This is a genomic window from Kitasatospora sp. NPDC059973 (genome assembly GCF_042737525.1).
Lineage (GTDB): Bacteria > Actinomycetota > Actinomycetes > Streptomycetales > Streptomycetaceae > Kitasatospora.
The window spans coordinates 1-48,237 of the sequence record NZ_JBHWUI010000052.1 but is presented as its reverse complement, the minus strand read 5'-3'; the positions used below and the strand labels follow the sequence as shown (position 1 = coordinate 48,237).

Below are 48,237 nucleotides of genomic sequence, written 5' to 3'. Positions count from 1 at the left end.
GCAGAGTCCCGCCTGATCCGGCGGGACTCTGCCAACACCCCTAGCCGGTCCGACCCGTGCGGGGCGGGACGGCGTGGTCGCGGAGTGGGCCGAGGGTGAGGCCGTGGGTGCGGCAGTGGGCGGCGATCAGGGGGAGGGCGGCGAGGGTGGCGCGCCAGGAGTCGGGGGCGGAGGTGCAGTCCGAGTCGTGCAGCAGGAGGGTGGCGCCGCCGGACAGGCCGGGGCGGGCGGTGGCGTACACGGAGGCGCCGGTGGCGTCCTCGGTCCAGTCCCGGCCCCAGGCCGTCCAGAGCACGGTGCGCAGGCCGAGGCGGCGGGCGGCCAGCGCCGGGCCGGCCGCCAGGACGCCGTACGGCGGGCGGTACCAGGACGGACGGGCCGCGCAGAGTTCGGTGACCGCCGCCGTGGCGCGGCGCAGTTCGCGCAGGTCGCGGGCGGGGGCCGGGTACCACTGCGGGCGGTGGCACCAGCCGTGCACGGCCACCTCGTGACCCCGGGCCACCAGCTCGCGGCCGAGCTCCGGGGCCCGCTCCAGCATCGTGCCGAGCAGGAAGAAGGTGGCCCGGACACCGAGGCCGTCCAGCGCGTCCAGGACGTACGGGGTGCTGCGCCGGTCGGGGCCGTCGTCGAAGGTCAGCGCGACGTGCCGGGGCGCGTCGCCGTACCCGGCCGTGCGCCGGGCGAGGGTGCGGCGCACGGGCGGCAGGCGGACGGCGGCCGGGGCGAGGTGGAGCAGCTCGGCGCCCGCCACGGTGAGGGCCGCCCGGCGGGCGGTGCGCGTCCGGTCCATCGGTGGCCGCCCCGGGTCAGCCGAACCGGGACGCCATGCGCCGGAACACCCCCGGTGCGACGCCGTGGACGCGTGCGGCGAGGCCGAGCCAGCGCGGGACGAAGGGCCGGTCGCAGGACGTGCTGATCGCCCCGACGACGGCTTCGGCGACCCGCTCGGCGGTCACCGGCCGAGGCCGTTCACGCTGGTAGGGGGTGCCGCGCTGGGCGAAGAAGGGGGTGTCCACCGCGCCCGGCAGGACGATCCGGACGCCGACGCCGGTACCGCGCAGCTCGTACCAGAGGCTCTCGGCGAACATCGCCAGCCCGGCCTTGGTGGCCGAGTAGGCGGCCTCGTCGCGGACGCCGACCTGCCCGGCCATCGAGCCGAGGAGCACGATCCGGCCGCGCCGGCGCTCCAGCATGCCGGGGAGCAGCAGGCGGACCAGCCGCAGCGGGGCGGCCAGATTGACCTCGATCATCCGGTCCAGGGTGTCGGTGGGGGTCTGCGCGAAGGGGCCGCGCCAGCCGAGGCCGGCACTGGCGATCAGGACGTCGACCTGCCCGGCGGCGGCCAGGGCCGCCTCGGCGAGGCGCTGCGGGCCGTCCGGCTTGGAGAGGTCCTGGGGCAGGGCCCGGCCGCCGGTGCGGGCGGCGACCGCGTCCAGCCGGGTGCGGTCGGTGCCGGAGAGCAGCAGTTGCCAGCCGGACGGCGCGAGTCGGGCGGCGGTGGCCGCGCCGATGCCGGAGGAGGCTCCGGTGACCAGCGCCACCGGCGGCCCGGCGGCAGGGGCCCCGGGCCGGTCCGGCCGCCGGGGCCGGTGACGGCCTTCGTCCACCATGGCTGCTCCCGTCCTTCCCACACCTGGCCGTCCGTTTTGTCCGGCAAGTCACCTTCGCACGGGGGCGCCGTCCGGGCTACCGGGGTGGGATCGCGGCCGCCTCGCTCCGGCCGTCGGCCGCCGCCGCGACCGGCCGCACCTCGGCCTCCACCTCGCCGAAGCGGGAGAGCACGAAGGTGCCGCCGACCGCCACCGCGAAGCCGACCAGCGCGCACCAGGCGTAGCCCGGCCGCGCCGCGTCGCCCAGCGCGACCACGCCGACCAGGGCCGGACCGAAGGTCTCGGTCACCGTCCCGGCCGCCGTCGCCGCCGTCACGGTGCCCCGCTGCAGCGCGAGCGCGTACGCGAGGTAGCCGCCGAGGCCGCCCAGGGCGAGCCCGTACGCCGCCGGGTCGGTCAGCACGTCGGCCACCCCGCCGACGTCGAGCACCCGGACGGCCAGGCTGGTCACGCCGAAGCCGACCCCGGCGAGCAGGCCGAGACCGGCCGCCGCGGCGCCGCCGCCCCGGCGGGCCAGCACCAGGGTGAGCAGCAGCATCAGGACGGTGGTCCCGAGCAGCGCCCAGTGGAAGGCCGGCGCGGCGTACTCACGGCCCTCCCGCCCGGAGCCGAGGGCCAGCAGGGTGAGCCCGGCGACCACGGCCACGATCGCGGCCACGTCGCCGCGCCGCAGCCGGGCGCCGAGCAGCCAGACCGCGGCGAGCGCCGTCACCGCCAGACCCGCGTTGGTGACCGCCTGGACCAGGAAGAGCGGCAGGCTGCGCAGCGCGACGACGCTCAGCACGAAGCCGCCGATGTCCAGCGCCGTCCCGAGCAGGAACTGCCAGGAGCGCGCCAGGGCGGCGAGCAGCCCGACCCGCACCCGGTCCGACCGCGGCGCCGACCGTGCGCCGCGCGCCTGGAAGACCGAGCCGAAGCCGAAGCAGACGGTCGCGACCAGGGCGGTGGTGAGTCCGAGCAGCATGACTCTCCTCGCTCCTCGGGGCGGGCTCCACGACCAGTCTGGTCCCGTGCGGGCGCACCCGCACGGGGTGCGGGCACGGAGGGCGCCGCACCGGCGCGGGCCGGCGCGCCGGTGTCACGGCTTGATGGCCACGGCCGCGTAGAGGGAGGCCTCGGTGTCGGACACGGCGGTGTCCTCGGGGCCGGCGGGGCGCCAGCGCGGGGTGGGGACGAGCCCGGGGGCGAGGAGCGTCCAGCCGTCGAAGAACCGGGCGATCTCATGGTGCGCGCGGGCCTGGCCGGGGGCGCCCGCGGCGCGGTAGATGCCGGCCAGCCGGGCGATCTCCTCGGGCGCGAAGTCGGCGGTGACGTGGGAGAGCACCAGGGCGCTGCCGGGCGCGAGGGCGGCCTTCAGGTGTTCGACGATCGCGTGGGCGCGCTGCCCCGCGGCGCCGTCGGGGCCGTCCGGCGCGACGGGGCCGTCGGGCGCGTCGGGGTCGTCGGGGTCGTCGGGGTCGTCGGGGTCGTCGGGGACGAAGTGCAGGACGGCGTTCAGGGAGAGGGCGACCGGGCGGGCGAGGTCGATGGTGTCCCGCAGGCCGGGTGCGGCGAGCAGCGCCGCCGGTTCGGTCAGCTCGGCCTCGACGTACGCGGTGCGGCCCTCGCGGGCCCCGGTGAGCAGCGCCTGGGCGTGCGAGAGCACGATCGGGTCGTTGTCGACGTAGACCACCCGGGCCCGCGGGTTCACCCGTTGGGCGATCTCGTGCAGGTTGGGCGAGGTGGGGATGCCGGTGCCGATGTCGAGGAACTGGTCCAGGCCGGCCTCGGCGAGGGCGCGCGTCGAGCGGTGCATGAAGGCACGGTTGGCGCGCGCGGTCGCGCGCACCCAGGGGAGCGCGGCGAGCGCCTGGCCGGCCGCCTCGCGGTCGGCGGCGAAGTTGGTGATGCCGCCCAGGAAGTAGTCGTACATCCGGGCCGAGTGCGGCACGTTCAGTCGTAGGTCGACACCGTCGTAAAGGCTCATCGCTCTCCCCCGCCGCAGGACTCACCCATCGTTGCCCACGCTACCGGCCCGTCAACCACCCTTCCGGTCCGTGGAGTTCCGCTAGCCGATGATCCGTAGATCGGACGCAATGACTGTCGGTATTCGCACAAACGCCTGCGGTGACGAAACCTGGTGGAATGGGGCCCGCGGGCACGGGGCCCGCACCCTCGGGCGGCCGGCGGTCGGTCGGCGGCGGTGGAAGGCAGGTTCGATGACGATCGACAGGGGTGTCCGGGTGCTCGGGCACCGGGGAGGGCCGGCACTGGCGGGCCCGGGCGGGGGCGGCCGCCGGGGGGACGGCCACGGGGACGCCGACGAGCACGGGTACAGCGGCCCGGAGTACGCCAACATCCGCCTGGAGCTCGCCTATTCGGCGTTCTGCGAGACCCATGAGCCGGCCTGGCGGGCCCTCGCCCTGACCCGGATAGGCAACCGCGCGGACGCGGCGCTGATCGTCGAGGCGGTCAAGGAGGACCTCGCCCGGCACTGGGCCCACGTCCTGCGGTTCGAGGAACCGGCCGCGCACGCCTGGCGTCTGGCGAACCGTCATGTCGCCGACTGGGTGTCCGGCGAGGAGCGGGTCGACGTGGAGGCGGTCACCTTCGAGGCCGTCATCGGAGCGTTCAAGGATGTCGCCAACGGCCTGCTGCACAGCGAGGCGGACGAGGTCCGGCTCTATGCGGCGATCCTCGAACTCCCCGACCGGCAGCGGGACGTGGTCGTCCTGCGGTACCTGCTCGGGCTGCACGTCAAGGTGATCGGCGCCTATCTGGGCCGACCCGTCGCCACCGTCCACTCCAACCTCCGGCACGCCCGCGAGCGGCTGGCCAGACGGCTCGGTGTGCGCGAACTGCCGGACCGGGGAGGCGAGCAGTGATCCCCCGGCCCCCGGCCGAGGCGCCCGCCGCACCGGCCACGCCCCCGGCCGCCGTGTCACCGGACGAGGGCGGGACGGCGCCCCTGCACATCCCCCGGCCCGAACGGGCGCACGCCGAGCGGATCGCCGCACTGCGCCTGGCCAGGCTCACGGCCGCGCCCACCCACCTGCCGTCCGAGCACGAGCAGGCCGCCTTCGAGCTGGGCCTGGTGGTCGCCCTGGTGCTGGGCACCCCGGACGCGGCCCGGGGGCTGGACCTGCTGGTCAACGCGCGGCGGATCCAGCCGGAGGGAGCGGAGGTGTTCGCCGCCCTGCTCTACGCCACCGGCCGCGAGGAGGGCGCCGAGTTCTGGTGGCGGTTCGCCGCCGGATCGGGCAGCGGCACGGCGGCGTACTGCCTGCACCTGTACCACCTGCGGTACGGCGAGACCGACGACGCCGACTACTGGCGGGCCTGGTCCGACCAGCTCGCCGACGCCCTGGGCCCGCCGGGAGCGCGCCCGCGCGGACCGACCCCGCCGCGGGTGGACCGGCCGCTGCTGCCGGACGACGTCCGGCGGGACGTGCTCTCGCGCTGCCACCGGGGCCTGGCGCCGCAACTGCCCCCGGCGCTGGTCGAGGTGATCGACCGCCTGCCGCGCCAGGGCGACCCGGGCCACGGCGACGCCGACCACGGCGACCCGGACCGGAGCGGTGACGTACCCAGCCCGTGGGGGCTGACCTCGGGTGCGACCTCGGCCTGTTCCTGGGACGGCGCGCAGGGGTGAACCGGGCGGTGGGACGGCCCGGCCCCGTTCGGGTGAGTCCCCGGGCCGGCGACCTCCGCCCGGGGCGGGCGCCGGGCGGCGCCCGCCCCGGGCGCTCAGCGCGGGGCGAGGCGGCCGGCGATCTCCGGGCACCGGCCGGAGCCCTCGGCCACCACCGTCGCGTCGTCCCAGCACGGCGGGCCGGCCGGGTGGGCGGCGGCATGGACCACGTAGTGCTGCGGGGCCATCGCGGTGTCCCGGCCGGGCAAGGCCTCGATCACCGTGCGGTGGGCGACCAGCGGGGTGAACCCGGGGTCGTCGGTGGCGATCCGGGCGATCAGACGGCCGTCGACGAAGTCGACCCGGGTGGCGGTGCCGAGCGCGTCGACGACCAGGGCCCGGACGGCGTCCAGGTCCACCCAGGAGTTCTCGATCCGCTGCCAGGCACCGGTCCGGACGGCGCCGCCGAGACCGGTCAGCGCGGGCAGACCGACGAGCGGGACCGGCCCCCGGGCGGCGGCTTCGAGCAGCGCGGGCAGGGCCAGCGCGAAACGGCCGGTCTCCTCGCGGTCGAGCACCTGCGGGCAGGCGACCAGTGCGAACTCCAGGCTGTTCGAGGTCCGCAGGATGTTCAACATCAGCCGGACGGCGACCGGCTGGTCCGGCAGCCAGGTCAGTTCGGGGTCGCTCGTCGGGGACGGGCGGGCGTCGGACATCGCCTCGGGGATGGTCATGCTCAGGTCGTTGACCACGACCTGGCGGGCGAAGCGGGAGCCGCGCAGATGGGCGACGTCCTCGATCAGCTGCCAGACGGCGCCCGCCGGGAGGGTGCTGTGCCAGTAGCCGGCGAGCGACGCCGCCTTGGCCCGGCCGATCACCTCGTCGAGGTCGGCCGCGTCGGTGTCCAGGGCGATCAGGGCGTCCTGGGCGAGGGTGCCGATGTGGTCGGCCATCGCGGCGCGCTGGCGGTTGGCGGAGAGCGCCGACATCACCAGGTCGCCGCGGCCGGCCCGGCGGGCCACCAGGACCGCGAAGGCCGCCAGCAGGACGACGGAGGGGCTCGCGCCGGTGCGCCGCGCGGTGGCGAGCAGGTCGGCGGCGGCCTGCCGCGAGCGCAGGACGACGGCGGCGACGCCGTCCGGCGGGCCGGTGATCCGGGAGTCCGCGAAGGCGGCCTGCGGCGCGGTGGACAGGACCTTCTGCCAGTGCCGCAGCGCGGCGGCGGCCTTGCGCCGGCCCTGGTCGCTCTGCTCCACCGCGGCCACCTCCAGCGGCGTCCGGGCGGTGACGGGCGGGAGCTCCTTGCCGGCCGCGAGGGCGAACCAGTCCTCGATGAGCAGCGTCGTCGCGGCGCCGTCCGCACCCGCGTGGCAGACGACCACCACCAGCCGGAGCGGGTGGTCGTCCTCGGTCAGCAGGGTGAACCGGAGCCGGGGCCCGGCCGCCAGGTCGAACGGGACGGCGACGTCGGCCCGGCCCAGCTCCTCGGCGAGCGCGTCGATCCCCGCCGCCCCGCCGGTCGACCGGCTGTCCACCACGGTGACGCCGAACTCGCCCTCGCCGCAGACCAGCTGGCGCTCGGGGAAGGCGTCCGGCCCCGGGCCGGGCGGGAACACCGTCCGCAGCGAGTCGTGCCGTTCGACGAGCCGGCGTATGGCGTCGAGCGCGGCCGTCAGGGTCGTCCCGTCGGGGACCGGCCAGACGGATTCCTTGTTGATCTGCTCGGGTCGGTCCCGCCGGATGCAACGGATCATGTTGTCCTGGCCGAGGGTCAGCGGCCCGAAGCCGCTGCTCGCGCCGCTGTACCGGACGGTGATCCGCCGGCTGGTCTCTCTCACGTCGTACGCGCCCTTCGGCCGGCCTGGGGTTGGAGCGGAGTGCGGGTCGGGACGCTATCAGCGGCCCGGCGAAGTGGTACAGACCAGATTTCTGGGAGCGCCGACTGGCCGTCAGTTCCGTTGCCAGAAGGGCTGACAGGCCTCTGACAAAGCCTTCCAGCGGTGCCGGCGCAGCCGGAACGGCTGCTCCCCGAGCACCGCCACGGCGGCGCGGAACGGCCCGGGCACCGGGACGTCGTCGAGCAGGCAGGGGCCCTCGCCGAGCGTGCCCGGGTGGGCCAGGCGCAGCGGGGCCGGGCCGGCCAGCGGCAGCCCGAAGCCCTGCACCAGTCGGCCGCCGTAGGCTTTGACGCAGGCCTCCCGGCGACACCAGAGAGTGGTGAAGCGCTCGGCCAGCACGGCGGGCGAGGCCGACCGGGCGAGGAACTCCGCCTCGGCTCCCGGGAAGTAGCGCTCGGCCACCCGGGTGGCCACCCGGGCGTCGTGGACCTCCTCGACGTCGACACCGACCGGCCGCCCCGCGGTCAGGGCCAGCACGGCCAGGGCGCCGGAGCCGGAGTAGCTGACGCCGACCCGCTCGTGCCCCACCGCCGGTTCGGGTTTGCCGTGCGGGCCGTACCGCCAGGCGAGTTCGGCGGGGTGCAGGCCGAGGCGTTCGGCCACCAGCAGCCGGACGACGCCGTGCACCACGGTGAACCGCCGGCCGGCCACCGGGTCGCGGGCGGGGCCCCGGCCGGTGGCGCGGGCGAGTTCGTCACGGTCCAGCAGGCTTCGCAGGCTCCGGACGACCTCGTCCGGCTGGTCGGTGGGGATGGTCCAGAGGTCGATCCGGTCGACTCGGTCGGCGCTGTCCGGCGTGGAGGCGGTGTCGGACGTGGAGGCGACATCGGAGGCTGAGGTGGACGTGGAGGCGGTGGCGGTGGCCGGACCCGCCGTCACGGGCCGGCCCGAAGGGTCAGGGTGCTCAGCACACCCAGCCTGCGGTCGAACCCGGCGGCCAGCACCGGCCGCCCCTTCTCCTGCCACTCGGGCAGTCGCTCGGCCAGCTCCGCCCAGAGACCGGTGAACGGCAGGCCGGTGAACGGCAGACCGGCGAACGGCAGGCCGGTCGCGGCGGCCACCTCGGGGACCGGCTCGGCCGCCAGGCCTGAGCCCAGCAGGACGGCCGCGTCGGCCCCGAGGGTTCCGACCTCCGCGCCGACCACCTCGGCCGCCTTCCGGCCGTCGAGCGCGGAGAACTGACGCACAGTCAGTTCCACGTCGGCGGTCTCGTCCAGGACGAGCACGACGACGCTGTGCCGCTCGGGCAGGTCGACCGGTGCCGCCGGCCGGTAGTGCAGCGCGGTCTGTTCCGCCAGTACCACCACCGCCCGCCGGCACGCCCCGGTGCGCTGGTACTCGGCGGCCACCCGCAGGGCGCTGAAGGCCACCGCCGACCCCTGGTCGCAGAGGGCGAAGGCCAGCGGCGTGCCCGGGCAGGACCGGCTGAGCGCCAGCGAGCTGGGCGCCCCCGGGCGCACGTCGGGCGAGTCGAAGGCGAGGATCAGCAGGTCCACCGGCACGCCGTCGGCGAGCGCCTCGGCCAGCAGGCCCTCGGCCAGTTCCTCGTAGGAGTGGCCGACGCCCTCGGCGAGGAGGTCCTCCCGCACCGGCAGGCCGTAGGGCCGGACCAGGTCCGTGACGAACACCCGCAGGTCCGGGTCGAGCGAGGTCTCCGACCTGCCGTCGAAGGACCGCGCGAGGATCCGGGTGACGCCCAGCGCGAGCGGCGGCGCGGAATCGGCGGCCACCCGGTCAGTCCTCGGGGATGATGTGCCCGGCGACGTAGTCGGCCAGGCTGGTCACCGAGCGCAGGTCGTCCTCGCCGATCTGCTCGACGTCGACCTGGATGTCCAGCGTCTCCTCGACTTCGAGGATCAGCTCGATAGTGCCGGCCGAGGTCAGGCCGAGGTCGTCGAAGAGGCAGGCGTTCTCGGGGATCTCGGGGAGGTCGCGCTTGAGGACGCGCGGCAGCAGCTCGCCGATGCTCCGCAGGATCCGGTCGCGCAGCTCGACATCAGTGGTCTGGACCGCGGGTTCTGGCATGGATGTCCCGTCCCGTCGTGCGTGAGAGGTGAATGGGTGCGGCGGGCGGAGGCGTGGTCGTCCTCGCCGTGCCGCTGCGTCGCCCGGGTGCGCCGAAACGACGATGCGTCAGTGTTCGACGGCCATGGCGGAGAAGGTGGCTCCGACACCGGCGGCGGCGATCAGGTAGCGGTCGCCCCGGTGGAGCAGCCCCCGCGTGGTGGCGGTGTGGAGATTGATGAGGCTGTCTGCAGCGAAACTGTGCCCGACGGAGCGCACGTTGTCCAGCACGACCTTCTCCACCGGGAACCCGATCCGCCGGCAGATCATCCGCCAGGAGGCCTGGTTGACGTTGTGCGGGAGCACCAGGGCGAGGTCCGAGAGGTCCAGACCTGCCTGGTCGAGGGCGGCCTCGATCGCCTCGATCATCACCACCGGGTACTCCCGCTGGTAGCGCGCCAGCAGGTCCGCGTCCCCGGCCAGGCGGCCGTCGAACTCGGGGCGGTGGCGGACGGCGTAGGAGAGCACCCGATTGCGCTCGCCGGTGGCCCGGACCAGGCAGGCGGCCGCGCCCTCGGCGAAGATCCCGGTCTCGGGCACCACCTGGGCGTCCTTGGTGAAGGTCTTCTCGCCGGCCAGCACCAGCGCCAGGGCCTCCGGGTCGTCCTGCCCGGCGAGCAGGCGGCCGGCCAGGTCGACGGCCAGCAGACCCACCGCGCAGGCGTGGTGGGTCACCGTGAAGGCCGAGGCGTGCGCCAGGCCGTACCGGCCGAGCAGGTCGTGCAGGGGGTTGAGCGGGTACGGCACCGCCACCGGCATGCTGCGGGCGTGGATCACGAAACGGACGTGCCGTTCGCGTCCGCGCAGCTCCGGTAAGGCCTCGACGGCGGCGCCGAGCAGGTCGGGCAGCTTCCCGTCCGGATCCAGCCGCAGCTGGTCCAGTCCGTGGAAACGGCGGAAGAGTCGAAGTTGACGCGGGGTCAGGCCGATCCGCTCGCCCACTGCCTCAATGGGCACGGTGTGGTGGGGGAGGTGGACGGCCACTGCCTCCAGTGCTGTCACGCGGGCTAGTATTCCGACGCCCGACGGGTCGCACAAGTGATCTCGGGCCCTTCGCAGTCCCAATCCGCCCCCGTGCCGTCGAGCAGGTGGAGCCCCCATGACCTCTTCCGAACCCGAATCCTCCGCCGCCCAGGTCCGTCCGGAGCTGGTCGCCCTGCTGGCCCAGGCCGCGGGCGCGCCGCCCGAGTGGGCCGCGCTGGTCACCCCGCAGGCCCGGCTGGACGCCGATCTGATGCTGGACGAGTACGAACTGACGGTGCTCGATGCCCTTTTGTGCGGGCACTTCGGGGCAACCGCCGGCCTCGCCGCACACCGTGCCGGGCTGGACCTGGCCGAGTTGGAAGCCCTGACCGTCGCCGAGGTGCAACGGCTGCTGCCCGCCGAGGAGCCCGTCCGATGAGCCGATTCCTGCTGGTGGTACCGCCGTTGACGGGACACGTCAATCCGGTCGTGGGGATCGCCCGCGAGCTGGCCGCGCGCGGCCACGAGGTCGCCTGGACCGGCACCGAGTCGGTCCTGCGGCCGCTGCTCGGCCCCGGGGCGGTCGTCCTGGGGACGGGCACCCGGGCGTTCCGGGCGCAGGGCGGGCACGGACTGGCCGCCCTGCGCTCGCTCTGGGAGGGCTTCATCGTTCCCTACGCGCGGTTCACCGCGAAGCCGTTGGACGCGGCGGCGCGGGAGTACCGGCCGGACGCGCTGCTGGTCGACCAGCACACGCCCGCGGGCGCGCTGGTCGCCCACCGGCACGGTCTGCCGTGGGCCAGCCTGGCGCCGGGCGCGATGGAGCTGGGGCGGCCGTTCCGGGCGCTGCCGAAGGTCGAGGCCTGGATGACCGGGCTGCTCACCGGGCTCTGGCGACGGGCCGGACTGCCGGAGGAGGAGTACACCGACCCGCGCTTCTCCCCCGCCCTCGTCCTGGCGACGACCGGTCCCGCGCTGGCCGGTCCGGCGCCGCTCCCCGCGCACTACGCCCTGGTCGGCCCGGTGCTCGCCGAACGGCCGGCCGACCCGGCCTTCCCCTGGGAACGGCTGGAGCCGGGCCGGCGCCGGGTCCTGGTCACCATGGGGACGCTGGCCGGAGACCTCGGCGCGGACTTCCACGCCCGGGCCGTCCGGGCCCTGGCGCTGTGCGGGGACGACGTCCAGCCGGTGATCGCCGCGCCCGCCGCGCTGCTGCCCGAACTGCCCCGCCACGCGGTGGCCGTGGACCGGGCGCCGGTGCTGGAGCTGATGGCGCGGGGAGCGCTGGACGCGGTGCTGTGCCACGGCGGGATGAACACCGTCGGCGAGGCGCTGGCACACGGGATCCCGCTGGTCACCGCGCCCATCCGACACGACCAGCCGTTCGTCGCGGCCCAGGTGGCGGCGGCCGGCGCCGGGCTGCGGGTGCCGTTCGCGCGCGTCACGCCCGAGGGCCTGGCGGCCGCGCTGCGCACCGTCCTCGACGCACCGGAGCACCGCGCGGCGGCCGCCCGGGTGGGCGCCGAACTGCGTTCCGGCGGCGGGGCCCTGACGGCGGCCGACCGACTGGAGGCGCTGGTCGGAACCGGGGCAGAACGATCGAATCCATTGGTCTAGGCCATTGTATCCGGGGCGCCGCAGACCCTAGTGTGGCGCGAAGCACCGCTTCCCAGGTGCCCCGGCCACCTTCCCCGCACGGACCGTCCAGCCCTGTGTGCGCTGGACGTCGTCGACGTGGCACATCCATCCCCGCACGGGAGTTCTGGTTGATCGAGACCAAAGGACTTCGCAAGTCCTATCCGTCCAAACAACGCGGCCAGGCTGCCGTCGACGCCGTCCGCGGCATCGACCTGGACGTGGCCGCAGGCGAGATCTTCGGCTTTCTCGGGCCCAACGGCGCCGGCAAGACGACCACCCTGCGCATGCTCGCCACCCTCATCCGGCCGGACGGCGGTGCGGTCCGGATCGCCGGCGCCGACCTGCTGACCGACCCGGCCGGAGTCCGGCAGCGGATCGGCTACGTCGCCCAGGGCGGCGGCACCGCCGACGCCGTCACCGCCCGCGAGGAGCTGGTGATGCAGGCCCGGATGTACGGCGCCCGCAAGACCCTGGCCCAGCAGCGGGCCGAGGAGGCCCTGAAGGCCTTCGGGCTCACCGAGTTCGGCGACCGCGCGTGCCGCACCTACTCGGGCGGCCAGCGCCGCCGGCTGGACATCGCACTGGGCGTCATCCACGCGCCGCGGGTGCTCTTCCTCGACGAACCCACCGTCGGGCTCGACCCGGCCAGCCGGGTGCAGGTGTGGGCGGAGATCCGCCGCCTGAACGCCGAGGGCCTGACCGTCGTGGTGACCACGCACTACCTGGAGGAGGCCGACGCGCTCTGCGACCGGGTGGCGATCGTCGACCACGGCGAGGTCGTCGCCGAGGGGACCCCGGAGAGCCTGAAGCGGGAGATCTCGGGCGACGTCGTCCTGGTCGGCCTGGCGGCCGGCGAGGCCGAACGCGCCACCAAGGCACTGCGGGAACAGCCGTACCTCCACCGCCTGGAGACCCAGGGCGAGGACGACCTGCGGCTCTACCTCGACGACGGCGCGGCCGCGATCCCGCGACTGCTGCGCGCCCTCGACGGGGCGGGCGTCGTGCCCGGCACCGTGCAGCTGCAGCGGCCCAGCCTGGACGACGTGTTCCTGGCCCGGACGGGCCGTTCCATCGAGCAGTCCTGAGCACTGATCCCCGAGAGGCCCCCATGAAGCTCGCCCGCGACACCTGGCTGGTCTTCCAGCGACAGCTGCTGATCATGTGGCGAACCCCGATCTGGATCGCCGTCGGGCTGATCCAGCCCCTCTTCTACCTGCTGCTGTTCGCCCCGCTGCTCAAGACGGTGCTGGCGCCGATGGGCGCGATCACCTACGCCGACGCCTACCAGATCTACGTACCGGGCCTGTTGGCGGTGCTCTGCATCTTCGGCGGCCTGTACACCGGCTTCAGCCTGCTCGGCGAGCTGAAGGCCGGGATCATCGAACGGTCCCGGGTGACCCCGGTGAGCCGGCTGGCGCTGCTGCTCGGCCGGGCGCTGCGCGAGACGGTGGCGCTGCTCGTCCAGGCCGTCCTGATCACCCTGATCGCGCTGCCGTTCGGGCTGCGGGTGGCACCGCTGGACCTGCTGCTGGCGTACCTGCTGCTCGGCCTGCTGGCCCTGATGACCTCGGCGATCTCCTACGGCATCGCGCTGGTGCTCCCGGCCGACGAGGCGATGGCGCCGGTGGTGAACACCCTCGCGCAGCCGATCGCGCTGCTCTCCGGCGTCCTGCTGCCGCTGGTGCTGGCGCCGGTGTGGCTGCAGAACGTGGCCAAGTGGAACCCCTTCTACTGGGCCGTGGAAGGCATGCGGGCGCTGTTCTCCGGCCATGTCGGGGACAGCGTGGTCTGGCAGGGGCTGCTGGTGGTCGTCCTGATGACGGTGGTGTCCGTGTACTGGTCGGCCCGCCTGTTCTCGACCCGGGTGCGCTGAGCCCCGCGCGATCCCCCATGCGGTACGAGGGCGGGGCCGGGGCTTCTTCGAGCCCCGGCCCCGCCCTCGTCCGTGTCGCTACCGGGCCTGCGCCCGGATGAAGCGGGCCAGCTCGGCGACGCCCGCGTCGATCTGGTGCTCCGTCAGCGAACTGACCGAGAGCCGGAGCCGGTGCTCTCCCCCGCCCGCCGGGTAGAACGGCGCCATCGGCGTCCAGAGCACTCCGAAGTCCCTGGCGCACCGCTCCATGGCCGCTTCGTCGGCCGTGAAGGGCACCGTCAGCACGGCGAAGAAGCCGCCCTCCGGCTCGTTCCAGGACAGGCCCAGCCGCCCGCGCTCCGCCGCCGGGAACTCCCGCTCCAGCGCGCCCAGCAGCGCCGTCATGTTGGCCGCGTAGTAGGCCGTCGCGCGGGCGTTGGCGACGCGCAGCCGGCAGTCGTGGCGCAGCAGCATGCCGCCGATGACGGCCTGGCTGAGCGCGGGCGTGTTCACCGTCGTCATGCTCTTCAGCTTCGCCAGCTCGTCGGCGAGCAGCGAGCGCCGGCCGCCGGGGCCGGCCACCTCCTGGTCGGCGACGACGTAGCCGAGCCGGGCGCCGGGGAAGCAGGTCTTGGCGAAGGAGCCGAGGTAGACGACCTGCCGGCGGCGGTCCAGCGCCTTCAGGGTCGGCCGCTCGCCGGGGTCGCGGGCGAAGAAGCCGTACGGGTTGTCCTCGATGACCAGCAGCCCCTCCGCGGCGGTGGTCTCCAGCAGCCTCGCCCGGGCGCCGACGGGCATGCTGGTGCCCGAAGGGTTGGCGAAGTCGGGCACCACGTAGAGGGCCCGCGGCCGCCCGCCCCCGGCCCGGACGGCCCGGGCGGCTGCCCGGACGGCCTGCGGGTCGGGGCCGCCGTCGGGGCCCTCGGGCACCGGGACGGTGGTCAGGTCGAGCAGCCGGGCGGCGCCGGTGACGCCGACGTAGCAGGGCGAACTGACCAGCAGGACGTCCTGCGGGCCGGCGCAGAGGGCGCGCAGCGTCAGCAGCATGCCCTCCTGGGCGCCGACGGTGAGCACCAGGGACTCGGGGGCGACGGTGAGGCCCTCGTCGTTGGCCAGGGTGCGGGCGACCAGGTCGGCGATGACGCCCTTGGTCGGGCCGTACTGGAACAGCGTGGTGCGCACGGCGTCCCGGTCGAGGCCGCGGGCCGCCAGGTGGTCCAGATAGGCGTCCAGGTGGCCGTGGACGTCCTCCGGCTCGAAGAAGCCCTCGTACGGGCGGCCGGGGGCGAAGGAGACGGCCCCGGGGTAGCGGGTGGTGACCTCGTTGAGGAAGGTCATCGCGTCCAGCAGCGGATCCGACAGCGAGGCGTGCAGTCCGGACAGCGCGAGGGGCTCGACGGCCGGGGCGTCGGGCGGGGCGAGCGGGCGGAGGGCGGTCACCGCAGGGCCTCGCGCAGCCGCTCGGCGGCGTACCGCTGGGCCTCGCCGGCCGCGTCCAGGACGCCCGTCATGGCGAAGAAGCCGTGCGGCATGCCCGCGAACCGGCGGGACTCGACCGGGACGCCGGCCGCCCGCAGCGCGTCGGCGTAGTGCTCCCCCTCCTCGCACAGCGGGTCGTACTCCGCGGTGATCACGGTGGCGGGCGGCAGCCCGGCCAGGCTCGGGGCGCGCAGCGGGGAGGCGTAGGGGTGGTCGCCGTCGGCGGGATCGGCCAGGTAGTGGCCCCAGTACCAGGCCACCGAGCGGCGGTTGAAGAGCAGCGGGTCGTCGTGCCGCTCCGGCGGCGCGGCGGCGACCGCGCGGTGGTCGGTGTTGGGGTAGACCAGCAGCTGGTGGCGCAGGGCCGGGCCGCCCTCGTCCCGGGCGAGCAGGGTGAGGGCGGCGGTGAGGTTGCCCCCGGCGCTGTCGCCGCCGACGGCCAGCCGGGCCGGGTCGACGCCGAGGGCGTCGGCGTTCCCGGCCAGCCACCGGGCGGCGGCGCGGCAGTCGTGGACGGCCGCGGGGAAGGGGTGCTCGGGGGCCAGGCGGTAGCCGACGGAGGCGGTGACGCAGCCGACGGCGTTGGTCAGCCGGCGGCAGATCGCGTCGCTGGTGTCGGGCGAGCCGAGGGTCCAGCCGCCGCCGAAGAGGTAGAGCAGCGCGGGCAGCGGCCGGCCGGCCGGCTCGGGGCGGTAGAGCCGCAGGGCGAGCTCGCCGCCGGGGCCGGGGATCCGGTGCTCCTCGACGGCGGCGACGGGCTCGGGGGTGCCGGCGGCGGACCGGATGTCGGCGAGGTCGGCGGCGCGGGCCTGGGCCGGGGTGAGGCTGTAGAGCGGGGGTGTGCCGGCCTGCGCACGGCGTTCGCGCAGGGCCTGGGCCTGGGGGTGCAAGGGCATGGTCATCCCATCGGACGGCGGGGGTCGGGCGCTCCTGCTCGGAGCCTGCCCGGTCGGTCACGCCCGGACAGGCTCGCGGAGGGGAGTCCTGGGGCTTGTCCGAGCAGTTCGCGTCGCAAAGGAGAAGCGCGGCGGGGAGTGTCGGACAAGTCCTGGGGGTGCTGGCAAAGTCGCGTCGGATCAGGCGGGACTCTGCCGGCACTCCCTAGCGGTCGGCCTCGACGTAGATCGTCTCGTCGGTGCGGAACGCGGTGTCGAGGTCGGCGACGTCGGCGCGGACGCCCTGCCGGTAGGCGCAGTGGCGGATCGCGTCGGCCTCGAAGCCGGCCTGGGTGAGGACGTGCCGCAGCTCGTCCAGGTCGTAGATCCACTGGTGGCCGTAGTACCGGAAGATCTGGTTGACCAGGAAGGCCGGGCGCGGCGGCATCGGCGGTCCGAACCCCATGGTGGTGAGGCGCCGGCGGTGCTTGGCGAGGAAGCCGTCGTCGGTCGCGTAGCCGACCAGGTAGCGGGCCAGGTCGGGGGTGGTGACGCGCAGCACGCCGCCGGGGCGCAGCACCCGCCGGGCCTCGCGCAGCCAGCCGATCGCGACCGGCATGGTGACGTGCTCGATCAGGTGCTCGGCGTAGACCCAGTCCACGCTGGCGTCCGCGAAGGGCAGCGGGCGGCCGATGTCGAGCTGGGTGAACCAGCGGTCGCCGTCGACGCGGTAGAGGGTGCCGGGTTCGGTACTGGCGCCGGGGCTGCGCAGGGCGGTCAGGTCGGTGCCGAGGCCCTCCGGGTGGGCCGTCCGGAAGGCGGCGAACTCGATGCCGGTGATGCCGAGTTCGCGGAAGCCCTGGTGGTCCCGCGGGAGGCCGCCGGCGGCCGGTTCGAGCTTCTCGCAGGTGGCGACGTCGGCGCTGAACGCGTCGAGGCGGACGGCGAGGCCGTCCGGGTCGTCCCAGTCCCAGCCGGGGAAGGCGTCCTGGTTCTTCATGTCGTCGGTCTCTCTGTCGGGCGTGCGGTGCTTCGGCCCGGAACTTCGGTCCGGAGCTCGGTGCGGGGCCGCGCGGTGGGGCGGTGGGCCGGGCGCGGGGGGATGGGCGGGGGCCGCGCGGTGGGGCGGGGGGCCGGGGTCGCGCCGTCAGGCGGTGGGCCGGGGCGCGGGGGCGGTGGGCCAGGGCGCGAGGGCGCTGTGGTCCAGGTCCGCGAGGGTGGGCCGGCCCAGCAGGGCCAGCGTGTGCTCCAGTTCGTCGCGGAGCAGGTCGAGGACGCGGACCACGCCCGCCTCGCCGTCGACGGCGAGCCCCCACAGCACGGGGCGGCCGACCAGGACGGCCCGGGCGCCGAGCGCGAGGGCGACGGCGATGTCGGTGCCGGTGCGGACGCCGCCGTCGAGCAGCACCGGGACCTCCGGCGGGAGCGCGGCGACCACCTCGGGCAGCGCCGCCAGCGCCGGGACCGCGCCGTCCAGTTGACGGCCGCCGTGGTTGGAGACCACCACGGCGTCCACCCCGTGTTCGGCGGCGAGCCGGGCGTCCTCGGCGGTCAGGATGCCCTTGAGGACCAGCGGGAGGCGGGTGCGGGCCCGCAGCCAGGCCAGGTCGGACCAGGTCAGGCTGGGGTCGAACTGCTCCAGGGCGTGCTCGGCGATGCCGGAGGAGCCCACGTCGGCCCGGTGGCTGGCGGCCATCAGCGCGGGGTCGAGGTTGACGGCGCGGATGTCCGGCGGAACGGCGAAGCCGTTGCGCAGGTCGCGCAGCCGGCGGCCGATCCGGGGCGCGTCCACGGTCAGCATGAGCGCGGCGAAGCCGGCTGCCTCGGCCCGCTCGATCAGGGCGGCGAGCGCGTCGCGCCGGCGCAGCCAGTAGAGCTGCAACCAGAGCGGCCCGGTGGCCGCGGCCGCGATGGACTCCAGGCTGCGGCTGGCGAAGATTCCGGCGACCAGCACCGCGCCGGCCCGGCCGGCTGCCCGGGCGGTCACGGTTTCCCCGTCCGAATGGACCAGCCGGTGGTAGGCCATCGGGGCAATTGCGAGTGGCGTCCGGAGCTCGGTTCCGAGCAGCGGGACGGCGGTCGAGCAGGTCGAGACGTCGACCAGCGTGCGGGGGCGCAGTGCATAGTGACCGAACATTTCCCGGTTGGCCGCCAGGGTGCGTTCGGATCCACTGCCACCCTCGATGAAGTCCCATATTTCCGGTGGTAGTTGGGCGCGCGCCGCGCGCTCCATCCCGGCCAGCGTGAGTAGTCCCACGGGCATCCTCGTTCCCGGACGGCCGCGCTCGGACCAGTCCCGCTTCGGCAGCGTAGAAGGTACGGACCAGATTGGTATAGACCTTGATTTGACCAAACGTCTGTGCAAAGGTCTGGCAACGGAATTGACCGTATTGGTTTGAGAACGGCGTCCATGTCAAATCTCCTCTCCGTGGAGTGGCGTTGACCGGCATTTCCCTCCCCGCACTTCCACCCTCCTCACCGCCGCACGCCGACGCCCCGGACGACTGGGTGGCGCGGTTCCTGCTGGCCGGCCCCGAGGACGCGGAGTGCCTGCGCTTCGGCACACCCGTCGACCGCGCCACCCTGCGCGCCCTGGTCGACGAGCAGGCCGCCCGGCTGACCGCGGCCGGCCTCGGCCCCAGCGGCACCGCGGCGCTGCGACTGCCGCCCTCCCTGGGCTTCGTCGCCGCGCTGCTCGCCTGCTGGCAACTGCGCGCCCAGGTAACCCTGCTGGACCACCGGCTGACCGACCACGAGATCGCCCTGGCGGTCGAACGGCTGACCCCGCAGGTGCTGGTAGGGTCCGAGCACCGGCCCTCGGCGGCGCTGCGCGGCTTCTCCGAGGTCGAGCCGGTGGCCGTCCGGCTACCGGGCGGGCGACCTGCCCGGACCGGCCACGCGCTGGTCCAGCTCAGCTCCGGGTCCACCGGCCCGGCCAAGGTCATCGCCCGCACCGCCGGCGACCTGCTCCGTGAACTCGACTGCTACCGGCGGTTGGCGGACTTCCCCGGCGAGGGCGAGCGGGTGGTGCTGCTCTCCTCGGTGGTGCACGTGCTCGGACTGGTCGGCGGACTGTTGAACAGCCTGTACGCCCACGCGCCGCTCACCGTGCCGGAGCGGATGACGGCGGCGGGTATCCTGGCCGCCGTCGGCGACGAGGGGGAACGGCCGACCACCGTGATCGGTGTCCCCTTCCACGCCGAACTGCTGGCCGGTGCGGCCGCGCCGCCGGCGCTGCCACGGCTGCGCCGGATGGTGGTGGCCGGGGAGCTGGTCCGCCCGGGCCTGCCGGCGGCCTTCACCGCCCGGTACGGCGTACCGCTGGGCACCATGTACGGGATGACCGAGCTCGGCGTCATCGCCACCGATCTGGACGGCACGCTGCACCCGGCGAAGCGTCCCGTGCACGGCATGGAACTGCGCCTGGTGGCAGGCGAGTTGCAGCTGGGCACGGCCGCCTCGCCGTACCCTGGGCTGGACGACCCGACCCGGTGGTCGGACGGCTGGCTGCACACCCGCGACGCCGCGGAGCTGGACCGGGCCACCGGGCTGGTCACCGTGCTGGGCCGGCGGGACTCCCAGGTCTCGATCGGCGGGCTGAAGGTGGACCTCACCGAGGTCGAACTGATCCTGGCCGCCCTGCCCCAGGTCCGCGAGGCCGTCGTGGTCTTCGACGAGGGCGCCATCGAGGCGTACCTCGCCGCCGACCAGGACGCCGACCACGCGCTGGTCCGGGACGGGCTGACCCGGCGGCTCGCCGCCTACAAGCGGCCCCGCCGGCTGTCCTTCCTCCCGCAACTCCCGCGCACCGCCACCGGAAAGCTGCTGCGCGACCCGGCCGCCCTGCGGGCGACCGCCGCCGAACCGCCCCGCTGACCGGCCCCGCCGGGCGGCGCCGGACAGACCCGCCGCACCCGGACCGCCGCGTCCCCGACTCCCCACCGCTTCTCCCCGCCGCTTGCTTCTCCCCCGACGATCCGCGCGCCGCTGCGCGCGAGTACAGGAGCACACCATGCAGGACCGCATCCGCGAGTTCGTCCTCGCCGCCCTGACCGAGATGCAGTACGACGTCTCCGAGGTCACCGGCGACACCGACCTCGGCCCGGCCGGGCTCGACCTGGAGTCGCTCGCGCTGGCCGACCTCTCGGTCCAGGTCGAGGACGAGTTCGGGATCAAGTTCGACTTCGACGAGATGGAGAGCACCGCGCTGATGACGCTCGACGAGTTCACCGCCGACGTCGCCAAGCGCTTCGCCGCCGTCACCGCCACCTCGGGCAGCCCCGCGTGACCGAGCCCGTCCTCCCCGACCGGGCCGAGGTACTGACGATCCTGGCGGCGTTCGGGCAGCGCGCCGCCGACACCGTCCCCGAGGAACTCGGCTCCCTCGAACTCACTTGGCTGATAGCCGAGTTCGAGCAGCGCTACGGCATCGAGCCGGATCTCGACGACGAACGCTTCGAGGCGATCCGGACGGTGGACGACGCCGTCGAGGTGCTCCGCTCCGCCGTCCTCGCGGCGGCCGCCGGCGCTCCGCTGGAACGGACCGCAGGGGTCGCGCAGTCATGACCGGCCACGCCCCGCCCGCCGTCCGGCCCGTGGTCACCGGTGTCGGCGTGCTCAGCGCGGCCGGCACCGGGCTGGACGCGCTCACCGACGCGGCCGCCCTCGGCAAGACCGCGTTTACCACGGTGACCAGGTTCGACGTCTCCGCGCGCCGGACCACCCGGGCCGCGCTGCTGGCCGAGCCGGTGCCGCTGGCCGACGCCGTCCTCGCCGCGGTGGACCAGGCCTGCCGCCAGGCCGGCCTGCCCGCCGGGCGCGGCGGTGACGGCCCCGACGGCGACGGCCGGGCCGCGGCGGACCGGGAGGGCATGCCCGTCCTGCTCGCGCTGCACAGTGACCTCCGCACCCGGGCCGTCACCGCCGCCGTCGCCGCCGGAGCCACCGCCGCCTGGGGGACCGCCGGCGTCACCCGCGTCTACACCGGTGCCTGCGTCGCCGCCGGCACCGCCGTGGCCGACGCCGCCGCCCTGGTGGCCGCCGGCCGCCACCCCCGGGTGCTGGTCGCCGCCGGCCACCTGGTGGAGCCGGGCGTCTTCGCCGCCTTCGACGCCGGCCGGGCGCTGGCCCGGGACGGCGAGCTGCGCCCGTTCAGCGCCGGCCGGACCGGCACCCTGCTCGGCGACGCGGCCGCCGCCGTGGTCGTCGAGGCGGAGCCGCGGGCCGAGCTGCGCGGCGCACCCGTGCTCGCCCGGCTGGCCGGCTGGGGCCGGTCCGGGGACGCCCACCACGTCTGCCGCCCGGAGCCGAGCGGCGACGGCGTCGCCCGCGCCGTCGGGGCCGCGCTCGCCCGGGCGGGCCTCGCCCCGGACGAGGTCGGCTACGTCAACGCCAACGGCACCGGTTCGCCGCTGTCCGACCGGGCCGAGGCCAACGCCCTCCACCAGGTGTTCGGCGCGCACGCCGGGCGGCTCCCGGTGAGCTCCAGCAAAGCCGTCCACGGGCACGCCCTGGAGGCCTCCGCCCTGCTCGAACTCGCCGTCACCATCGGGGCGTTGCGCGACGGGCGGCTCCCGGTGAACGCCGGCTGGCTCGGCCCGGACCCGGACGTCGGACTGGACCTCGTGCTGGACGGCCCGCGCGCCGACCGGCCACGCTACGCGCTGACGCTCAACTCCGCCTTCGGCGGCGCCAACACCGCACTCCTGGTGGCGACCCGGTGACCGCACTGCGCGTCCTCGCCGAAGCCCGCTGGCCGGAGCCGGGCCACCACGAGCCGCTCCCGCCGATCCCCGGCTTCACCGCCTCCTCCTTCAATCCGCTGGTCGCCGAGACCGCCGAGCGCTGCCTGCGCGCCCGGCACGGCAGCGCCCCGGCCCCCGGCCGGACCGCCCTGCTGCTGGCCAGCGCGGGCGGCGACCGCGCCACCGCCCGCGCCATCGACGACGCCGCCGCCTCCGGGGGGCGGGTGCCGCCCCTGCTGTTCTTCCAGTCCAACCCGAACGCCGTGCTCGGACACATCGCCGCCCGCTGGGGCCTGACCGGGCCGGTGGTGTCGATCAGCCCGGCCGACTCCGTACCCGGCCGGGTGCCGCAGGACGCGCTCGACCTGGCGGCGCTGCTCCTCGCGGACGGCGACGCGGACCAGGTGCTCGTCGTCGCCGCCGAGCAGGCGGAGTCCGCCGGGGAAACGGACCGGGCCGCCGCCGTCCTGGTCACGGCCGGCTGACCCGCGCCGCCCCGCCACCGCACACCACGCCGCCTCCGTACCCCGCCACCCCGTATCGCCCGCACCGCCATCGAGCGAGCGGCGCACCCGACGCGCCCCGCCGAAGTACGCCCAGCACCATGGGAGGGATTCACCACCGTGAGCATCCGCAGTATCCGCACCCTTCTCGCGGACGACCCCGACGTCGGCGCCGGCAACGTCCTCACCCGCCGGATGGCCCTGGGCCTCGGACTGGACGAACCACTGCTGGCCTTCGACACCCCGGTCGACGGCCATGCCGCCTGGCAGCCCTTCACACTGCGCGAACTCGACCGCGCCGTCCGGGCCCGGGCGGCGGCCCTGCACGGCCTCGGCGTCACCCGCCGCGATCCGGTGGTGGTCTACGCGACGGACGTCGCCGACCATGTGCTCTCCTTCCTCGCACTGGCCCGGCTCGGCGCCATCCCGGCGCTGCTGAACCCGAACGTGGACGGGGAGCGCGCCGCCCGCTACATCGCCCGGATCGGCGCCGTCGGCATCCTCGCCGACGCCCCGCACCTCGCCGCGCTGGCCGGCCACGACCCGGGCGCCCCGCTGCTCCCGGAGGTCGGCACGCTCGGCTCGGGCGACCCGGACGCCGCCCCCGCCCCCTACCGGCACTGGTCCGACGACCCGGTGGCGATCACGCACTCCTCCGGCACCACCGGGATGCCCAAGGCCGTCGTCCACTCCCACGCGAGCCTGTACGCGGCGATCCGCCACCGCCTGCGACTGCCCCGCCCGCAGGGCCAGGAGCGGATGCTCAGCGCACTGCCCGCGCCGCACGCCGCCACCCTGATCGCGGTGAACCTGGCGCTCAGCTCGCACACCCGGCTCGACCTGCTCTCCCGGCAGGCCGGCGCCGGTGTACTGGACGCCATCGAGGAGCGCCGGCCCACCGGTGTCATCGGCTTCGCCGCCACCTGGGCCGAGCTGGCCCACCACGACCTGGCGAAGCGCGAGTTGTCGTCGGTCGCGCTCTGGTGGAACACCGGGGACTGCGCGCACGAGGTGCACATCCGCCGGCTGATCGCCGCCGGCAGCCGCGAAGCCGTCACCCGCGAGGGCCGGGTCCGGCTGCCCGGCTCGCTGTTCGTGGACGGCCTCGGCTCCACCGAGATGGGCCACTCGCACTTCTTCATCACCCACGGACCCGGCACCGAACGCTACGGCCGCTGCGTCGGCCGCCCGCACGCCTTCGTCGACTGCGAGCTGGTCGGCCCGGACGGCGAGCCGCTGGGGACGGGCGAGGTCGGCGAACTCGCCACCGCCTCCCCCACCCTGGCACTCGGCTACTGGAACGACTCGGTCAAGACCTTCCGCACCCGGATCCGCGGCCGCTTCCTCACCGGGGACCTCATGTACCGGGACGAGGAGGGCTACTACTACCACGTCGACCGTGCCGTGGACTCGGTCGAACTCGGCGACGGCAAGCGGCTGTTCACCGCGATGTCGGAGGAACGGGTACTGGCCGCCTGCCCCGACGTGGCGGACTGCACGGTGGTCGCCGTCCGGGACGGCGACCAGGTGGTCACCGACGTCCTGCTGATCCTGACCGCGGACGCGGATCCGACGGCCGACCGCACCAAGGCGGTCACCGCGGCCCTCGACGAGGCCGCGGCGGCCACCGTCCGCCAGGTCCTGGTGGTGGCGGGCGACGACATCCCGCTCGGGCCGACCGGCAAGGTCCGCAAGGTGCTGCTGCGCCGCCGCTACCTCGACTCGGTGGCCGCCCGATGAGCGCGGCCACCGCCCGCCCGGGCGCCGTGGTCACCGGGATCGGCCTGGTCACACCGGTCGGCCGGAAGCCGGCCGAGGTCTTCGAGGCGCTCACCGCCGGCCGCTCCGGCATCCGCGCGCTGCCCGAGGGCCACGCCGCGCACGGCTGGCTCACCGCCGCCGGTCTGGCACCCGCCGTCGAGGGCCGCGAGGTGCTGCCGCCCACCGAGACCAGGTGCGTGGACCGGTTCGTGCTGCTCGCCCTCGCCGCCGCCGACGACGCGCTCGCCGACGCGGGCCTGGTGGTCGGCCGCGACGCCGACCCGCACCGCACCGCCGTGGTGCTGGCCACCGGCGGCGGCGGGCTGGAGACCTTCGAGCAGCAGTCGCACCGCCGACTGGAGCGCGGCCGGCCCGGCGTCAGCCCGTACCTGCTGCCCGGCATGCTCTCCAACATGGCCACCGCCCGGATCGCCATCAAACACGGGATCCGGGGGTTCAGTTCGGCCATCGTGACGGCCTGTGCGGCCGGCGCCCAGGCCGTCGCCGAGGGGCTGCGGCTGATCCGCGCCGGCGACGCCGACGTGGTGGTCTGCGGCGGCAGCGAGTCCTCGCTGCACCCGACGATCGCCGCCGCCTTCACCAACGCCCGTGCACTGTCGGCCGGCTGGGACGATCCGACCGAGGCCAGCCGGCCGTTCGACGCCCGCCGCAACGGCTTCGTCCTCGGCGAGGGCAGCGCCGTCCTCGTCCTGGAGCGGGCCGAGCACGCGGACGCCCGCGGCGCGGCCGGGTACGCCGACCTCACCGGCTGGGGCGCCTCGACGGACGCCCACCACCCGACCATGCCGCGACCGGACGGCTCGGGCGCGGCCGACGCGATGCGCGCCGCGATCGCCAACGCGGGTCTGGCGCCGTCCGACATCGGCTACGTCAACGCGCACGGCACCGGCACCAGACTGGGCGATGTCGCCGAGACCGCCGCCCTGCGCGCGGTCTTCGGCGAGCACGGTCCGGCGGTCAGCTCCACCAAGGGCGCGACCGGCCATCTCCTGGGCGCCGCAGGGGCGTTGGAGGCAGTGGTGACCGCGCTCGCGGTCGCCCGGGGGACGCTGCCACCGACGCTCAACCTGACGGATCCCGATCCGGCCTGCGCGCTCGACCACGTGCGCGGCGCGGCCCGGTCCGTACCGCCGGGCGCCGCGCTGAGCAACGCCTTCGCCTTCGGCGGGCACAACCTCAGCCTGGTCTTCGGCCCGGCGTCCACCCGGTCCGTCAAGTAACCGACCGGGCACCGGGGTCGCACCCCGGCCTGCCCCGGGGCACCCGTCGGAGCCGACCCGGCCCGGCGCGGTACCCCGGCCACCCATCAAACGCCACCCCCGGGGAGCACCCGTTGTCCATCCAGTCCATCACCCATGTCGAGTTCCACTGCGCGGACGCCGACAAGACCGCGGCCGGCCTCCGCGCCGACTTCGGCTTCGTGCCCGATGAACGCACGCCCGACGCCCGCACGCCCGAAGCCCGCACGCCCGATGCCCGCACGCCCGAAGCCCGCACGCCCGATGCCCGGACGTCGGCGGAGCAGGCGCCCGGGGAGCCGGCCGCCGGGCCGGACGGCGTACGCACCGTCCGGCTGCGCCAGGGCGACATCCGGCTGCACCTCGTCTCCGCCGCCGACCCCGCCCACCCGGTCGCCCGGTTCGTCGCCGTGCACGGCGACGGCGTCGGGGTGATCGCGCTCGGCTGCACCGACCCGCAGGCCTCGCTGGAGCGCGCCGAGCGGCACGGCGCCCGCGTCCTGGACCGGGCCGGCGGCCTGGTGGCGGGCTTCGGCGACGTCGCCCTGCGGTTCGTCCCCGACACCGCCGCCGGGGCGGTCTCCGGCCCGGCCGCGGAGCCCGCCCCCGGCGCCCTGCTGGACGCCCTCGACCACGCGGCGATCTGCGTCCCGGCCGGCGAACTCGCCCCCGCCGTGCGGTTCTGCGAGGCCGCGCTCGGCCTCCACCGGATCTTCGGCGAGTACATCGAGGTCGGCGAGCAGGCGATGGACTCCAGCGTGGTGCAGAACGCCTCCGGCGAGGTCACCTTCACCCTGATCGAGCCCGACACCTCCCGCCGGCCCGGCCAGATCGACACCTTCCTGGCCGACAACGAGGGCGCGGGCGTCCAGCACCTGGCCTTCCGCACCGGCGACATCGCCACCGCCGTGCGCACCATCCGCGACCGCGGGGTGGAGTTCCTCACCACCCCGGGCGCCTACTACGACGCGCTGGCCGAGCGGCTCGGCGGGACGGCCATCCCGGTCGACACGCTGCGCGAACTCGACGTGCTGGTCGACCAGGACCACGGCGGGCAGCTCTTCCAGATCTTCCTGCGCTCGACCCACCCGCGCCGGACCTACTTCCTGGAACTGATCGAGCGCCAGGGTGCGGGCACCTTCGGCACCGCGAACATCAAGGCCCTGTACGAGGCCGTCGAGCGGACGAACGCCACCGCCTCCGTCTGAGCAACCCCCGCCCCGCAGAAGGAGGCCCCCGCATGACCACCGCACCCGAGTTCCGGCTCACCGAGGCCGAGCGCGCACTGCTGCCCACCCCCGAGGAGGTGGCGGGCTACCTCGAACACGGCTGGTACCTCTCCCGCCGGCTGTTCAGCGACGAGGAGCTGGACACCCTGCAGGCCGCCACCGAGAAGTACTACGAGGGCCACCGCGACCGCGAACTCGCCGTCCGCCCGCCGAACCTCGCCGCCTGGACGCCGGAGCACGGCCCGGTCCAGCGGCACAACGACTACGTGCACTACGAGAGCGACGCCATCGGCGCGATCCTGCGCAAGCCGCTGCTGGGCGCCGTCGCCGCGCTGCTGGCCGAGGCCGAGGAGATCCGGGTCTTCCAGGCGACGCTGATCTACAAGCCGCCGGTGCCCGAGGAGCCGACCAACCAGGTGCCCTGGCACTTCGACAAGCACTACTGGCAGACGTCCAGTTCCGACCGGATGCTCACGGCCTTCCTGCCGTTCCACGACTGCGGGGTGGAGAACGGCACGATCACCATGATCGACGGCAGCCACCGCTGGCGCGAGCTGGACTCCGGCGAGGACTCCACCCGGCACTTCGCCCACCGCGACCGCTCCGAACTGGAGTCGATCCTGGCCGCCAACGCGCACCACAACGGGCAGCAGGTGCGCAAGGTCCCGATCGAGATCCCGCGCGGGCACGTCAGCTTCCACCACTGCCGGACCTACCACGGCAGCGGTGCCAACCTGTCCGACGCACCGCGCCGCGCCGTCTCGCTGCACCTCCAGGACGGCGGGAACGAGTACCGCCACCACCTCAGGCCGGACGGCGGCACGGTGGTCTACAACCACGACGTGGTGGTCCGCCGCACCGCCGACGGCCGGCCGGACTACGCCGACCCGGACATCTGCCCGACCCTCTGGCGGGGCACCCCGTGACGGCGGTCGGCGGCACCGCCACCACGGCGGGCCCGGTCCCCCGGCCGGGAGCCGCCGGGCCCGCGCCGCTGGGCACCCCCGAGCAGCGGTACCGGATGCTGCGGCTGATCCGCGGCTTCGAGGAGCAGGCGCTCACCCTGGTGAAGTCCGGGGTGATCACCGGCGGCATCCACCCCTACATCGGCCAGGAGGCCGTGGCGGTCGGCGTCTGCGCCGCGCTGGGCCCGGGCGACCGGCTCACCTCCACCCACCGCGGGCACGGCCACGTGCTCGCCCGGGGCGTCGACCCCCGCCGGCTGCTCGCCGAACTGGCGGGCCGGGTCGACGGGTTGAACCGGGGCCGGGGCGGCTCCATGCACGCCGCCGACCTCTCGCTGGGCATCCTGGGCGCCAACGGCATCGTCGGCGCCGGTGCGCCGATCGCGGTCGGCGCCGCCTGGGCGGCCCGGCAGGCCGGCGACGACCGGGTGGCGGTCTCCTTCTTCGGTGACGGCGCGCTCAACCAGGGCGTCCTGCTGGAGTCGTTCAACCTGGCCGCGATGTGGCGGCTGCCGGTGGTCTTCGTCTGCGAGAACAACGGCTACGCCACCACCCTGCCGGCCGCCACCGCGGTCGCGGGCAGCGCGGTCGGCCGGGCGGCCGCCTTCGGCATCCCCGCCGTCACCGTCGACGGGATGGACACCGAGGCCGTCCGGGCCGCGGCCGAGGAGGCCGTCGCCCGGGCCCGGTCCGGCAGCGGCCCGGGCTTCCTGGAGTGCCGCACCTACCGCTTCGAGGGCCACCACACCATGGAACGCCGGATGAAGCTGCGCTACCGCACGCCGGAGGAGGTGGCCGACTGGCGGGCCCGCGACCCGCTGCCGCGCGCCGCGGCCGCGATCGGCGAGGTACGCGCCGCCGAGCTCGACGCCTCGGTGGCAGCCGAGCTGGCGGCCGCCGAGCAATTCGCGCTCGCCTCCGAACTGCCCGATCTTGAGGGCGCGTTGGACTATCTGTACGCCGACGGACGGCGGCCGCGGGCGGGAGCGACGGGATGACCAGACTCTCCTACACCAAGGCGCTGAACCGGGCACTGGCCGACGAGTTGGCCGAGGACCCCACGGTCTGCGTGTTCGGCGAGGACATCGGCGCCGGCCTGGCCGGTCCGACCCTCGGGCTGCTCGACCGCTTCGGGCCCGGGCGGATCGTCGACACCCCGCTCTCCGAACAGGCCTTCACGGCGATGGCGATCGGCGCGGCGCTGAGCGGCCGGCGGCCGGTGATCGAGTTCCAGATCCCCTCGCTGCTGTTCCTCGTCTTCGAGCAACTCGTCAACCAGGCACACAAGTTCTCCCTGATGACCGGCGGCCAGGCCAGTGTCCCGCTGACCTGTGTGGTCCCCGGATCCGGCTCCCGGGACGGCTGGGCGGGCCAGCACTCCGACCACCCCTACAGCCTGTTCGCGCACGCCGGGGTGAAGACGGTGGTGCCCGCCACGCCGACCGACGCGTACGGCCTGCTCCGCTCGGCCGTGCGCGACCCGGACCCGGTGGTGGTGTTCGCGCCGGCCGCCGCGCTGGCCGTGCGCGAGACCGTCACCTGGGCGCTGGAGCCGATCCCGCTCGGCTCGGCGCGCGTCCACCGCACCGGCACCGACGTCACCCTGGTCGCCGTCGGCCACCTGGTGCACGACGCGCTGGCGGTCGCGGAGGAGCTCGCCGACGAGATCTCGGTCGAGGTGCTCGACCCCCGTACGCTGCACCCCTTCGACTGGACGGCGCTGGCCGCCTCGTTGGAGCGCACCGGCCGGCTGGTGGTCGTCGACGACTCCAACCGCAGCTGCGGCATCGGCGCCGAGGTGCTGGCCACTGCCGCCGAGGAGATGCGGCTGATCGCCCCGCCCCGCCGCGTCACCCGCCCCGACGGCGCCGTCCTGCCGTTCGCCCCCGCCCTCGACCGCGCCCTCCAGCCCGGCCGGGAGCAATTGCGGCACGCGCTGCGCGCCGTCATGAAGTAACCCGGCGGGTGCGCGCCCCCTGTCCGGCGCGCACCCCTCGTGGCAGAATCCCGTTCCCCCTGTGAAGGAGCTCCACATGTCCACCAGCCGTTACCACTGGGACCGTTCGCACCCCGGCCTGACCGGTCTCCAGGAGGCCATCGACCCGCTGCGCCGCGAGGTCGTCGGCCACACCGTCTACGGCGGACTGACCAGCATCGGACACGTGCGGACCTTCCTGGACCGGCACGTCTTCGCCGTGTGGGACTTCATGTCGCTGCTGAAGAGCCTGCAGCGCGAGCTGACCTGCGTCGACGTGCCGTGGGTCCCGAACGGCCCGACCGCCAGCCGCCGGCTGATCAACGACATCGTGCTGGTGGAGGAGAGCGACGAGCTCGGCGAGGGCTTCACCAGCCACTTCGAGCTGTACGTCGAGGGCATGCGGCAGGCCGGCGCCGACCCGGCACCGGTCGAGGCCTTCCTGGAGCTGCTGCGCGCGGGCACCCCGGTGCCCGAGGCGCTGAAGACCGCCGGGGTGCCGCAGGCCGCCGTGGACTTCACCGCGACCACCTGGGAGATCATCGAGAACGCGCCGGTGCACTGCCGCGCGGCCGCGTTCGCCTTCGGCCGCGAGGACCTCATCCCCGACATGTTCGCCCAGGTCATCAGCATCGACGACCCGGACGGCGCGCTCACCGTGTTCAAGGACTACCTGGCCCGGCACATCGAGGTCGACGGCGAGCAGCACACCCCGATGGCGATGCAGATGCTGATCGACCTCTGCGGCGACGACGACGCCAAGTGGGCGGCCTGCGCGGAGACCGTCCGGCTCGCGCTCAGCGCCCGGGTGCGGCTCTGGACGGCGATCGAGGAGGCCTTCCCGGCCTGACCGGCACCGGGCGGTGCCGGAGGGCAGGGGAGGGCACGGGAGGGCACGCACCGCCTTGGTGCCCTCCGGGCCTCCGGAGCCCGGACCGACGCGAGGGGGTGGGCGCGACGGCCCACCCCCTCGTCGGCGTCGCCGTACGCGGCGGCCCGGCCCGGTCAGAGCACCTTCGCGAGGGTGGTGGCCAGCTCGGGCAGCACGTCGGCCGGGTCGCGGTGGCGGTGCAGTGCCGCCCGCCCCTCGGCGCTGCGCAGCCGGGCGGCCAACCGGGCCGGGAGCACCGCCGTGGTGAGCGATCCGGCCCCGTGGAACCCCTCTACCGTCCAGGAGACCCACGGCAGCGGGTAGTTGGCGGCCGGGCTGAAGAACACCGGCCGGTGGCCCTGGAAGGCGATCCGGTAGGCGCCGAACCGGCTCCAGTTGGAGAAGCTGAACCGGCGGTGCTCCGGGTCGAAGCCGAGCGGCACACAGTCGCGCAGCCGGGACCGCCCGATCGCCTCCAGGAAGGCCAGATTGGAGCGGAGGTTGAGGTGCCCGTCGGCGAAGCCCTCCAGGGCCTCGCGCAGGGCGGCCGCGAGGGCCGCCGGGCCGTCCTGCGGAGCGTGGGGCAGGTGGACGTCCCCCAGCAGGTTGCCGACCAGGGTCGGCGGCAGACCGAGCGGGCGGCGTGCGTTGACCGGGACGGTGAGCCAGCGGGTCTCGCCGTCCTCGTCCAACTCCCGCACCGTACTGACGACATGGGCGCAGAGCACGTCGCCGGAGGAGAGTCTTCGCCCTGCTGTCGCGCTGAACTCCTCGCGCATTCGGGCGAGTTCGGCCTCGCCGAAGTACAGCTGGACGGTCCGGTTGGCGCGCGGCCCGGCCGCCACCGCAGCGGCCAGCACGGCGGCCTCGGCCGGGCCGGGCAGTCGGAACCCGGGCCGCCCGCAGTCCTCGGCGGGCAGCACCTTGCCGAGCAACGCGTCCTGGTCCTCGACCAGTTCGGCCTCGGGCAGCTCCTCGCCCTCCACCGCGGCGGACCAGGCCCGCATCAGCAGCATGAAGCTCTGCAGATCACCGATCGCGTGGTGCCAGGAGCAGCCCAGCACCGTGCCGCCGGCCGAGGGCCGGGTGATCCGGACGGTGAGCAGCGGGACGCCGCCGGCCCGGGCGGCCGGGGCGTCCACCGGGTCGACCAGCGCGGCGCCGGCCGAGGTGACCCGGCCCATCGCCTCCGCCAGCGTGCCGTCGATGTCGTAACTGTCCATCGGTACACCGGAGTCGTCGCAGACGGCGGTCAGTTCGTCGCCGTCGGTGCGCAGCCGCCCGGCGAACACCGGGACCTGCGCCAGTGCCCGGGCGAGGCCGGCGGCGAGCCGGTCCTCGTCCAGGGTCTGTTCGAAGAAGAGGACCACCGAGACCGAGAGGTCGGCCAGCATGGTGTCCATCAGCCCGCAGCGCAGGCGGGTCCCCGGGGCCCGGCCGGCCCGGACCAGCCGGGAATCGCGCAACTGCGGCCAGAGACTCATCGGTCCATCCAGGGGCTCGCGGGGGCCGCCCGGAGCGCTCCGGGCGGCGGGCAGACGCTCCGGACGGCGTGGCAGACGCTCCGGACGATGGGGCAAACGATAGGGCAGCGGTCCGCTTCCGATCCAGTGGTCCAGTCCAATTGACTCGGGCTGGTCAAGGGCGGGAGCGCCCCCGGAGCCCCGCCGGGAACGCCGGGTCGCCCCGGCCGGACTAGAATCCGAACCATGGGAGAGCGCGCAGGCGCGCCCGTCGCGCCGCCTCTGGTCCTCGTCACCGACCGGGACTCGCAGCTGATCGATCCCGGCCGGTCGTACCACGTCGGCCGCGACCCGACCAGCGAGATCGTCATCGACGACCCGCGGGTCTCCTGGCACCACGCCGTCCTGCACACCAGTGACGGCCACTGGCTGCTGGACGACGTCGGCAGCACCAACGGCACCTTCACCGACGGCCGCCGGATCGACCACCAGGACGTCGGCCCCGGCACCCGGCTACGGTTCGGCAACCCCGCCGACGGCCCCTCCGCGACCTTCGCCGGGCTGCCCGCGCCGGCCGGCCGCGAGCGCCCGTCGCTGATCGCCCCGCAAGCCTCCGGCGTCTTCCGGCAGCCCAGTGCGATCATCCGGCTCCCGGGCCGGACGGTGCGGATCGGCCGGGCCGACGACAACGACCTCGTCCTGGACGACCTGGTGGTCTCGCGCCACCACGCCGAGCTGCGCACCCTCCCCGACGGCGGGCACGAGATCGTCGACCTCGCCAGCCACAACGGCACCTACCTGAACGGCCGCCCGGTGGTCCGGGCCCCGGTCGGGCCGGCCGACATCGTCGGCATCGGCCACTTCGCGCTCTGCCTGTCCGGCGACGAGCTGGTCGAGTACACCGACACCGGCGAGATCTCGCTGGACGTCCAGGGCCTGGTGGTCCGGGTCGGCCCCGACCGCCGGGTGCTGCTGGACGGCGTCGGATTCCCGCTCGCCGAGAAGGCCCTGCTCGCGGTGGCCGGGCCCAGCGGCGCCGGCAAGTCCACCCTGCTCAACGCCCTCACCGGGCTGCGCCCGGCCGACGAGGGCACCGTCCTCTACGACGGCCGCGACCTGTACCGCGACTACGCCGAACTGCGCCGCCGGATCGGCCTGGTGCCGCAGGACGACATCCTGCACACCCAGCTCACCGTCCGCCGCGCGCTCTCCTACGCGGCCGAACTGCGCTTCCCCGGGGACACCACCAAGGCGGAGCGCGAGGCCCGGGTCGACGAGGTGATCCACGAACTCGGCCTGGACAGCCGGGCCGACCTGGTGATCTCCAGCCTCTCCGGCGGCCAGCGCAAGCGCGTCAGCGTCGCCCTGGAGCTGCTGACCAAACCCTCCCTGCTCTTCCTCGACGAGCCGACCTCCGGGCTGGACCCGGGCATGGAACGCTCGGTGATGACGATGCTGCGCGGCCTCGCCGACGACGGCCGCACCGTCGTGGTGGTCACCCACAGCGTCCTGAGCCTGTCCGTCTGCGACCGGCTGCTGGTGCTGGCCCCGGGCGGGCGGACCGCCTACTACGGGCCGCCCGGCGAGGCCCTGGAGTTCTTCGGCTACTCCGAGTGGCCCGAGGCCTTCGAGGCCTTCGAGAGCGAGGACCACGCCGCCTGGCAGCGCCGGTTCCTGGCGTCCCCGCAGTACCAGCGGTACGTCGCCGCCGGCGCGGTGCCGGGCGTCCCCGCCGGGCGCCCGGCCGCGGTCGGCGGCAGCCCGATCGGACGGGAGAAGCCGCAGGGCTGGTTCTCCCAGCTGGGCACCCTGGTCCGCCGCTACACCGCGGTGCTGGCCGCCGACCGGCTCTTCCTCACCGTGATGATCGCCCTGCCGTTCATCATCGGCGTGATGTGCCGGGCGATGGCCGGCTCCCGGATCTCCCCCGACAACGCCATCAACGTGGTGCTCACCCTGTGCATCGGCGGGCTGCTCACCGGCTCCGCCAACGCGGTGCGCGAGATCGTCAAGGAACGGCCGATCTACCAGCGGGAACGGGTGGTCGGGCTCTCCAGATCGGCGTACCTGGTCTCCAAGGTGGTGGTGCTCGGCACCGTCACGGTGGCCCAGGCGGCCGTGCTGACCACGGTCGGCCTGGCCGGGGTGGACCTCAGCCCGACGCTGCCCAACGGGGTGACGGTGCACAGCGGCGTCGTGCTGCCGCCGCTCGCCGAGCTGATCCTGGCCGTCGCGATGCTCTCCTTCTCGGCCATGATGCTCGGCCTGCTGGTCTCCGCGCTGGTCCGCAAGGAGGAGGCCACCATGCCGATGCTGGTGCTCCTCTCGGTGGTGCAGATCGTCTTCAGCGGCGCCATGCTGAAGCTGCACGGAGTGCCCGGCCTGGAGCAGTTCGCCTGGCTGGTGCCGTCGCGCTGGGGTCTGGCCGCCATGGCCCAGACCGTCGACCTGCACACGGTCTTCCCGACCGCGATCACCGCGGACCCGCTGTTCCGCCCCGACCGCACCCGCTGGCTGCGGTGCCTGGGCATCCTGGTGGGCCTCTCGGTGGTGCTGGGCGGCGCCGTGCTGGCACTGCTGCGCCGGCAGGAGCCCTCGATCATGCGGAAGTGATCGGATGCGCGCGACCGGACGCGGGGTGCGCAGGACGCAGGTGATCAGCTGGAAGTGATCACGCAGAAGTGAACGCCTCCGATGGACGGAGCCCATGGACGAATTCGCGTTCCGCCCGACCCATGTCGCCCCGCCGGACGGGATGGCCACCTGGACGGCCCCCGACCCGGCGCAGCCGGCCGCCCGGCTGGACCCGCTGCTGCCGGTCCAGCTGATCGCCCGGCAGGGCGACTGGGGGCACGTGCTCTGCTCCAACGGCTGGACCACCTGGGTGGACGGCCGGCTGCTGATCAACCTCCCGACGGCGCCGCCGGACGCCACCGGCCCACCGGCCCGGACGGCCGACCCCCGCCCGGCGCTGGCCGAGGCCGAGGGCGCGCTGGCCCGCTACCGGGCGCTGCTGGAGGACCTCGCGGCCGGCAGCGCCGATCTGGAGACCTTCCGGGACCGGGCCCGCGGCCTGCGGATCGGGCTGGTCGTCGACGGCGAGGCGCTCTGGCTGTTCGACCCGGTGCACGACCGCTGGTGCTACTGCGACGGCCTCCAGCTGCAGACCTACGCGGCGCCCGGGCGGCCGAACGCCTCCCCGGCCGCGACCCCGCGCCCGGCCGCCTCGCCCCCGCCCGCGCCCGCGCCCGGCCCAGCCGCCTCGCCCGCGCCCGGCCGAGCCCCCACCGGGTACGAGCCGACCCGGACGGTTGAGCCGTGATTCCCCCGGAGGAGTCGGGCAGCGGCGAGCCCACCGAACCGCCGCCGCCGCCGACCGGGTCGCACACCGAGGAGGTCCCCGGTCTGCCGTCCGGCATGGTCGGGCGGCGGGTGGCCGGCTACCGGCTGGAGGCCGAGGTCGGCCGGGGCGGCATGGCCGTCGTGTACCGGGCCAAGGACCTGCGGCTGGGCCGGACGGTCGCGGTGAAGCTGCTGGCGCCGGAGCTGGCCCGCAACGAGGTGTTCCGCCAGCGGTTCATCCACGAGTCGGAGGCCGCCGCCGCGATCGACCACCCGCACATCATCCCGGTGTTCGAGGCCGGCGAGACGGACGGGATCCTGTTCATCGCGATGCGCTTCGTGCACGGCGGCGACCTGCGCGAGCTGATGAACCGGGGCGGCGCGTTCACGGTCGGCCGGGCGGCCCGGCTGGCCCTGCAGATCGGCTCCGCCCTGGACGCCGCGCACGACCAGGACCTGGTCCACCGGGACGTCAAGCCGGGCAACGTGCTGGTCGCCGCGGGCACGGACAGCGAACACCCGGAGCACCTGTACCTGGCCGACTTCGGCCTCACCAAGAAGTCGCTCTCGCTCAGCGGCCTGACCACCGTCGGGCAGATCGTCGGCACCCTGGACTACGCGGCGCCCGAGCAGATCTCCGGACGGCCGCTGGACGGCCGCTGCGACCAGTACAGCCTGGGCTGCGTGGTGTTCGAGATGCTGGCCGGGACGCCGCCGTTCCGCCGGGAGAGCGACCTCGCGCTGCTCTGGGCCCACCTCAACGACCCGCCGCCGACGCTGCGGGACCACCGCCCGGACCTGTCCGCCGAGGTGGACGCCGTGGTGGCCCGGGCACTCGCGAAATCACCCGAGCAGCGGTACGCCAGCTGCCTGCAGTTCGTCGCCGAGCTGCGCGCCGCCACCGCCGAGGCGCCCGGCCCCGCCACCCCCTGGGTGGCGGACGGACCGGCCACCCAGGTGCTCCCGGCGTACGGCGGCGGCGCGGGCGGGCCGTACGTCTCGCCCCCGGTGCCGGAGCCGCCGGACTGGGCGACGCCGGTCGTCCACCCCCGGGGACGCTGAGGCGCGGCGGTCCCGGCCGTCAGCCGCCGTCCGCCGCGATCTCGCCGCGCCTGCTCCGGTGGGCCGCCAGCAGACCGCCGAGCAGGCCGGCCACCAGGCCCCAGGCCGCCGCCAGCGGCACCAGCAGCCAGAGCTGCGGATCGAGCACGAGCGAGCCGCCGCCGAGGCCCGCGACCGGGTTGGTGTCGCCGAGCACGGAGCCGAGGAGATCGCCCAGCCCGCCGTCCCCGGCGCCGACCCCGAGCACCGAGAGGCCGTAGTCGGCGGAGACCCGGGACCAGACGCCCACCAGCAGCATCGTCACGGCCGCGGCCGCGCCCAGCCGGACGGCGTGCTGCCAGAGCCGGACCCCGCGCGGGGAGCGGTAGGCGGTGAGGAAGCCGGCCGCCAGGAGCAGCACGGCCGTCAGCGGCAGCAGCCACCAGACCCGGCCGTCCTGCTCCGCGAGGGTGCTGAGACTGATGGTGGCCGACTTGCCCTCGGGTGCGCGCAGCACCTCGGACAGCGACTCCGGGACGGGCAGCCCGATCGCCCCGACCAGGTGGCCGTGCCACTCGGCGCCCATCCCCAGCCCGAGGGCGAGCCAAACCAGGTTGGGCAGCGCCAGCAGGAGCAGGGCCAGCGTCGCCCGGGCGTCGCCGTGCACGACGGCGGTGACGAGCCCCGCCACCAGGCCGAGCACCACACAGATGAGCAGCACCAACAGCATCGCGAACGCGGCCGGCCGGACGGCCTGCTGGAACGGCACCAGGCCGCGCGGCAGCGGCGCCCGGCGGGAGACCGCGAAGGTGGCCGCCAGGACCACCAGCAGCCAGAGCAGCCCGAGGCCGATGGTGCTCAGCGGCTCCGCGTGGAAGCCGATCTCGGGGGTCAGGCCGAGGGCGCCGCCGAGGTCCTGGACGAGGCCGCCGCCGAGCGGGACGACGAAGGTGTGCCGGGCGGCGAGGGTGATCAGCACCAGGGCCACCACCCAGACGGCCGCCGTCCGGGCCACCCGGCCGAGCAGTTCGGCGCCGCCGGCGACCGCCCGGAAGCGCAGCTGGCGCAGGAACACCTCCGCCATCACCAGGGCGCCGACCAGTCCGACGGTCAGCGGCATCGCGGTGATCCCGGCGTCCACCTGGGCGAAGAAGCCCGCCCCGCCGTCGAGCTGCACGGAGCCGCCGACGGCGAGCGCCAGCGCACCGGCCAGGACGTACGGGAAGCCGCCGCCCGGCAGGGAGCCGGCGCCGGCGGCCCAGAGGCCGAGGGCGGCCACCGCCGCCATCGCGGCGATCCCGGCGAGGACGACCGCCGACGCGTCCAGCCAACCGCGCAGAACGCCGGGCGGGCCGGGCGCCGTGGTGGGGGGCTCCTGGGGCATGCGGGCTCCTGGTGGACTCGGGTGCCCCCCTCGCGTCTGAGTCCAGCGTCACCCAGGACCGGGCCGCGCGCGCTGTGTGCGCACGGCGAGCCGGCGGTGGCGTGCTGTTGCGGCGGTTGCCGGGCGGGGGCAGAAATGGAAGCCAGTGGCAGGAGCCTTCTGTGCCGGTCGTTTCGCCGGCCGCCCGCGAAACGGAGCCTCGATGAGTTCCCAACCGCCCCTCTCCGGGCCCCCGTCCGGCCCGCCGTCCGGCCCGCTCTCCGGACCGCCGTCCAGCGGCCCGCCGGGACCGCCGTCCGTTCCCCCGTCCGGGCCGGGCGGGCCGGGCGGCTCCTCGGCCGGTGGGCCGGGCGGGCGTCCGACGCCGTGGTGGCGGTCCCGCACGAAGCTGGCGCTGGCCGGGGGGACCGCGGCGCTGGCCGTGCTGGCGACGGTGCTGATCGTCAACAGCGGCGGCGGGAGCGGTACCCCCAGCGATGCCATCCCGGCCGCGAACGAGGTGGCGCTGCAGACGCCGGGCGATCCGGGACCGGCGCCGTTCACCCAGTCGGTCGAGACCACCGCCGTCTCCTCTCCCGCGTCGGCCCCGGGCAGTCCGGGCAGCGCCACGAAGAGCACCGCCGCGGCCTCGCCGAGCGGCATCCACACCGTGCAGGGCTCCTCGGCCGGGCTCTACGCCGGTGAGAAGTCCAAGCCGGCCTGCGACGTCGAACGGCTGATCTCCATGACGTCGACCGGGGACACCGGCCGGGCCTGGGCGGCCGCCCAGGGGATCGAGCAGTCCGCCATCCCGGGCTATCTGCGCTCGCTGACCTCCGCCTACCTGCGGGTGGACACCCGGGTCACCAACCACAGCTACAAGGGCGGGGCGTCGGTCGCGTACCAGTCGGTGCTGCAGGCCGGCACCGCCGTCCTGGTCGACGCGCAGGGCGTACCGCGGGTGCGCTGCAGCTGCGGGAACCCGCTGAAGCCGCCGGAGCTGGTGAGCGACGCCAAGTACACCGGCAAGTCGTGGACCGGCTTCCAGCCGTCCTCGCTGGTCATCGTGGTGGCGGCGCCTAAGCCGGTGACGGAGCTCGTCCTGGTGGACATCACCACCGGTGGCTGGTTCGCCCGGGTGACCGGGCAGATCAAGGTGGTGGACAAGACGGTCCAGCCGCCGGAGGTCCTGGTGCCGGGCATCCCGCCGGCCGCTCCGATGAAGCCGGTCTCCCCGTCGGCGTCGATGTCGGGCTCCACCTCGGGTTCGGGCTCGCCCTCGACCTCCGGCTCGACCTCGGGCTCGACCGGTCCGTCGACCGGGTCGGCCTCGGCCTCCAGCTCCTCGGGCACGCCGTCCGGGCCGTCCTCCGGCCCGTCGTCCTCGGCGAGCACCGGTTCGGCGTCGGCCTCGTCGTCGACCAAGTCCGCCGGCCCCACCTCGTCCTCGCCGCCCGGCCCGTCCACCGCCAGCGTAACGCCCTCCACGGCGACGGCGTCCGCGAACTCTGCGACGGCGTCCGGGCCGACGGTGGCCACGGCGACCTGTGCGACCGTCGCGCCCTCGACCCTCCCGCCCTGCCCCGGCGCCACGGGCAGCACGCCCAGCTGACCGACCACTCCCCCCCCCCCGGCGGCGGGGCGCCTCGGACCCACCGGGCGCCCCGCCGCTGCGTCACGCCATCCACCTGCATAGTTGGATTATCAAACGCACGGCGCTACAGTGAGTCGCGATGTCAAACCCACGCCCCTCGGGAGCTCTCGTGACCGCCCCCCGCACCGCCGCGCCCCGCACCCCGGAGGTGCCGGATGCCGCGCACTGACCGCACCGGGACCGTGCTGCTGGCCGCCTGCCTCGGCCTCTTCACCGTCTTCATCCAGACCACCCAGACCATCGGCACGCTGGGCGCGGTCCGCGCCGACCTCGGCCTCGACGCCGCGGACCTGGTCTGGATCCCGAGCATGTACACCCTGGTGGTGGCCTCCGTCGTACTCGGCGGCGGCGCGTTCGCCGACCGCTGGGGCCGCCGGCGGATCTTCCTGCTGGGCGCGCTCGCGATGGCCGCCGGCGGGGTGGTCCTGGTGTTCGCCGGGAGCCTGTCCACCGTCCTGCTCGGACAGGCGGTGGCCGGACTCGGCGGCGCGCTGATCACCCCCAGCTCGCTCGCCCTGGTGACCGACGCCTTCCCCGACCCGCGCCGGCGGGCCGGCGCGATCGCCGCCTGGGCCGCCGCCTCCGGCCTCGGCCTCGCCCTCGGGCCGATCACGGCCGGGCTGGCGCTGCGCTGGTCGACCTGGCACACCGCGTTCTGGCTCGGCCCCGTGATCGCCGCGCTCGCCGGCGCCGCCGCCCTGTTCGGCGTGACCGAGTCCCGGGCCGAGGGCGTCCGCCTGGACTGGCCCGGGCAGATCCTCGCCACCGGCGGGCTCGCCCTGCTCATCTACTGGCTGATCGACGGCGGCCACCACAGCTACCTCGGCGGCGCCCCACTGGCCGCCGCCCTCGGCGCGGCCGTCCTGCTCGCCGCCTTCGCCGTGGTCGAACTGCGCCGCACCCACCCGCTGCTCGACCTCCGGCTGATGCGCGACCCCTCGTACAGCGCGGCGCTGCTGCTGGCCGGCACCGTCCTGTTCGGCTTCGTCGGGCTCGCCATGCTCCAGGTGCTCTGGCTGCAGCAGGTGCGCGGACTGACCGCGCTCCAGGTGGGCGTCCAACTCCTCACGGAATTCGGCATGTTCATCCTGGCCTCGGCGGTCGCCGGGATCCTCGGGCCACGGTTCGGCGCGGCCCGGCTGATCATCACCGGGCTGCTGCTGGCGGCGGCGGGCGCCGGCCTGTTCGCCACCGTCGAACCGGCCGACGGGTTCGGCGGCTACGCCCCGGCGCTGGTGCTGTTCGGCTTCGGCTGCGGCCTGGCCGGCGCACCCTCGACCGCGCTGGCGGTCGGCCATGTGCCGCGCGGCAAGGAGGGCGCGGCCGCCGGCACGGTCAACGCCGCCCGCCAGGTCGGCGCGGTGCTCGGCACCAGCATCCTCGGCACCCTGATGACCAGCCGCTTCGGCGAGCGGCTCGGCGCCCTCCGGAACCCGCGGCCGCAGGACGTGGCCCAGGCCTTCACCGACGCCGTCGGCCGCGCGGCCTCGGTCGCCGCGATCGTCCTCCTCGCCGGCGCGGCCGCGGGCGCCCTCCTCCTCGCCCTCGCCCGCCGCCGCCGTCCCGCGCCGAGCCCGGCGGAGCCGGCCCCCCTCACCGCGGTGCGCGCCTCGAACACCTGACGCTCCGTCGCCCCCGCGCGAGCGGATCCCGGCCGCCACCCGAGCCCCGGCGCGGCCGGCGGCACGGGCGGCCCCCTCGGCAGGGGGGCCGCCCGGCACCCGCCGTTGCCGGGCTGTCAGCGGCCACCCGTACGATGCCGCGTGTGATCAAGGAACTCCCCCGGCGCCCGGCCCTGTCCCCGCGGCGATCCGACGGACCCTCCGCGCTGGGCCGGTGGTGGCGGTGAAGCCCGCCGTCACCCCGCCCAGGCCGTGGGACGCCACCTCGCTCTTCCCCGAACTCACCGCCCACGCCAGGACGGCCGTCCGGCTGCACCCGGTACCGGCGAGCCCCTCCCCGCTCGACAGCTCGGCGGGCGGACCGCTCGCCTGGCCGGCGGACGAGCCGTGGCCGACCTGCCCGGGCGGCAGGCACCTCCGGTACGGCCCGCCCCACCGCACCGCCGACGTCCGTGGCGAGCGGTCGACGAGCTTCGCCCACCACGGTGAGATCGGCTGGGACGAGATACCCGAGGACACCGCCTGGCCGCTGCTGCCCGTCCTGCAGGTGTACGCGGCGGACGTCCCCTGGTACGACGGCTTCCCCGCGGACCGGGACGTCCTGCAGATCCTCTGGTGCCCCTTCCAGCACGCCTACGGCGAACCGGGGACGGCGCCCTACAACGGCATCGCCGGTCCGTGGGTCAGCCTGCGCTACCGCCGGAGCGCCGACCTGGGGGACGCCTTCCTGACACCACCGGACCCGGTGGCCGTCGGCGAGCCCGGCTACCTCCCCACCCCCTGCCGGCTGCGCCCGGAGCCGGTGACCGAGTACCCGCACCCGGGAGCGCTCGGCGAGGACTTCGAAGCCGGGGTCACCGCCTGGGAGCAGGCGACCTTCCCCCACCCCGACGACCCCGACGACTACGAGCCCCGCTACGCCTGGGACCTGTCGACGGCCCCGGGCTGGAAGCTCGGCGGCCACGAGCCCTGGAACTACCAGGGCTACGACGGCCCGGTGCGGTGCGGCAGCTGCGACGGCGAGCTGCGGTTCGTGGCGGCGATCGCCGGCCGGGAGTGGGACGGCGGCACGGAGAGCTGGGCACCCCTCGGCTCCCGGGTGAGCAGCCCGAGCACTCGGAGCCGCCACCAGGAGCCCACCGAGGTCCGTCTCGGCCACGGGGAGACCATGCGGGTCTTCGACTGCCCGCGGTCCGCGGACCATCCGGTGGTCAGCGACCTGGGGTAGCGGGGAGGGCGAGCCGTCAGGATCCGGCTGTCGGACTTCGCAAGACATCTGCCCCCGAGAAGAACTGACGAACCATCAGGACTCTTCGGGGCGGATCTTCGCCAGGCCCCGGTAGCGCTCCGGGTCGACCACGGCGGACAGTCCGTTGAGCATCAGCCGGGTGCCGCCCTGGAGGTGGGCGGTGTCCTGGGTGCCGTCCCCGCTCAGCACCAGGTACGCGTACTGCTCGGTCCAGTCGAGCCGGGATCCGGCGCCCTGGGCGGCGAGTTCGAGCGTCACCAGGGAGACCCAGCGGCGCAGGCCGTCCACGTGGGCCTCGTACACGTAGACGATGCGCTCGCCGGGCACGATGTCGTGAAAACGGGAGCGGTATTCGAGCCGCTCCTCGATGTCCCCGGAGACGAACAGGTTGGTCGCCACCTCGCTGCCGCCGACCCGGAAGTCCAGCGCGTGGGTGGCGTGCTTCGAGGAGCCGGGGAGGCGGAACCAGCGGGTGCGCAGCGCGGGCTCGGCGAAGGCCGCGAAGACCTGCTCCGGCGGCGCCGAGAAGCCGACCTGCAGGGCGAAGGAACCGTGGACGACCTGCGGTTTCCCGTCGGTCGGAGAAGTGCCCTCATGTGCGTGATCAAGGCGGCCAGAGCTCACGCGGCGACACTACCACGCAGGCCGATCACCGCTCGGCCGCTCGGCCGGCGACCGTGTCGCGTCGCCGGCCGAACAACCTGATCGGACGTCAACTTCCGTTGCCCATAGGGTCAGATCCAGCCTTCGAGAGAGGCCAGGAAGCCGTCCAGGTCGTCCCGGTGGATGCAGTGGCCGGTGTCCGGCACGTACCGCACCTCGAACCCGCTCGCGCGCAGGGTCTCGGCCAGCTCGTCCGGGACGAGGTGGTGGTCGCCGGCGCCCTGGACCAGCGAGGGCACGACCGGGCGGGCCGGTACGTAGCTGTGCGAGCTCTCCAGCCAGTCGACGGCCCGGACGTCCCACCGCGCGTACCCGGCGAGCTCGGCGTCGATGTCCTCGGGCTGCCAGCGCGGGAACATCGGACGGATGGCCTCGGCGGTCGCCACCTTGGTGAACTGGGCGAACTCGCGGATCTCCGCGACCGCCTTCTCGGTGAAGCGCCAGGCGGGGTCGCTGTAGACCACCTTGGCCGGGCGCAGCCCCTCCACCGCCAGCGAGAGCACCGAGGCGCCGAAGGAGTGGCCGATCGCGAGGTCGGCGCCGGCCGGCAGCGACTCCACCAGGTCGGCGGCGAGCAGCTCCGGCGAGTAGGAGTCGGCCTGCGGGCTCTCGCCGTGGCCGCGCAGGTCCGGCATGATCACCCGGTAGCCGCGGTCGGCCAGCCGGGGCGCCACCCGGCTCCAGGTGTCCGACGACGAGATGATGCTGTGGACGAGCAGGGCGACCTTGTCGCCGTCGCCGACTTCGTGGAGCTTGAGCCTCATGGGCCGGGTCTTCCTCTCAACGCGTGGTCCGGACGGTCCGGAGGTGTCTGACGGGCCGGCGGTGTCCGGCGGGCCGTCCGCGGCGGGCCGGCCGGGCGGGTCGTCAGCCGTCGTCAGCGGTCGGCGGCGGTCAGGTGCACCAGGGCGCGGGCCGCCAGGCGGTAGCCGAAGGCGCCGAGGCCGACCACCACACCGCCGGCCAGCGGGGCGATCACCGACTCGTGCCGGAACTGCTCGCGCGCCCAGACGTTGCTCAGGTGCACCTCGACCCAGGGCTGCGGATAGCTCGCCAGCGCGTCGCGCAGGCTCCACCCGGCGATCATCAGCGCGCCGGGGTTGACCACCGCGCCGACGCTGCTGAGCCGGTGCTCGTGGATGGCCCGGACGAGGTCGCCCTCGGAGTCGTGCTGGATCGAGCGGACCTCCCAGCCCACGCCGCTCACCTCCTCGGCGACGGCCTTCTCGATGTCGGCCAGCGTGTCGGTGCCGTAGATCTCCGGCTCGCGCTGGCCGAGGATCCCGAGGTTGGGGCCGTTCAGGAGAAGCATCGTGGTCATGAGTCACCTCGCTGGTCGGAGACGCGGATCGCGCCGGGTGCCCGGTCGGGGGTCTGTACCGGGTCGGTGTGCTGGTCGCCCAGGCCGAGTTCGGCCCCGGCCACCTCCTCGGCGCGGGTCATCGCGTACCGCAGGATGGGCGGTGCCATCAGCGAGGTCACGATCGCGACGAGGATGATGATGGTGTACGTCTCGGTGTTCAGGACGCCGAGCCGCAGGCCGGTCATCGCGACGATCACCTCGACGACGCCGCGGGAGTTCATCCCGGCGCCGAGCGCCAGCGCCTCCCAGCGGTTGAGCCGGCTGAGCCTGGCCCCGATGAAGGCCCCCACGAACTTGCCGAAGATCGCCACGGCGAGCACCGCGACCGCGACGCCCAGGACGATCGGGCGGCCCAGCGCGGTGAGGTCCATCCGCAGGCCGGCGGTGGCGAAGAAGAGCGGGGCCAGGAAGGCCAGCACCGTCGTCCGCAGCGGCTCCAGCTTCGCCGGGTCCAGCTCGCCGCTGGTGCCGATCAGCACACCGCAGACGAAGGCGCCGAAGATGGCCTCCAGGTGCATCGCCTGCGTCGCCGCCGCGCTGAACAGCACCAGCACCACGGCGGTGGCGATCGTCGGCATCGGGCCCTCCGACCGGCCGGCCGCGCGCAGGGCCCGGCCGACCAGCGGGCGGCCGACCACCAGGGCGAAGACCACCACGCCGATCGGGTACAGCACCGCGGTGGTGACCACCCCGGCGGTCAGCCCGGCGGTGGCCATCGCCGAGACGACGGAGAGCAGGAACCAGCCCACCACGTCGTCGACCACCCCGGCGGCCAGGATGAGCTGGCCGATGTCGCGGTGCAGCAGCTTCATGTCCAGCAGGGTCTTGGCGATCACCGGAATCGCCGTGACGCACATCGCCACGCCGAGGAAGAGCGCGAACACCGCCGGGTCCGCGCCGCTCGGCAGGAAGGACCGCGGCAGCAGGTAGCCGGTGCCGATCCCGAGGCCCAGCGGCAGCAGCAGGCCGGCGATGCTGACCCGGGCCGCGGTCAGCCCGCGCCGGCGGACCAGGGCGAACTTCAGCTCCGCGCCGGTGACCCCGACGAGCAGCAGCACGCCGAGCTGCCCGACGGCGTCCAGCAGGTGCAGCTGGTCCGGCTTCTGCGGCAGCAGCCAGTCGGAGAAGCCCGGCAGCAGCGGTTCGAGGACCGAGGGCCCGAGGAGTACGCCCGCGCACAGCTCACCGGCCACCGCGGGCAGGTTGAAGCGCTGGGCCAGGCGGCCGAGGACGAGTGCCAGGAGGAGCAGCACGGCGACCTGGAGGAGGAACACCAGGAGCGAGTGCTGGCCGATCGTCGGCAAGGGTGCGGCGGTTCGCATGTCGACCCATTCCAGGAGGTGGTTCAGCGGTTGGTTGCGGCGTCCTGCCCGGTGAGTCTCCGGGCCAGCAGCTCGATCACCTCGGCGCTCCGGTCGGCGAGGAAGAAGTGTCCGCCGGGGAGGACCTCCAGCTCGGTCGCCCCGGTGGTGTGCTCCTCCCAGGCCCGCGCCTCGTCGATCGACACCCGCGGGTCGCTGTCGCCGGCCAGCACCGTCAGCGGGCAGTCCAGCCGCTGGTCGGGGTCGTGCCGGTAGCGCTCGATGGCGGTGTAGTCGCTGCGGATGGCCGGCAGGATCATCGCCAGGTTCTCCGGATCGGCCAGCATGAGCTGGCTGGTACCGCTCAGCGCCTTGAGCTCGGCCACCACGTCGGCGTCCGAGCCGGTGTGGACGTTCTCGTCGCGGTAGCGGGACGGCGCCCGCCGGCCGGAGGCGAACAGCCGTACCGGCGCCGGGAGTCCGGCCCGCCGCAGGCGCAGGGCCACCTCGTACGCGAGCACCGCGCCCATGCTGTGGCCGAACAGCGCCAGCGGCTTGTCGTCCAGGTGGCGCACCGCCGCGAAGATCTCGTCCGCGAACTCGGGGATGTTGTCGATGCCCGGCTCCTGGTGGCGCATCTGACGGCCCGGGTACTGGATCGCCAGCACCTCGATCCCCTTCGGGGCGAGCACCCGCGACACCGGGAAGAAGAAGCTCGCGGACCCGCCGGCGTAGGGCAGGCAGACGAGCCGCACGGTGCTCGTCGGCACCGGGTGGAAGACACTGACCCACTTCTCGTAGTGGGCGGTCGTCGCTTGGGCCATGCCGGATCTTCCCTTCGGGCAACGGTCCGTGGCGCGGCCGCGGGCCCACGCCGGAAGGCGGTGGCGGGCGGACTGCGCACGGGTCCCCGGATTCTTCGGGACGTCCGCACAGTAGGCCGATCAAGACCGGTCGTGGTATCCCCCGATCTGATAGCCCGGGGCGGACGTTGACGCCTCACGCGGGTCGCGGTAGTAGTCTTCCGATGTTCCTGCCAGGGCTGTCGCGCCCCGTTGTCGCGCGCAGCCGCCGCGGCGTCCGAGCAGCGCCTGCGCGCTCCTCCGCCGTGTTCCCGCCGCCGTGCCCACCCGCCGTGCACCGGTCCGCACCGGTCCGCCGCCTCCCTGCGATGAGGGGTCCCTATGCCCAAGGTGTCACCGCACGAGCCCCCGACCGGCCCGACGGACACGGACGTGGTCGTCGTCGGCAACGGGCCGATCGGGGCCGCGCTCGCCGTCCTGCTCGCCCAGCACGGCTGGCGGACGACCGTGCTGGAACGCCGCCGGCGCCCGTACACGCTGCCCCGGGCGACCAGCTTCGACGGGGAGACCGCCCGGCTGCTCGCCGCCTGCGGGATCGGCCCGGACCTCGGCCGGATCACCGAACCGGCCTCCGGCTACCAGTGGCGGACGGCGGCCGGCGAGACCCTGCTGGACATCGAGTTCCGGACCCCGGGCCCGTACGGCTGGCCGGATGCCAACACCATGCACCAGCCCGCCCTGGAGGAGCTGCTGGCCGCCCGGACCGCGCGGCTGCCCGGGGTCACCGTGGAGCGCGGCCGGCAGGTCGTCGGGATCGCCGACCACGGCGACCGGGTCCTGGTGACGGCCGAGGACGAGGACGGCGCGGCACGGACGGTCTCGGCCCGCTGGGTGGTGGGCTGCGACGGCGCCAACAGCTTCGTCCGGGACCACCTCGACGTCCCCGTCACCGACCTCGGCTTCTCCTACGAGTGGCTGCTGTGCGACGTCGAACTGCGCGAACCGCGGGCGTTCGTACCGACCAACCTGCAGATCTGCGACCCGGCCCGGCCCACCACGCTGGTGGGCAGCGGCCCCGGGCACCGGCGCTGGGAGTTCATGCGGCTGCCGGGCGAGCGGGCCGCCGAGCTGAACCGCGAGGAGACGGCCTGGCGGCTGCTCGCCCCGTTCGGGGTCACGCCGGACACCGCCACCCTGCTGCGCAGCACCACCTACATGTTCCAGGCCCGGTGGGCCGACCGCTGGCGGGCGGGCCGGGTGCTGCTGGCCGGTGACGCGGCCCATCTGATGCCGCCGTTCGCCGGGCAGGGCATGTGCTCGGGCATCCGGGACGTGGTCAACCTGTCGTGGAAGCTGGACCTCGTGCTGCGCGGTCTCGCCGACGAGGCGGTGCTGGACACCTACACCGGGGAACGCCGGGCGCAGGTCAGGGAGTCGATCCTGGCCTCGGTCCAGCTGGGCCGGGTGATCTGCGTGACCGACCCGGCCGCCGCCGCCGAGCGGGACGCCACGGTGCTGGCCAACCGGCACGGCCGGGGCCCGACCCGGCCGGAGCCGGCCAAGCCCCTCACCGAGGGCCTGCTGTACGGCGGCGGGGGCGACGGACCGCTCAGGCCGGCCGGCGAGGTCGTGCCGCAGGGGGTGGTCGACGGGCCCGGCGGCCGCGGCCTGTTCGACGAGGTGGTCGGGCGCGGCTTCGTGCTGCTGCTCGGGCCCGGGGCGGACGCCCGGCTCGGCGCCGAGCGGCTCTCCTTCCTCGCCGGGCTCCGGGCGCACGTGGTGCGGCTGCTGCCGGCCGGCCGGACCCGGGACGAGCAGGGCGACGGGCAGGGGGACGCCGGCGCCGGCGAGTCCGGCGAGGTCCGGGTGGTGGACACGGACGGCGTCTACGGGGCCTACCTGGCGCGGTACGGGGCGAGCGCGCTGCTGGTCCGCCCGGACTACCACGTGTTCGGCGCGGCCGGCGAGCCGGCGGGCGCGGCCGCGCTGGTGGACGGGCTGCGGGCCGGGCTGACGGCCGCCGTACCGGCGGGCGCGGCGGGCCACGGGGGCTGACGCGGCGACGGCCCGCCCGGAC

The 48,237-nt window shown here is 75.0% G+C and carries 45 protein-coding genes; 25 read left to right on the top strand and 20 right to left on the bottom strand.

The annotated features are described in order from the left end of the window. Window positions 1-40: 40 nt before the first annotated feature. From ACFWA9_RS16730 to ACFWA9_RS16715, 4 genes are all read right to left on the bottom strand, one after another. On the bottom strand, window positions 41-790 hold the full coding sequence (locus ACFWA9_RS16730) for a polysaccharide deacetylase family protein (protein ID WP_380387841.1): 750 nt from the start codon (window positions 788-790) through the stop codon (window positions 41-43). A gap of 16 nt (window positions 791-806) precedes the next feature. After that, the gene (locus ACFWA9_RS16725; protein ID WP_352294624.1) at window positions 807-1,610 is read right to left on the bottom strand and encodes an SDR family NAD(P)-dependent oxidoreductase; all 804 of its coding nucleotides are present in this window, start codon (window positions 1,608-1,610) and stop codon (window positions 807-809) included. Between the two features lie 76 nt (window positions 1,611-1,686). Continuing rightward, on the bottom strand, window positions 1,687-2,574 hold the full coding sequence (locus ACFWA9_RS16720) for a hypothetical protein (RefSeq protein WP_352294623.1): 888 nt from the start codon (window positions 2,572-2,574) through the stop codon (window positions 1,687-1,689). A 114-nt stretch (window positions 2,575-2,688) separates the two neighbouring features. Further along, window positions 2,689-3,576, bottom strand: a complete 888-nt coding sequence (locus ACFWA9_RS16715) for an SAM-dependent methyltransferase (RefSeq protein WP_380387837.1) — start codon at window positions 3,574-3,576, stop codon at window positions 2,689-2,691. A 232-nt stretch (window positions 3,577-3,808) separates the two neighbouring features. Between ACFWA9_RS16715 and ACFWA9_RS16710 the strand changes: the two genes are divergently transcribed. Continuing rightward, the gene (locus ACFWA9_RS16710; protein ID WP_380387834.1) at window positions 3,809-4,474 is read left to right on the top strand and encodes an RNA polymerase sigma factor; all 666 of its coding nucleotides are present in this window, start codon (window positions 3,809-3,811) and stop codon (window positions 4,472-4,474) included. Then, window positions 4,471-5,241 carry a hypothetical protein gene (locus tag ACFWA9_RS16705; RefSeq protein WP_380387831.1) on the top strand — a complete coding sequence of 257 codons (771 nt, stop codon included), beginning with the start codon at window positions 4,471-4,473 and terminating at the stop codon, window positions 5,239-5,241. The genes ACFWA9_RS16710 and ACFWA9_RS16705 overlap by 4 nt, the downstream gene beginning before the upstream one ends. Window positions 5,242-5,336: 95 nt before the next feature. On the opposite strand, the gene ACFWA9_RS16700 is transcribed toward ACFWA9_RS16705, so the two are convergent. From ACFWA9_RS16700 to ACFWA9_RS16680, 5 genes are all read right to left on the bottom strand, one after another. Then, on the bottom strand, window positions 5,337-7,058 hold the full coding sequence (locus tag ACFWA9_RS16700) for a condensation domain-containing protein (RefSeq protein WP_380387828.1): 1,722 nt from the start codon (window positions 7,056-7,058) through the stop codon (window positions 5,337-5,339). 111 nt (window positions 7,059-7,169) lie between these two features. Next, window positions 7,170-7,997 (bottom strand): 4'-phosphopantetheinyl transferase family protein, encoded by an 828-nt coding sequence (locus tag ACFWA9_RS16695; protein WP_380387826.1) that lies wholly within the window; start codon window positions 7,995-7,997, stop codon window positions 7,170-7,172. Next, window positions 7,994-8,848, bottom strand: a complete 855-nt coding sequence (locus ACFWA9_RS16690) for a hypothetical protein (RefSeq protein ID WP_380387823.1) — start codon at window positions 8,846-8,848, stop codon at window positions 7,994-7,996. Before ACFWA9_RS16690 ends, ACFWA9_RS16695 begins: the two co-directional genes overlap by 4 nt. Window positions 8,849-8,852: 4 nt before the next feature. Continuing rightward, window positions 8,853-9,143, bottom strand: a complete 291-nt coding sequence (locus ACFWA9_RS16685) for an acyl carrier protein (RefSeq protein WP_329491311.1) — start codon at window positions 9,141-9,143, stop codon at window positions 8,853-8,855. Window positions 9,144-9,251: 108 nt separating this feature from the next. Further along, complete coding sequence (locus tag ACFWA9_RS16680; RefSeq protein ID WP_359807096.1) at window positions 9,252-10,184, bottom strand: 3-oxoacyl-[acyl-carrier-protein] synthase III C-terminal domain-containing protein; 933 nt, start codon at window positions 10,182-10,184, stop codon at window positions 9,252-9,254. 97 nt (window positions 10,185-10,281) lie between these two features. Between ACFWA9_RS16680 and ACFWA9_RS16675 the strand changes: the two genes are divergently transcribed. The 4 genes from ACFWA9_RS16675 (at window position 10,282) to ACFWA9_RS16660 (ending at window position 13,656) form a co-directional block, all read left to right on the top strand. After that, window positions 10,282-10,584 (top strand): hypothetical protein, encoded by a 303-nt coding sequence (locus ACFWA9_RS16675; protein ID WP_380387819.1) that lies wholly within the window; start codon window positions 10,282-10,284, stop codon window positions 10,582-10,584. After that, window positions 10,581-11,762 (top strand): glycosyltransferase, encoded by a 1,182-nt coding sequence (locus tag ACFWA9_RS16670; protein ID WP_380387816.1) that lies wholly within the window; start codon window positions 10,581-10,583, stop codon window positions 11,760-11,762. Before ACFWA9_RS16675 ends, ACFWA9_RS16670 begins: the two co-directional genes overlap by 4 nt. A gap of 149 nt (window positions 11,763-11,911) precedes the next feature. Then, the gene (locus ACFWA9_RS16665) at window positions 11,912-12,868 is read left to right on the top strand and encodes an ATP-binding cassette domain-containing protein (protein WP_352294601.1); all 957 of its coding nucleotides are present in this window, start codon (window positions 11,912-11,914) and stop codon (window positions 12,866-12,868) included. A 23-nt stretch (window positions 12,869-12,891) separates the two neighbouring features. Continuing rightward, window positions 12,892-13,656 carry an ABC transporter permease gene (locus ACFWA9_RS16660; RefSeq protein ID WP_329491305.1) on the top strand — a complete coding sequence of 255 codons (765 nt, stop codon included), beginning with the start codon at window positions 12,892-12,894 and terminating at the stop codon, window positions 13,654-13,656. A gap of 78 nt (window positions 13,657-13,734) precedes the next feature. Here ACFWA9_RS16660 and ACFWA9_RS16655 read toward each other — a convergent pair whose 3' ends face one another. From ACFWA9_RS16655 to ACFWA9_RS16640, 4 genes are all read right to left on the bottom strand, one after another. Then, window positions 13,735-15,075, bottom strand: coding sequence for a PLP-dependent aminotransferase family protein (locus tag ACFWA9_RS16655; RefSeq protein WP_380387812.1), 1,341 nt, complete (start codon window positions 15,073-15,075; stop codon window positions 13,735-13,737). Next, window positions 15,072-16,010 carry an alpha/beta hydrolase gene (locus ACFWA9_RS16650; RefSeq protein ID WP_380387809.1) on the bottom strand — a complete coding sequence of 313 codons (939 nt, stop codon included), beginning with the start codon at window positions 16,008-16,010 and terminating at the stop codon, window positions 15,072-15,074. The genes ACFWA9_RS16655 and ACFWA9_RS16650 overlap by 4 nt, the downstream gene beginning before the upstream one ends. A gap of 205 nt (window positions 16,011-16,215) precedes the next feature. Beyond that, window positions 16,216-16,989 carry a class I SAM-dependent methyltransferase gene (locus tag ACFWA9_RS16645; RefSeq protein WP_380387806.1) on the bottom strand — a complete coding sequence of 258 codons (774 nt, stop codon included), beginning with the start codon at window positions 16,987-16,989 and terminating at the stop codon, window positions 16,216-16,218. Between the two features lie 147 nt (window positions 16,990-17,136). Next, window positions 17,137-18,252, bottom strand: a complete 1,116-nt coding sequence (locus tag ACFWA9_RS16640) for an alpha-hydroxy acid oxidase (RefSeq protein ID WP_380387803.1) — start codon at window positions 18,250-18,252, stop codon at window positions 17,137-17,139. Between the two features lie 176 nt (window positions 18,253-18,428). Between ACFWA9_RS16640 and ACFWA9_RS16635 the strand changes: the two genes are divergently transcribed. The 12 genes from ACFWA9_RS16635 (at window position 18,429) to ACFWA9_RS16580 (ending at window position 30,275) form a co-directional block, all read left to right on the top strand. After that, entirely contained in the window at window positions 18,429-19,865 is a 1,437-nt protein-coding gene (locus ACFWA9_RS16635) for a class I adenylate-forming enzyme family protein (protein WP_380387800.1), read from the top strand. A gap of 136 nt (window positions 19,866-20,001) precedes the next feature. After that, the gene (locus ACFWA9_RS16630) at window positions 20,002-20,277 is read left to right on the top strand and encodes an acyl carrier protein (protein WP_329491299.1); all 276 of its coding nucleotides are present in this window, start codon (window positions 20,002-20,004) and stop codon (window positions 20,275-20,277) included. Then, the gene (locus ACFWA9_RS16625; protein WP_352294589.1) at window positions 20,274-20,555 is read left to right on the top strand and encodes an acyl carrier protein; all 282 of its coding nucleotides are present in this window, start codon (window positions 20,274-20,276) and stop codon (window positions 20,553-20,555) included. The genes ACFWA9_RS16630 and ACFWA9_RS16625 overlap by 4 nt, the downstream gene beginning before the upstream one ends. Continuing rightward, on the top strand, window positions 20,552-21,712 hold the full coding sequence (locus tag ACFWA9_RS16620; protein WP_380387796.1) for a beta-ketoacyl synthase N-terminal-like domain-containing protein: 1,161 nt from the start codon (window positions 20,552-20,554) through the stop codon (window positions 21,710-21,712). Before ACFWA9_RS16625 ends, ACFWA9_RS16620 begins: the two co-directional genes overlap by 4 nt. Continuing rightward, complete coding sequence (locus ACFWA9_RS16615; RefSeq protein ID WP_380387793.1) at window positions 21,709-22,218, top strand: beta-ketoacyl synthase N-terminal-like domain-containing protein; 510 nt, start codon at window positions 21,709-21,711, stop codon at window positions 22,216-22,218. Before ACFWA9_RS16620 ends, ACFWA9_RS16615 begins: the two co-directional genes overlap by 4 nt. A gap of 138 nt (window positions 22,219-22,356) precedes the next feature. Next, complete coding sequence (locus ACFWA9_RS16610) at window positions 22,357-23,976, top strand: class I adenylate-forming enzyme family protein (RefSeq protein ID WP_359807071.1); 1,620 nt, start codon at window positions 22,357-22,359, stop codon at window positions 23,974-23,976. Further along, window positions 23,973-25,238 carry a beta-ketoacyl-[acyl-carrier-protein] synthase family protein gene (locus ACFWA9_RS16605; protein ID WP_380387790.1) on the top strand — a complete coding sequence of 422 codons (1,266 nt, stop codon included), beginning with the start codon at window positions 23,973-23,975 and terminating at the stop codon, window positions 25,236-25,238. Before ACFWA9_RS16610 ends, ACFWA9_RS16605 begins: the two co-directional genes overlap by 4 nt. Window positions 25,239-25,351: 113 nt before the next feature. Next, the gene (locus ACFWA9_RS16600; protein WP_380387787.1) at window positions 25,352-26,464 is read left to right on the top strand and encodes a VOC family protein; all 1,113 of its coding nucleotides are present in this window, start codon (window positions 25,352-25,354) and stop codon (window positions 26,462-26,464) included. A gap of 32 nt (window positions 26,465-26,496) precedes the next feature. Beyond that, entirely contained in the window at window positions 26,497-27,411 is a 915-nt protein-coding gene (locus ACFWA9_RS16595) for a phytanoyl-CoA dioxygenase family protein (protein ID WP_329491292.1), read from the top strand. Next, a complete protein-coding gene (locus ACFWA9_RS16590) occupies window positions 27,408-28,448 on the top strand; it encodes a thiamine pyrophosphate-dependent dehydrogenase E1 component subunit alpha (protein WP_380387784.1) in 1,041 nt (346 codons plus the stop codon). Before ACFWA9_RS16595 ends, ACFWA9_RS16590 begins: the two co-directional genes overlap by 4 nt. Further along, the gene (locus ACFWA9_RS16585) at window positions 28,445-29,407 is read left to right on the top strand and encodes an alpha-ketoacid dehydrogenase subunit beta (protein ID WP_380387781.1); all 963 of its coding nucleotides are present in this window, start codon (window positions 28,445-28,447) and stop codon (window positions 29,405-29,407) included. Before ACFWA9_RS16590 ends, ACFWA9_RS16585 begins: the two co-directional genes overlap by 4 nt. 76 nt (window positions 29,408-29,483) lie before the next feature. Beyond that, window positions 29,484-30,275 carry a DUF3050 domain-containing protein gene (locus tag ACFWA9_RS16580; RefSeq protein ID WP_329491289.1) on the top strand — a complete coding sequence of 264 codons (792 nt, stop codon included), beginning with the start codon at window positions 29,484-29,486 and terminating at the stop codon, window positions 30,273-30,275. Window positions 30,276-30,430: 155 nt separating this feature from the next. Here the strand turns inward: ACFWA9_RS16580 and ACFWA9_RS16575 are convergent, their stop codons facing one another. Continuing rightward, window positions 30,431-31,780: an acyltransferase gene (locus ACFWA9_RS16575; protein ID WP_380387778.1), complete on the bottom strand. Its 1,350-nt coding sequence runs from the start codon at window positions 31,778-31,780 to the stop codon at window positions 30,431-30,433. A gap of 225 nt (window positions 31,781-32,005) precedes the next feature. On the opposite strand from ACFWA9_RS16575, the gene ACFWA9_RS16570 reads away from it, so the two are divergent. The 3 genes from ACFWA9_RS16570 (at window position 32,006) to ACFWA9_RS16560 (ending at window position 36,163) form a co-directional block, all read left to right on the top strand. Continuing rightward, window positions 32,006-34,372: an FHA domain-containing protein gene (locus ACFWA9_RS16570; RefSeq protein WP_380387775.1), complete on the top strand. Its 2,367-nt coding sequence runs from the start codon at window positions 32,006-32,008 to the stop codon at window positions 34,370-34,372. Window positions 34,373-34,466: 94 nt separating this feature from the next. Further along, window positions 34,467-35,081 carry a hypothetical protein gene (locus tag ACFWA9_RS16565; RefSeq protein WP_380387772.1) on the top strand — a complete coding sequence of 205 codons (615 nt, stop codon included), beginning with the start codon at window positions 34,467-34,469 and terminating at the stop codon, window positions 35,079-35,081. A gap of 95 nt (window positions 35,082-35,176) precedes the next feature. Beyond that, window positions 35,177-36,163, top strand: a complete 987-nt coding sequence (locus ACFWA9_RS16560) for a serine/threonine-protein kinase (protein ID WP_380387844.1) — start codon at window positions 35,177-35,179, stop codon at window positions 36,161-36,163. A 19-nt stretch (window positions 36,164-36,182) separates the two neighbouring features. Here the strand turns inward: ACFWA9_RS16560 and ACFWA9_RS16555 are convergent, their stop codons facing one another. Further along, window positions 36,183-37,526 carry a streptophobe family protein gene (locus ACFWA9_RS16555; RefSeq protein ID WP_380387770.1) on the bottom strand — a complete coding sequence of 448 codons (1,344 nt, stop codon included), beginning with the start codon at window positions 37,524-37,526 and terminating at the stop codon, window positions 36,183-36,185. Window positions 37,527-37,728: 202 nt separating this feature from the next. On the opposite strand from ACFWA9_RS16555, the gene ACFWA9_RS16550 reads away from it, so the two are divergent. The 3 genes from ACFWA9_RS16550 (at window position 37,729) to ACFWA9_RS16540 (ending at window position 42,009) form a co-directional block, all read left to right on the top strand. Next, complete coding sequence (locus ACFWA9_RS16550; RefSeq protein WP_380387767.1) at window positions 37,729-39,117, top strand: DUF6777 domain-containing protein; 1,389 nt, start codon at window positions 37,729-37,731, stop codon at window positions 39,115-39,117. A gap of 197 nt (window positions 39,118-39,314) precedes the next feature. After that, window positions 39,315-40,781 carry an MFS transporter gene (locus ACFWA9_RS16545; RefSeq protein WP_380387764.1) on the top strand — a complete coding sequence of 489 codons (1,467 nt, stop codon included), beginning with the start codon at window positions 39,315-39,317 and terminating at the stop codon, window positions 40,779-40,781. A gap of 223 nt (window positions 40,782-41,004) precedes the next feature. After that, window positions 41,005-42,009: a hypothetical protein gene (locus tag ACFWA9_RS16540; RefSeq protein WP_380387761.1), complete on the top strand. Its 1,005-nt coding sequence runs from the start codon at window positions 41,005-41,007 to the stop codon at window positions 42,007-42,009. 75 nt (window positions 42,010-42,084) lie between these two features. On the opposite strand, the gene ACFWA9_RS16535 is transcribed toward ACFWA9_RS16540, so the two are convergent. The 5 genes from ACFWA9_RS16535 to ACFWA9_RS16515 all read right to left on the bottom strand — a co-directional run bounded on the left by ACFWA9_RS16535 (window position 42,085) and on the right by ACFWA9_RS16515 (window position 46,181). Further along, window positions 42,085-42,654 (bottom strand): SRPBCC domain-containing protein, encoded by a 570-nt coding sequence (locus tag ACFWA9_RS16535; protein WP_380387758.1) that lies wholly within the window; start codon window positions 42,652-42,654, stop codon window positions 42,085-42,087. A gap of 110 nt (window positions 42,655-42,764) precedes the next feature. Further along, window positions 42,765-43,457, bottom strand: coding sequence for an alpha/beta fold hydrolase (locus tag ACFWA9_RS16530; protein ID WP_380387755.1), 693 nt, complete (start codon window positions 43,455-43,457; stop codon window positions 42,765-42,767). Between the two features lie 113 nt (window positions 43,458-43,570). Next, window positions 43,571-44,014 (bottom strand): type II 3-dehydroquinate dehydratase, encoded by a 444-nt coding sequence (locus ACFWA9_RS16525; protein WP_329491280.1) that lies wholly within the window; start codon window positions 44,012-44,014, stop codon window positions 43,571-43,573. Then, on the bottom strand, window positions 44,011-45,378 hold the full coding sequence (locus tag ACFWA9_RS16520; protein ID WP_352294556.1) for a cation:proton antiporter: 1,368 nt from the start codon (window positions 45,376-45,378) through the stop codon (window positions 44,011-44,013). Before ACFWA9_RS16520 ends, ACFWA9_RS16525 begins: the two co-directional genes overlap by 4 nt. 23 nt (window positions 45,379-45,401) lie before the next feature. Beyond that, the gene (locus ACFWA9_RS16515) at window positions 45,402-46,181 is read right to left on the bottom strand and encodes an alpha/beta fold hydrolase (RefSeq protein WP_329491278.1); all 780 of its coding nucleotides are present in this window, start codon (window positions 46,179-46,181) and stop codon (window positions 45,402-45,404) included. A gap of 360 nt (window positions 46,182-46,541) precedes the next feature. Between ACFWA9_RS16515 and ACFWA9_RS16510 the strand changes: the two genes are divergently transcribed. Beyond that, window positions 46,542-48,215 (top strand): bifunctional 3-(3-hydroxy-phenyl)propionate/3-hydroxycinnamic acid hydroxylase, encoded by a 1,674-nt coding sequence (locus ACFWA9_RS16510; protein WP_380387751.1) that lies wholly within the window; start codon window positions 46,542-46,544, stop codon window positions 48,213-48,215. The last annotated feature ends 22 nt before the right edge of the window (window positions 48,216-48,237 follow it).

Excerpts from the sequence above, each read along its gene's own strand:
- ACFWA9_RS16730 (WP_380387841.1), bottom strand. The coding sequence starts at position 790 with ATGGACCGGACGCGCACCGCCCGCCGGGCGGCCCTCACCGTGGCGGGC.
- ACFWA9_RS16725 (WP_352294624.1), bottom strand. The coding sequence starts at position 1,610 with ATGGTGGACGAAGGCCGTCACCGGCCCCGGCGGCCGGACCGGCCCGGG.
- ACFWA9_RS16720 (WP_352294623.1), bottom strand. The coding sequence starts at position 2,574 with ATGCTGCTCGGACTCACCACCGCCCTGGTCGCGACCGTCTGCTTCGGC.
- ACFWA9_RS16715 (WP_380387837.1), bottom strand. The coding sequence starts at position 3,576 with ATGAGCCTTTACGACGGTGTCGACCTACGACTGAACGTGCCGCACTCG.
- ACFWA9_RS16710 (WP_380387834.1), top strand. The coding sequence starts at position 3,809 with ATGACGATCGACAGGGGTGTCCGGGTGCTCGGGCACCGGGGAGGGCCG.
- ACFWA9_RS16685 (WP_329491311.1), bottom strand. The coding sequence starts at position 9,143 with ATGCCAGAACCCGCGGTCCAGACCACTGATGTCGAGCTGCGCGACCGG.
- ACFWA9_RS16675 (WP_380387819.1), top strand. The coding sequence starts at position 10,282 with ATGACCTCTTCCGAACCCGAATCCTCCGCCGCCCAGGTCCGTCCGGAG.
- ACFWA9_RS16670 (WP_380387816.1), top strand. The coding sequence starts at position 10,581 with ATGAGCCGATTCCTGCTGGTGGTACCGCCGTTGACGGGACACGTCAAT.
- ACFWA9_RS16660 (WP_329491305.1), top strand. The coding sequence starts at position 12,892 with ATGAAGCTCGCCCGCGACACCTGGCTGGTCTTCCAGCGACAGCTGCTG.
- ACFWA9_RS16650 (WP_380387809.1), bottom strand. The coding sequence starts at position 16,010 with ATGCCCTTGCACCCCCAGGCCCAGGCCCTGCGCGAACGCCGTGCGCAG.
- ACFWA9_RS16645 (WP_380387806.1), bottom strand. The coding sequence starts at position 16,989 with ATGAAGAACCAGGACGCCTTCCCCGGCTGGGACTGGGACGACCCGGAC.
- ACFWA9_RS16640 (WP_380387803.1), bottom strand. The coding sequence starts at position 18,252 with ATGCCCGTGGGACTACTCACGCTGGCCGGGATGGAGCGCGCGGCGCGC.
- ACFWA9_RS16630 (WP_329491299.1), top strand. The coding sequence starts at position 20,002 with ATGCAGGACCGCATCCGCGAGTTCGTCCTCGCCGCCCTGACCGAGATG.
- ACFWA9_RS16620 (WP_380387796.1), top strand. The coding sequence starts at position 20,552 with ATGACCGGCCACGCCCCGCCCGCCGTCCGGCCCGTGGTCACCGGTGTC.
- ACFWA9_RS16605 (WP_380387790.1), top strand. The coding sequence starts at position 23,973 with ATGAGCGCGGCCACCGCCCGCCCGGGCGCCGTGGTCACCGGGATCGGC.
- ACFWA9_RS16595 (WP_329491292.1), top strand. The coding sequence starts at position 26,497 with ATGACCACCGCACCCGAGTTCCGGCTCACCGAGGCCGAGCGCGCACTG.
- ACFWA9_RS16585 (WP_380387781.1), top strand. The coding sequence starts at position 28,445 with ATGACCAGACTCTCCTACACCAAGGCGCTGAACCGGGCACTGGCCGAC.
- ACFWA9_RS16580 (WP_329491289.1), top strand. The coding sequence starts at position 29,484 with ATGTCCACCAGCCGTTACCACTGGGACCGTTCGCACCCCGGCCTGACC.
- ACFWA9_RS16575 (WP_380387778.1), bottom strand. The coding sequence starts at position 31,780 with ATGAGTCTCTGGCCGCAGTTGCGCGATTCCCGGCTGGTCCGGGCCGGC.
- ACFWA9_RS16570 (WP_380387775.1), top strand. The coding sequence starts at position 32,006 with ATGGGAGAGCGCGCAGGCGCGCCCGTCGCGCCGCCTCTGGTCCTCGTC.
- ACFWA9_RS16565 (WP_380387772.1), top strand. The coding sequence starts at position 34,467 with ATGGACGAATTCGCGTTCCGCCCGACCCATGTCGCCCCGCCGGACGGG.
- ACFWA9_RS16560 (WP_380387844.1), top strand. The coding sequence starts at position 35,177 with ATGGTCGGGCGGCGGGTGGCCGGCTACCGGCTGGAGGCCGAGGTCGGC.
- ACFWA9_RS16555 (WP_380387770.1), bottom strand. The coding sequence starts at position 37,526 with ATGCCCCAGGAGCCCCCCACCACGGCGCCCGGCCCGCCCGGCGTTCTG.
- ACFWA9_RS16550 (WP_380387767.1), top strand. The coding sequence starts at position 37,729 with ATGAGTTCCCAACCGCCCCTCTCCGGGCCCCCGTCCGGCCCGCCGTCC.
- ACFWA9_RS16545 (WP_380387764.1), top strand. The coding sequence starts at position 39,315 with ATGCCGCGCACTGACCGCACCGGGACCGTGCTGCTGGCCGCCTGCCTC.
- ACFWA9_RS16530 (WP_380387755.1), bottom strand. The coding sequence starts at position 43,457 with ATGAGGCTCAAGCTCCACGAAGTCGGCGACGGCGACAAGGTCGCCCTG.
- ACFWA9_RS16525 (WP_329491280.1), bottom strand. The coding sequence starts at position 44,014 with ATGACCACGATGCTTCTCCTGAACGGCCCCAACCTCGGGATCCTCGGC.
- ACFWA9_RS16520 (WP_352294556.1), bottom strand. The coding sequence starts at position 45,378 with ATGCGAACCGCCGCACCCTTGCCGACGATCGGCCAGCACTCGCTCCTG.
- ACFWA9_RS16515 (WP_329491278.1), bottom strand. The coding sequence starts at position 46,181 with ATGGCCCAAGCGACGACCGCCCACTACGAGAAGTGGGTCAGTGTCTTC.
- ACFWA9_RS16510 (WP_380387751.1), top strand. The coding sequence starts at position 46,542 with ATGCCCAAGGTGTCACCGCACGAGCCCCCGACCGGCCCGACGGACACG.